Origin of the sequence: Pseudomonas sp. HS6-2, from assembly GCF_049325675.2 — a bacterium.
GTDB classification, from domain to species: domain Bacteria; phylum Pseudomonadota; class Gammaproteobacteria; order Pseudomonadales; family Pseudomonadaceae; genus Aquipseudomonas; species Aquipseudomonas putida_N.
The window spans coordinates 4,734,073-4,789,261 of the sequence record NZ_CM143906.1 but is presented as its reverse complement, the minus strand read 5'-3'; the positions used below and the strand labels follow the sequence as shown (position 1 = coordinate 4,789,261).

Annotated in this window: 53 protein-coding genes (1 of these 53 cut by a window edge); 25 read left to right on the top strand and 28 right to left on the bottom strand. The window is 63.9% G+C overall.

Translation table 11 applies throughout. The features are described 5' to 3' along the window. Positions 1–36: 36 nt before the first annotated feature. From ACOKS3_RS22355 to ACOKS3_RS22345, 3 genes are all read left to right on the top strand, one after another. Positions 37–477, top strand: coding sequence for a YkvA family protein (locus ACOKS3_RS22355; protein WP_054886433.1), 441 nt, complete (start codon positions 37–39; stop codon positions 475–477). 101 nt (positions 478–578) lie between these two features. Further along, positions 579–917 carry a helix-turn-helix domain-containing protein gene (locus ACOKS3_RS22350; RefSeq protein ID WP_422762970.1) on the top strand — a complete coding sequence of 113 codons (339 nt, stop codon included), beginning with the start codon at positions 579–581 and terminating at the stop codon, positions 915–917. Beyond that, the gene (locus tag ACOKS3_RS22345) at positions 914–1,282 is read left to right on the top strand and encodes a hypothetical protein (RefSeq protein ID WP_060509068.1); all 369 of its coding nucleotides are present in this window, start codon (positions 914–916) and stop codon (positions 1,280–1,282) included. Before ACOKS3_RS22350 ends, ACOKS3_RS22345 begins: the two co-directional genes overlap by 4 nt. Here the strand turns inward: ACOKS3_RS22345 and ACOKS3_RS22340 are convergent. After that, entirely contained in the window at positions 1,245–2,258 is a 1,014-nt protein-coding gene (locus tag ACOKS3_RS22340; protein ID WP_103449549.1) for an EAL domain-containing protein, read from the bottom strand. The two genes, ACOKS3_RS22345 and ACOKS3_RS22340, sit on opposite strands and share 38 nt — an antisense overlap. A gap of 286 nt (positions 2,259–2,544) precedes the next feature. On the opposite strand from ACOKS3_RS22340, the gene ACOKS3_RS22335 reads away from it, so the two are divergent. The 3 genes from ACOKS3_RS22335 to ACOKS3_RS22325 are packed head-to-tail and all read left to right on the top strand — an operon-like array spanning position 2,545 to position 6,383. Next, positions 2,545–3,996 carry an OmpA family protein gene (locus ACOKS3_RS22335; RefSeq protein WP_422762971.1) on the top strand — a complete coding sequence of 484 codons (1,452 nt, stop codon included), beginning with the start codon at positions 2,545–2,547 and terminating at the stop codon, positions 3,994–3,996. Between the two features lie 14 nt (positions 3,997–4,010). Next, a complete protein-coding gene (locus ACOKS3_RS22330) occupies positions 4,011–5,552 on the top strand; it encodes a hypothetical protein (protein WP_103449551.1) in 1,542 nt (513 codons plus the stop codon). Next, on the top strand, positions 5,553–6,383 hold the full coding sequence (locus ACOKS3_RS22325) for a hypothetical protein (protein WP_103449552.1): 831 nt from the start codon (positions 5,553–5,555) through the stop codon (positions 6,381–6,383). A 65-nt stretch (positions 6,384–6,448) separates the two neighbouring features. Here ACOKS3_RS22325 and ACOKS3_RS22320 read toward each other — a convergent pair whose 3' ends face one another. After that, positions 6,449–8,530, bottom strand: coding sequence for a carboxy terminal-processing peptidase (locus ACOKS3_RS22320; protein ID WP_422762972.1), 2,082 nt, complete (start codon positions 8,528–8,530; stop codon positions 6,449–6,451). 143 nt (positions 8,531–8,673) lie between these two features. On the opposite strand from ACOKS3_RS22320, the gene ACOKS3_RS22315 reads away from it, so the two are divergent. After that, the gene (locus tag ACOKS3_RS22315; RefSeq protein WP_422762973.1) at positions 8,674–9,636 is read left to right on the top strand and encodes an NAD(P)H-quinone oxidoreductase; all 963 of its coding nucleotides are present in this window, start codon (positions 8,674–8,676) and stop codon (positions 9,634–9,636) included. A gap of 121 nt (positions 9,637–9,757) precedes the next feature. On the opposite strand, the gene ACOKS3_RS22310 is transcribed toward ACOKS3_RS22315, so the two are convergent. From ACOKS3_RS22310 to ACOKS3_RS22285, 6 genes are all read right to left on the bottom strand, one after another. Beyond that, complete coding sequence (locus ACOKS3_RS22310; RefSeq protein WP_103449555.1) at positions 9,758–10,411, bottom strand: HAD family hydrolase; 654 nt, start codon at positions 10,409–10,411, stop codon at positions 9,758–9,760. Between the two features lie 14 nt (positions 10,412–10,425). Continuing rightward, the gene (locus ACOKS3_RS22305) at positions 10,426–11,415 is read right to left on the bottom strand and encodes an ABC transporter ATP-binding protein (RefSeq protein ID WP_103449556.1); all 990 of its coding nucleotides are present in this window, start codon (positions 11,413–11,415) and stop codon (positions 10,426–10,428) included. Between the two features lies 1 nt (position 11,416). Continuing rightward, positions 11,417–12,211, bottom strand: a complete 795-nt coding sequence (locus ACOKS3_RS22300; protein WP_103449557.1) for an ABC transporter permease — start codon at positions 12,209–12,211, stop codon at positions 11,417–11,419. Beyond that, positions 12,201–13,040, bottom strand: a complete 840-nt coding sequence (locus ACOKS3_RS22295; RefSeq protein ID WP_422762974.1) for an ABC transporter permease — start codon at positions 13,038–13,040, stop codon at positions 12,201–12,203. Before ACOKS3_RS22295 ends, ACOKS3_RS22300 begins: the two co-directional genes overlap by 11 nt. After that, entirely contained in the window at positions 13,037–13,843 is an 807-nt protein-coding gene (locus ACOKS3_RS22290) for an alkaline phosphatase family protein (RefSeq protein ID WP_103449559.1), read from the bottom strand. The genes ACOKS3_RS22295 and ACOKS3_RS22290 overlap by 4 nt, the downstream gene beginning before the upstream one ends. A gap of 126 nt (positions 13,844–13,969) precedes the next feature. Further along, positions 13,970–15,034, bottom strand: a complete 1,065-nt coding sequence (locus ACOKS3_RS22285; protein ID WP_103449560.1) for an ABC transporter substrate-binding protein — start codon at positions 15,032–15,034, stop codon at positions 13,970–13,972. A 317-nt stretch (positions 15,035–15,351) separates the two neighbouring features. Between ACOKS3_RS22285 and ACOKS3_RS22280 the strand changes: the two genes are divergently transcribed. Further along, positions 15,352–16,065: a UTRA domain-containing protein gene (locus ACOKS3_RS22280; RefSeq protein ID WP_103449561.1), complete on the top strand. Its 714-nt coding sequence runs from the start codon at positions 15,352–15,354 to the stop codon at positions 16,063–16,065. A gap of 4 nt (positions 16,066–16,069) precedes the next feature. On the opposite strand, the gene ACOKS3_RS22275 is transcribed toward ACOKS3_RS22280, so the two are convergent. From ACOKS3_RS22275 to minC, 7 genes are all read right to left on the bottom strand, one after another. Next, positions 16,070–18,223, bottom strand: a complete 2,154-nt coding sequence (locus tag ACOKS3_RS22275) for a mechanosensitive ion channel family protein (protein WP_103449562.1) — start codon at positions 18,221–18,223, stop codon at positions 16,070–16,072. A gap of 44 nt (positions 18,224–18,267) precedes the next feature. Continuing rightward, positions 18,268–18,435 carry a hypothetical protein gene (locus ACOKS3_RS22270; RefSeq protein ID WP_165837385.1) on the bottom strand — a complete coding sequence of 56 codons (168 nt, stop codon included), beginning with the start codon at positions 18,433–18,435 and terminating at the stop codon, positions 18,268–18,270. A gap of 188 nt (positions 18,436–18,623) precedes the next feature. Then, positions 18,624–19,913, bottom strand: a complete 1,290-nt coding sequence (locus tag ACOKS3_RS22265) for a M18 family aminopeptidase (protein ID WP_103449563.1) — start codon at positions 19,911–19,913, stop codon at positions 18,624–18,626. Between the two features lie 44 nt (positions 19,914–19,957). Beyond that, complete coding sequence (locus tag ACOKS3_RS22260) at positions 19,958–20,593, bottom strand: RluA family pseudouridine synthase (protein WP_019472567.1); 636 nt, start codon at positions 20,591–20,593, stop codon at positions 19,958–19,960. Positions 20,594–20,677: 84 nt separating this feature from the next. Beyond that, entirely contained in the window at positions 20,678–20,932 is a 255-nt protein-coding gene (gene minE, locus ACOKS3_RS22255; protein ID WP_009682849.1) for a cell division topological specificity factor MinE, read from the bottom strand. Positions 20,933–20,935: 3 nt separating this feature from the next. Further along, entirely contained in the window at positions 20,936–21,748 is an 813-nt protein-coding gene (gene minD / locus ACOKS3_RS22250; protein WP_027918150.1) for a septum site-determining protein MinD, read from the bottom strand. 99 nt (positions 21,749–21,847) lie between these two features. Continuing rightward, positions 21,848–22,615 carry a septum site-determining protein MinC gene (gene minC, locus ACOKS3_RS22245; RefSeq protein ID WP_103449564.1) on the bottom strand — a complete coding sequence of 256 codons (768 nt, stop codon included), beginning with the start codon at positions 22,613–22,615 and terminating at the stop codon, positions 21,848–21,850. Positions 22,616–22,726: 111 nt separating this feature from the next. On the opposite strand from minC, the gene ACOKS3_RS22240 reads away from it, so the two are divergent. Beyond that, complete coding sequence (locus ACOKS3_RS22240; protein ID WP_103449565.1) at positions 22,727–23,662, top strand: lipid A biosynthesis lauroyl acyltransferase; 936 nt, start codon at positions 22,727–22,729, stop codon at positions 23,660–23,662. Between the two features lie 15 nt (positions 23,663–23,677). After that, entirely contained in the window at positions 23,678–24,826 is a 1,149-nt protein-coding gene (locus tag ACOKS3_RS22235) for a patatin-like phospholipase family protein (protein WP_103449566.1), read from the top strand. A gap of 15 nt (positions 24,827–24,841) precedes the next feature. On the opposite strand, the gene ACOKS3_RS22230 is transcribed toward ACOKS3_RS22235, so the two are convergent. Continuing rightward, on the bottom strand, positions 24,842–25,615 hold the full coding sequence (locus ACOKS3_RS22230) for an MlaA family lipoprotein (RefSeq protein WP_374755333.1): 774 nt from the start codon (positions 25,613–25,615) through the stop codon (positions 24,842–24,844). Between the two features lie 46 nt (positions 25,616–25,661). Further along, on the bottom strand, positions 25,662–26,960 hold the full coding sequence (locus ACOKS3_RS22225; RefSeq protein WP_103449568.1) for a serine/threonine protein kinase: 1,299 nt from the start codon (positions 26,958–26,960) through the stop codon (positions 25,662–25,664). A 189-nt stretch (positions 26,961–27,149) separates the two neighbouring features. On the opposite strand from ACOKS3_RS22225, the gene ACOKS3_RS22220 reads away from it, so the two are divergent. Next, entirely contained in the window at positions 27,150–27,518 is a 369-nt protein-coding gene (locus ACOKS3_RS22220) for a hypothetical protein (protein WP_103449569.1), read from the top strand. Between the two features lie 27 nt (positions 27,519–27,545). Here ACOKS3_RS22220 and ACOKS3_RS22215 read toward each other — a convergent pair whose 3' ends face one another. Further along, on the bottom strand, positions 27,546–29,108 hold the full coding sequence (locus ACOKS3_RS22215) for a glycoside hydrolase family 17 protein (protein WP_422762975.1): 1,563 nt from the start codon (positions 29,106–29,108) through the stop codon (positions 27,546–27,548). Positions 29,109–29,304: 196 nt separating this feature from the next. Between ACOKS3_RS22215 and ACOKS3_RS22210 the strand changes: the two genes are divergently transcribed. The 3 genes from ACOKS3_RS22210 (at position 29,305) to ACOKS3_RS22200 (ending at position 32,352) form a co-directional block, all read left to right on the top strand. After that, on the top strand, positions 29,305–30,165 hold the full coding sequence (locus ACOKS3_RS22210) for a glycine betaine ABC transporter substrate-binding protein (protein WP_103449571.1): 861 nt from the start codon (positions 29,305–29,307) through the stop codon (positions 30,163–30,165). A 214-nt stretch (positions 30,166–30,379) separates the two neighbouring features. After that, a complete protein-coding gene (locus ACOKS3_RS22205; RefSeq protein ID WP_103449572.1) occupies positions 30,380–30,691 on the top strand; it encodes a DUF485 domain-containing protein in 312 nt (103 codons plus the stop codon). Then, complete coding sequence (locus ACOKS3_RS22200) at positions 30,688–32,352, top strand: cation acetate symporter (protein ID WP_103449573.1); 1,665 nt, start codon at positions 30,688–30,690, stop codon at positions 32,350–32,352. The genes ACOKS3_RS22205 and ACOKS3_RS22200 overlap by 4 nt, the downstream gene beginning before the upstream one ends. Before the next feature lie 54 nt (positions 32,353–32,406). On the opposite strand, the gene ACOKS3_RS22195 is transcribed toward ACOKS3_RS22200, so the two are convergent. Next, positions 32,407–32,559, bottom strand: coding sequence for a DUF3309 family protein (locus ACOKS3_RS22195; RefSeq protein ID WP_012271016.1), 153 nt, complete (start codon positions 32,557–32,559; stop codon positions 32,407–32,409). 248 nt (positions 32,560–32,807) lie between these two features. On the opposite strand from ACOKS3_RS22195, the gene ACOKS3_RS22190 reads away from it, so the two are divergent. Both ACOKS3_RS22190 and csrA read left to right on the top strand, forming a co-directional pair. Beyond that, positions 32,808–33,617 carry an SDR family oxidoreductase gene (locus ACOKS3_RS22190; protein ID WP_103449574.1) on the top strand — a complete coding sequence of 270 codons (810 nt, stop codon included), beginning with the start codon at positions 32,808–32,810 and terminating at the stop codon, positions 33,615–33,617. Between the two features lie 126 nt (positions 33,618–33,743). Continuing rightward, positions 33,744–33,932 carry a carbon storage regulator CsrA gene (csrA, locus tag ACOKS3_RS22185; protein WP_103449575.1) on the top strand — a complete coding sequence of 63 codons (189 nt, stop codon included), beginning with the start codon at positions 33,744–33,746 and terminating at the stop codon, positions 33,930–33,932. Positions 33,933–33,998: 66 nt separating this feature from the next. Here the strand turns inward: csrA and ACOKS3_RS22180 are convergent, their stop codons facing one another. The 5 genes from ACOKS3_RS22180 to mnmC form a co-directional block, all read right to left on the bottom strand. Beyond that, complete coding sequence (locus ACOKS3_RS22180; RefSeq protein WP_013971435.1) at positions 33,999–34,226, bottom strand: YheU family protein; 228 nt, start codon at positions 34,224–34,226, stop codon at positions 33,999–34,001. A 55-nt stretch (positions 34,227–34,281) separates the two neighbouring features. Then, positions 34,282–35,466 carry an osmoprotectant NAGGN system M42 family peptidase gene (locus ACOKS3_RS22175; protein WP_103449576.1) on the bottom strand — a complete coding sequence of 395 codons (1,185 nt, stop codon included), beginning with the start codon at positions 35,464–35,466 and terminating at the stop codon, positions 34,282–34,284. A gap of 109 nt (positions 35,467–35,575) precedes the next feature. Further along, positions 35,576–37,321, bottom strand: coding sequence for an N-acetylglutaminylglutamine synthetase (ngg, locus tag ACOKS3_RS22170; protein ID WP_422762976.1), 1,746 nt, complete (start codon positions 37,319–37,321; stop codon positions 35,576–35,578). A 3-nt stretch (positions 37,322–37,324) separates the two neighbouring features. Next, positions 37,325–39,112 carry an N-acetylglutaminylglutamine amidotransferase gene (locus ACOKS3_RS22165; RefSeq protein ID WP_103449578.1) on the bottom strand — a complete coding sequence of 596 codons (1,788 nt, stop codon included), beginning with the start codon at positions 39,110–39,112 and terminating at the stop codon, positions 37,325–37,327. Positions 39,113–39,284: 172 nt separating this feature from the next. Continuing rightward, complete coding sequence (gene mnmC / locus ACOKS3_RS22160; RefSeq protein WP_103449579.1) at positions 39,285–41,252, bottom strand: bifunctional tRNA (5-methylaminomethyl-2-thiouridine)(34)-methyltransferase MnmC2/FAD-dependent 5-carboxymethylaminomethyl-2-thiouridine(34) oxidoreductase MnmC1; 1,968 nt, start codon at positions 41,250–41,252, stop codon at positions 39,285–39,287. 103 nt (positions 41,253–41,355) lie between these two features. Between mnmC and pap the strand changes: the two genes are divergently transcribed. After that, complete coding sequence (gene pap, locus ACOKS3_RS22155; RefSeq protein WP_103449580.1) at positions 41,356–42,849, top strand: polyphosphate:AMP phosphotransferase; 1,494 nt, start codon at positions 41,356–41,358, stop codon at positions 42,847–42,849. 117 nt (positions 42,850–42,966) lie between these two features. Further along, positions 42,967–43,920 carry a DMT family transporter gene (locus ACOKS3_RS22150; protein ID WP_103449581.1) on the top strand — a complete coding sequence of 318 codons (954 nt, stop codon included), beginning with the start codon at positions 42,967–42,969 and terminating at the stop codon, positions 43,918–43,920. A 118-nt stretch (positions 43,921–44,038) separates the two neighbouring features. On the opposite strand, the gene ACOKS3_RS22145 is transcribed toward ACOKS3_RS22150, so the two are convergent. Beyond that, positions 44,039–45,433, bottom strand: coding sequence for a class II fumarate hydratase (locus ACOKS3_RS22145; protein WP_103449582.1), 1,395 nt, complete (start codon positions 45,431–45,433; stop codon positions 44,039–44,041). 154 nt (positions 45,434–45,587) lie between these two features. On the opposite strand from ACOKS3_RS22145, the gene ACOKS3_RS22140 reads away from it, so the two are divergent. From ACOKS3_RS22140 to ACOKS3_RS22110, 7 genes are all read left to right on the top strand, one after another. After that, positions 45,588–46,112, top strand: coding sequence for a DUF2059 domain-containing protein (locus ACOKS3_RS22140; protein ID WP_027918170.1), 525 nt, complete (start codon positions 45,588–45,590; stop codon positions 46,110–46,112). Between the two features lie 10 nt (positions 46,113–46,122). Then, positions 46,123–46,419: a BolA family protein gene (locus ACOKS3_RS22135; RefSeq protein WP_103449583.1), complete on the top strand. Its 297-nt coding sequence runs from the start codon at positions 46,123–46,125 to the stop codon at positions 46,417–46,419. Between the two features lie 109 nt (positions 46,420–46,528). Continuing rightward, positions 46,529–47,461 (top strand): oxygen-dependent tRNA uridine(34) hydroxylase TrhO, encoded by a 933-nt coding sequence (trhO, locus tag ACOKS3_RS22130; RefSeq protein WP_103449584.1) that lies wholly within the window; start codon positions 46,529–46,531, stop codon positions 47,459–47,461. A 3-nt stretch (positions 47,462–47,464) separates the two neighbouring features. Next, positions 47,465–48,097, top strand: a complete 633-nt coding sequence (locus tag ACOKS3_RS22125; RefSeq protein WP_103449585.1) for a DsbA family protein — start codon at positions 47,465–47,467, stop codon at positions 48,095–48,097. Continuing rightward, on the top strand, positions 48,090–49,922 hold the full coding sequence (locus tag ACOKS3_RS22120; protein ID WP_103449586.1) for an ABC transporter ATP-binding protein: 1,833 nt from the start codon (positions 48,090–48,092) through the stop codon (positions 49,920–49,922). Before ACOKS3_RS22125 ends, ACOKS3_RS22120 begins: the two co-directional genes overlap by 8 nt. A gap of 100 nt (positions 49,923–50,022) precedes the next feature. Beyond that, a complete protein-coding gene (locus ACOKS3_RS22115; RefSeq protein ID WP_103449587.1) occupies positions 50,023–52,479 on the top strand; it encodes an EAL domain-containing protein in 2,457 nt (818 codons plus the stop codon). 39 nt (positions 52,480–52,518) lie between these two features. Beyond that, on the top strand, positions 52,519–53,304 hold the full coding sequence (locus ACOKS3_RS22110; protein ID WP_103449588.1) for a TenA family transcriptional regulator: 786 nt from the start codon (positions 52,519–52,521) through the stop codon (positions 53,302–53,304). Positions 53,305–53,385: 81 nt separating this feature from the next. Here ACOKS3_RS22110 and ACOKS3_RS22105 read toward each other — a convergent pair whose 3' ends face one another. The 3 genes in view from ACOKS3_RS22105 to ubiG are tightly spaced (at most 30 nt apart) and all read right to left on the bottom strand, a layout consistent with a single transcriptional unit that may run on beyond the window. Beyond that, entirely contained in the window at positions 53,386–54,126 is a 741-nt protein-coding gene (locus ACOKS3_RS22105) for a YciK family oxidoreductase (RefSeq protein WP_103449589.1), read from the bottom strand. A 30-nt stretch (positions 54,127–54,156) separates the two neighbouring features. Continuing rightward, the gene (gene mupP / locus ACOKS3_RS22100; RefSeq protein WP_103449590.1) at positions 54,157–54,828 is read right to left on the bottom strand and encodes an N-acetylmuramic acid 6-phosphate phosphatase MupP; all 672 of its coding nucleotides are present in this window, start codon (positions 54,826–54,828) and stop codon (positions 54,157–54,159) included. A gap of 2 nt (positions 54,829–54,830) precedes the next feature. Beyond that, positions 54,831–55,189 carry the 3' portion of a bifunctional 2-polyprenyl-6-hydroxyphenol methylase/3-demethylubiquinol 3-O-methyltransferase UbiG gene (gene ubiG / locus ACOKS3_RS22095; RefSeq protein WP_103449591.1) on the bottom strand. It continues 340 nt past the right edge of the window, so only the last 359 of its 699 coding nucleotides appear in the window; its start codon lies beyond the right edge, outside the window; its stop codon occupies positions 54,831–54,833.

The window sequence follows — 55,189 nt, the reverse complement described above, 5'->3', positions numbered from 1 at the left end:
AATAAATGTGGATAACCTTTCCCTGCTGGAGGCTCCATGAGCGCACCTTGGAATTTCGCCCGTTTCCTGCCCCTGGCCGAGCGCCTGCTCAGCCGCGGCCGGTTGCCGGCCTTGCTGTTCGCAGTGGCCCGCAAAGGCCCGCGCATCGGCCAGTTGCGCGACGACGTCAAACTGCTGCAGTCGCTGTGCCTGGCATGGTGGCGCGGTGAGTACCGTGCCATCAGCCCCAAGGCACTGGTGACTATCGTCGCCGGTTTGCTGTACTTCGTCAGCCCCATCGATGCCATCCCCGACTGGATTCTGGGCGTCGGTTTTCTCGATGACATCGCTGTACTCGGCTGGGTGTTGAAGACCGTGGCCGATGAGCTGGCGCGTTTCAAGGCCTGGCGCGACAGCCAGGCGCCTGAGCGCTTGCGGGTGGTCGAACGCCTTCCCGATACCCCCGAAGCGCTGCGCCTGGAGCGCAATACGCACTGAAATCGAGCAAGTCCCCACAGACTCCCGCGCTTGGTAATATAATTGGCATAAGCGTTATGCCTACGGATTACATGCGGTAATCCTTACGTAAGGGGGTTGTAATGGGTATTCAGGTCATTAGCCGGGACGGTCAGCCCGAGTACGCCGTCGTGCCCTGGGAGCAGTATCAGGCGCTGCTCAAGACAGCCGGGCAGACACCCGCCGAGGTGGATGTCGAATCAGCGCAACAGAGTTCCCCGGCAGCCAGCCTGCCCGCGTTCAGTGAAGTGGCACAGCTGCGCCAGGCCAAAGGCATCGCCCCTGAGCAGTTGGCGCGTAATGTCGGGGTGAGCCCGGCTTACCTGGCCATGATCGAATCGGGCGAGCGCCAGCCGGATGCTGCGATCCGCCGTGCCCTGGCGTGGCACCTCGGGGTAGCCGGCTGGAGCGAACCCTCATGAGCCAGGTCAGGATCAGCCGACAGCATTGGCAAAACCTGCTGGACGAGCTTGACCTGGCCCGCCGTCAACGCCACCTGCTCACCTACCGTGCGCTGATAGAGCGGCTGCAGTTGCCCAGCCCGGCCATGCAGACCCTCACCGCTGCGCTTGAGTACCTGGCGGTGCTCGATGCTCGTGCCGAGCAGCCGCTGCGCAGTTCGCTGGTCATCAGCCAGGGGGCCAGTCGCTTGCCGCGCACCGGCTTTTTCGAATGCGTGGAGCGCCTGGGGCGCTTCTCTGGGCCGGTGGATGGCATGGAGGCGGCGTCCTGGCATGCTTCCGAGGTTGTCAGGGTGTTCGAGTACAGCTATCCAGAGCATGCCTGAACCCTATGGAAGGGCTGCACCGGCCTCTTCGCGGGTATACCCGCGAAGAGGCCAGCACAGGCAATGCATCTCGATGGATCACGCCGCAGGGGTTGCCATCGGCATCCATTACATCCAGTTCCTTCAAGTCACCATTGCGGCCAAACAGTTCCATGATCTGCCCAAGCGTGGCATTCAGCCCCACCGTCGGTTGTTCCACCAGAGCCACAGGCAGCACCTGCGCCAGTAGCTGCTGACTCTCCCGCACCCCCAACTCCTGCGGCCGCCCCAGCAGGTATCCCTGCACCAGGTCCACCCCCATCTCGGTCAATACCGCCAGCTCTTGCGCCAGCTCGATCCCTTCGGCAATCACCTGCGCCTTCGACGCCCGGGCTATCTGCAGGATGGAGCCGACGAACTCGCGCTTGAGCGGGTCGCGGTGGATGCCATCGATGAAGTGGCGGTCGATCTTCACGTACTCGGGACGCAGCTCCGACCACAAGCGCAGGCTCGAATAGCCCGCGCCTAGGTCGTCCAGGGCGATGGAAAAGCCCATGTCGCGATAGTGGTGCAAGGCATTGGACAGCAGCTGGAAATCGTCGGTAGGCGTGTGCTCGGTCAGTTCGATCACTACCCGGCTGGGTGCCAGCCCCACTTGCTCGAGCAGCTTGAGGGTGCGCCCGGAAGGGTAGTGCGGTTCCAGCAGCGATTCAGGTGAGATGTTGAGAAACAGCTTGCCGTCGAGCCTCTGCTCGCTGAAGCGTCGGCACGCACTTTCCCGGCACGCGGCCTCCAGTTCGGTCAGGTGACCGGCCTGACGGGCGATGGTGAACAGGTTCAATGGAGAATGCAGCGGGCTGTTGGACGGGCCGCGGCTTAAAGCTTCATGGCCGAAGACACGCCGTTCGCTGAGGCAGATGATCGGTTGGAACAGGCTGTGAATGCTGCGCTGAGCCAGAATTGCGCTCAAGGCAGTGAGCTGTTCGGCGACGGTCATGGTGAATTCCTGAAGATGAAGAGGCCAGGCGCATGCCCCCCGGCCGATGTATTTCACGACAGTGCAGTGACCATTTGATGACAGCATGTATTAAATTGCCATCATTGTGGGGTAAACGGCATATTCGCCGTTGTATTGGCGTCAACGGCTGTGATGAAATCCCCGCACCTTTCATTTTTACAAAATTTGTCGTTCAGGGACGAACGTCAGCCAGTGCATTTGCGTGGTGGGCGCCCTGGGTCAGTGGATTGCTCGGGAGACGGGTTTGTCAGCTTCAAAATACAATATGCGCAGCACGGCCCTAGCCCTTGCCGTGGCAGTCGGCGTCAGCGGTTGCGCCAGCATCGAAGAGTTTTCCCATACCCATAGCCGTACGGCCAACTGCCTGCTGGGCGGCACGGTTGGGGCCCTGGCAGGGGCGGCTGCGGGGGCGCTCAGCAACAAGGGCAATGGTGCAGTTATCGGTGGTGCGGTCATTGGCGCAGCCGCCGGTTGCGGTGCGGCGCTGGCGTATAAGGACCGCATCGACCGTTTACGCAGCCTGGCCCAGGAAGAACACCTGCAACTTGACGTTGAAACCCTCAACACCCCGGCGGCCACCGCCAGTGCTGCACCACAGGAGGCGGGTTTCGTCGCCCAGGTGCAGGACGAGGGCATGTTCGCTGTCGGCAGTGCCCAACTCAGCCCCGACGGTGAGCGCCAGGTGCGCAAGTTGGCCAGCGCCTTCGGCGGCCAGCGCGATACAGCGATTCTGGTGGTTGGCCACACTGACGCCACCGGCAGCGCGAGCTTCAATCAGCAGCTTTCCGAGCGGCGGGCACGGGCGGTGGCCAGCATCCTTGCCGAGCAGGGTATTGCACGCCAGCGCATGTACTTCCAGGGGGCAGGGGCCTCACGCCCGGTTGCGGACAACAGTGACCCGCTGCAACGTGGCAAGAACCGTCGAGTCGAGTTCGTCGAGGTCAACGACACCGCCACACTGGTCAAGCGCGTGAATGCCGAGCAGAACAATCCCAAGTACCTGGCCCACGGCACGGCGACGGTGGCCAAGTCACCCGCTCGGCAGGCAAAGCCAGCTGGCAGCTTGCCCGCCAGGCCCAGCGCGACAGAAAAGACGGCGGCTCCCGCGGCAAGCGGGCCAGCATTGGTTGTCCGTAGCGGAACTTTGATCGATTTCGGCGGGGAGGCAGTTTCCAGCAGCCAATGGACACTGGGGCAGACCATCACACCGAAAAGCGGTGGCTTCACACTGGTGTCCCCAGCTTATGCCAGCACCATCCCGGTGAGCAGCTGCGAGGCCGACCAGCCACGCGAAAGCGGCAAGGTGTTCAATCTCGCCAGTGGCCAGGCACTCGACAGCCATCCGACCGCCGACTATCTGCCGGGCTACAACAACCGCGTTTGGGCGCAAACGGTCAATGGTCACCTGGTGACCATTTCGCCAGTGTCGATCCTGCGTATGGATGCGGCGGTCGATCGCCAGCCGTTTATCCAGGTTGTGACTGACTACGCCAAGGGCAATCGCAAGGCGCTGATCAAGGCCGATGCGGTAGCCAACACCTATGAAGGTGAAGACCGCGTGCTGTACCGGGTGTTCCTCAAAGATCCGCAAGCGCCGGTGTCCTGCATGGACGTGGTATTCAGCAAGGGCAGCGCCAAGGCCACCGATGGCGCGCTGTTCTACCCCCGCCGCGACGGCGAAACCTTTACCGCCCGGTTCGTGCCGGTTCGTACCTGAAACAGGGAAGACACATGCAAGCGTTCAGTTTCAACGAGTTGATGGCATTGGTCGTGGCCAACCGGCTGATCAGTGCCGGGGTCATGCTGGCCCTGGTTGCGGCGATCCTGTGCGTTATGCACTGGAAACAAGTGGTGTATACCGCCATGCGTGTCTGGCACGGCCTGCCGCTGATCGGCACGGTCGCCCGCCTGGCCCGGGCCAGTACCATTGCCGACAAGCGCAAATGGCTACTGAGCGAAACCACTTTGTGCGACGCCTATTACGACTATTACCAGGATGTCGGTGAAAAGAACGCCGAGTACTACAACAAGTGCGAAGCATATCTGGACGCCATCGGTGAAAGCGATCGCCGTGAACGTCCGCTCTGGGTCCTGGTGTTGACCTTCTTGCTTATCCTGTTCGAAGCCGTCGGTTTCGCCTATGTCCTGGTACCGTTCATCAACCAGAACCTTTCGAGCAACGACCAGACCTACCTGGGCTGGATGGCGGCGTTCTTGCTGTCGATCATCTCTGCCGGCTTCGCCGAAGCGGCAGGTCGCGCCATTCACCATAATGCCCTGGTCAGCAAGGCTCGGCACTGGTGGGAGAGCGACCCCGAGCGGGGCAGCAATGCTTTGAAGCAACTGCCGGGTATCCGCATCAAGGATACCTACAGCGATAACGGTGCCAAGGACTACAACCGTATCCTCGCGCGCCTCAATACCAATCACACAGTCACGCCCAAGCGCGGTTGGATCATCGGTTGTGCCCTGGTCGTGTTGATCATGGCCAGTGCGGCGTTTGGCATTCGTGCCTACCAGCTCAAGAGCATCGAGACCGAGATGGTCGGCAACCCGGACATCTTTGCCCAGCAGGTCGAGGGCGAAGCCAGCCCGTTCGAGCTGCCCGATGACTCGGCGACCCTGAACCAGCAGGCCAGCGACAACACCCTGACCGACAAGATGGACGCCATCCGCAGTGCGTCGCTGATCACCTTCGTCGTGCTGTCGGTCATTTACATCGCCATCCAGGCAGTGAGCGTCTGGCTGGCCTCAATCTTCGGTTTCGCGGGTGTGGAGTCGAAGAAGGCCTGGGCGTATTCGCATGCCTTCAACAATGCTGACGAACTCGAACGCTGGATGGAAAACCAGCGCATCCGTATCAGTGCCCATGCCGACCACAAGTTGCGCAAGCTGCAGATGAAGCTGTCGCGTCGCCCGACCACCAACCCGGACGTGGCGGTGGCCATTGACGCCTCGCAGAACCGCGACTTCAACGCCTTCGTGCGCCTGCGCCAGGAAGACAGCCATGCCCGCCAGGTGGCCACTGCCAGCCCAGCCAAGGTAGAGCCGGGCTCGCCAGCCGAAGCCGCGCCGCAGGATGTTGTCGCGGCGCCTCGGGAAGCCTTGCCCGAGATGCCTGCCGCAGCCCTGGACGCCTTGCGTAAAAAGGATCTGACGGGCTACAGCGACGAGCAGTTGCGCACCATCTGCCAGGCCAAGGGGTTTGACCTCGGTGCGGTGCTGGGACTGCGCGATGAACAGAAATTGTTGAAAGACTTCGAAGGCGTCTGAATGAAGCTCAAGACCTTGTTCGCCGCACTGTTCTGCCTGCCTGCGCTGGCCCAGGCCAGCGAGCGCAACGACGTTCCCGACTGCTATGGCCATGCCAGGATTGATGCGTTCCGCCAGGCGGGCAGCGGACGTGAGCTGACGGTGATCGTTGACCAGACCATCCCGATGCCCGAGAGCATCCAGAAAGCCGCCTGGGCCCAGGTAAACCATTTCGTCGGCCCTGGCGACAAGCTGCGCCTGTACAGTTTCTCGGCATTCGTGCCGGGCAAGTACATGCAGCTGCGTTTCGCCGGCGAACTGAATACACCTCTGCCAGGCAATGTTCGTGATGATGTCGGTATGCAGTCGCTGCGTACTTTCGACAAATGTCTAGTGCAGCAGCAGGCGTTCTTGCACAAGAAATTCGGGCAGGTATTCGTCCAGAGCCTTCGTGAGGCGACCGAGGACATTCCGCGCAGCGAGATTTTTCATTCGCTGCGCGACATTGGTAACGACCTGGCCTCACGCCCGGCCGACGAGCGCGTGATCCTGCTGCTGTCGGACATGCTGGAAAACAGTGACTTCGGGAGTTTCTACGCCAACAACCGAATTCGTGACCTCAACCCGGCGGCTGAGCTCAAGCGTGTTGGCGAGCGCCAGTTGTTTGCCAACCTGCAGGGGGCCCGCGTTTATGTCGCTGGCGCCGGACTGGTGACCCAGGACGTCAAGCACGCCTACCGTTCGGGCAAGACCATGGAGCAGTTGCAGCAATTCTGGAGCGGCTATTTCGCCGGCTCCAACGCCTCGCTGGCGGCATTTGGCACACCGAGCCTGAATGTCGACCTGCAGTAAACGGGCGAAAAAAAGGGGCGAACATGCAAATGTTCGCCCCTTTTTCTTTCAGCCTGTGCTGAGCGTTACTTCTTGGCCATCTTGGTGCTTTCGCTCAGGTAGTCGATGAGGATGCGACCGGTCTCGGCCAGGTAGGCGTCGTCTTCCGGCTTGGTCTTGTCATCCTCTTCCGGCAGGGCGTCCTCGTCGACTTTCTTCAGCTCCTTGAGCGGCTCCTCACCCTTGGCCTTGCGACGGATGTTCTCCATCGCCAGTTGCTTGGCTTCGACGTCATCGTGGCGGACGCGGCGCTCCTGCTCGTTGAGGCTGACGGTCTTCTCGTCCATCAACTTCTGGGTCAGGGCCAGGCGGTCACGGATGTAGGTGAACTCGGCATCCTTGGCGCTGCGTGCGTCATGCTTGGCCTTGAGGTCAGTCAGGAACGGCTTGAACGGGTCGACTGCTGGCTTGACCACCGGGCGGATGGTGTCCCACGGCATGGCCTCAGGCAGGGCGCTTTCGCCGATTTCCTTGGTGTCGATGATCGACGGGTAGTCGATGTCCGGGAGCACGCCCTGGTGCTGGGTGCTCTGCCCGGAGACCCGGTAGAACTTGGCCAGGGTCAGCTTCAGCTCGCCATGGTTGAGGGGCTGGATGGTCTGCACGGTGCCTTTGCCGAAGGTCTGGCCACCGATGATCAGCGCACGGTGGTAGTCCTGCATGGCGCCGGCAAAGATCTCCGAGGCTGAGGCCGACAGGCGGTTGACCAGCAGCGCCATCGGGCCTTTGTAGAATGCGCCCGGGTTTTCGTCTTCGAGCACGTCGACACGGCCGTCGCTGTTGCGTACCAGCACGGTCGGGCCTTTCTCGATGAACAGGCTGGTCAGCTCGGTGGCTTCCTGCAGGGAACCCCCGCCGTTGTTGCGCAGGTCGATGACCACGCCGTCGACTTTTTCCTTCTGCAGTTCGGTGAGCAGTTTCTTCACGTCGCGCGTGGTGCTCTTGTAGTCTGGGTCACCGGCACGGTAGGCCTTGAAGTCCAGGTAGAAGGCCGGGATCTCGATGATGCCGAGCTTGTAGTCACGCCCGTCCTGTTTGAGCTTGAGCACCGACTTCTTCGCCGCCTGCTCCTCGAGCTTCACGGCTTCGCGGGTGATCGAGACGATCTTGCTGGTCTGGTCGCTTGGTGCATTGTTGGCCGGGATGACCTCCAGGCGCACCACCGAGCCTTTCGGGCCACGGATCAGCTTGACCACTTCGTCCAGGCGCCAGCCGACCACGTCGACCATTTCCTTGTTGCCCTGGGCGACGCCGATGATCTTGTCCGCCGGTGCTACCTGCTTTGTCTTGGCGGCCGGGCCTGCCGGCACCAGGCGCACGATCTTGACCTGGTCGTTGTCGCTCTGCAGCACCGCGCCGATGCCTTCGAGCGACAGGCTCATGTTGATGTCGAAGTTCTCGGCGTTGTCTGGCGACAGGTAGTTGGTGTGCGGGTCGTAGGACTGGGCGAAGGTATTGATGTAGGCCTGGAAGATGTCCTCGGCACGGGTCTGGTCCAGGCGCGCCAGCTGGTTCTTGTAGCGCTTGGTCAGGGTTTCCTGGATCTGCTTCGGCTCTTTGCCGGCGATCTTCTGGCGCAGCACCTCGTCCTTGACGCGCTTGCGCCACAGGTCGTCGAGCGCGGCCTGGTCCTTCTCCCACGGGGCATCCTTGCGGTCGATCAGCAAGGTTTCGTGGGTGGTGAAGTCCATCTTGTCGACGCCCTTGGCCAATTCGCCCAGGGCGAAGTCCAGGCGCTGCTTGACGCGGTCGAGGTAGCGCTTGTAGATGGTGAAGCCAGGGTCGAGGTTGCCGCTCTTGAGGAAGTCGTCGAACTGCGTCTTCCACTTGTCGAATTCGGCGATGTCGGCTGCGGTGAAGTAGCTGCGGGCCGGGTCGAGCAGCTTGATGTAGCTGTCGTAGATGATCACCGAGCGGGCGTCATCGAGCGGCGGCTTGCTGTAGTGGTGACGCTTGAGCAGTTCCACCACGTTGAGGCTGGCGACGATTTCGTCGCGGTCCGGCTGCAAGCTGTCCCACTTGTTGGCGGCCGCCGCATTGCCGCCGAGCGTGAGGCTGCCCAGGCCAACCATCAGGGCCAGGGCGGTGCTTGGGAGGAAATGCTTCATGCTGATTCGACGTGGAGGCAATTGATCACGCATAGTAGGCCGTCTTTTCCGTTCGCCGGTTCCATCGGAGCCGGACAAATACTGCAAAAAGCCTGGGGAGCGGGCTCCTCAGGCTCAGTCTGTGATTTAACTATGGAGGCACTGTGAAGGCATTGCAAGGCGTTGACGGACATGTGGCCTGGGTCGAGGCCGAACGCCCGGCCTGTGACGCGGGCCAAGTGCGCATTCGAGTGGCTGCTGCGGGGCTGAACCGCGCCGATCTGCTGCAGATGAAGGGCCTGTATCCACCGCCGCCAGGCGCCAGCCCGTACATGGGCCTGGAGTGCGCCGGGGTGATCGAGGAAGTCGGTGCCGGCGCTGATTGGCGCGTGGGCGACCGTGTTTGCGCGCTGCTGGCCAGCGGTGCCATGGCTGAAGAAGTGGTAGTCGATGCCCGCCATGTATTGCCGGTACCAGAGGGCTTGAGCCTGCACGAAGCGGCGGCGCTGCCGGAGGTGTATGCCACGGCGTGGCTGAACATCTTCCAGCTGGGCAAGGTGAAGGCCGGTGAAAAAATGCTGGTGCATGCTGGCGCCAGTGGCGTGGGCTCGGCGGCGATCCAGTTGTGCAAGGCGTTTGGCAGCCCGGTATGGGTCAGTGTCGGTTCCCAGGACCGTCTGGACTACTGTGAGGCGCTGGGTGCTGCGGGTGGCGTGGTGCGTAACCAGAACCTCGACGCGCTGGAAGGCTTCGGGCCGTTCGATGTGATTCTGGACCCGGTGGGTGCCAGCTATGGCGAGCTCAACCTGAAACTGCTGGCCCGTGACGGGCGTTGGGTGATCATCGGCCTGATGGGCGGGCGCAAGTTCGAGCTGGACCTGGCCCAGGTGCTGGGCAAGCGCCTGGAGATTACCGGCTCGACCCTGCGCAACCGCGATGACGGCTTCAAGGCCGAGCTGCTGCGCGAACTGCAGCAGCAGGTGTGGCCGCTGTTTGCCGAAGGGCGCCTGTCGCCGCAATTGGTCGATACCTACCCGGTGGAGTTTGCCCAGGCGGCGTATGCGGAGCTTGAGAGCAACCAGGTGTCCGGCAAGCTGGTGATGATCATCGACCCTAGCCTGGCTTAAGCAGGCCAGGCCTTTGCGGGGCAAGCCCGCTTCTACAGGCCCATCACCGGATTCAAGGCCGGCGACGCACCTGTAGGAGTGGGCTTGCCCCGCGAAAGGGCCGGTACAGGTGCCTGAGATCTCAGCTCCAGCTCAACACCGGCCAGCCATTAGTCTCGGCATGCTCCCTGAGCACCGCGTCCGGGTTCACCACATGCGGATGATCGACCTTCAGCAACAGCGGCAGGTCATTGCGCGAATCGGAATAGAAACTCGCGCCTTCCAGGTTCTCCTGCTCCTGGTCCAGCCATTCCAGCAAACGGGTGATCTTGCCCTCGCGGTAGGTCAGCACCCCGTGGGTATTGCCGGTATACACCCCGTTCACCGCTTCCAGCTCGATCGCCAGGTACTCATCCACCCCCAGCCGCGCCGCAATCGGCCCGACCAGGTGCGTGCCTGAGGCGGAAATGATCAGGATCCGGTCACCGCGTCGGCGATGCTCGGCAATGCAGCGGCAGGCGTCGCCGTAGATGATCGGCTCGATCACCTCCTCGACCCACGGCTCCACCAGATGCTCGACTTCCTCCAGCGTGCGTCCGGCAATCGGCTCCAGGCTGAAGGCCATGTAATCCTCCATCTGCAAGTGGCCCTTGCCGTAGGCCTCCATCAGTTCATGGTCGCGGCGCAGGAACTCCTTGCCATCGACCCAGCCCAGCCGGGCCATCTGTTCACTCCACAGCGACGCGCAGTCGCCGTGGATCAGGGTTTCGTCCAGATCGAAAATTGCCAGTGCCATCTTGCTGATTCTCCTTAGGCCACTTCGCGCAGCGCCGTGGGGTCGATCGACAGGGAAACCCGCTGGCCGTCGGCATGCAGGTCCTCGGGCGAACGGTTGAGCACGTCGACCACCAGTTCCACCTCACGCACTTTTACGCGGTAGCGGATGACGTTGCCAAGCAGGCTGTGACTGCGCACCTCGGCGTCCAGTTCACCGTTGACGCCCAGGGTGATCGACTCCGGGCGGATTGCCAAGCGGCCGGCCACCGGGCGTTGCAGCAGGCGGCTGGCGCTGTCGGCGTCGAGCAGGTTGTAGTTGCCGATGAAACCGGCGGCGAACAGGTCCACCGGCTCTGTGTAGAGGGTTTCGGCATCGCCGCTCTGGACGATGCGCCCCTGGTTCATCAGGAAGATGCGGTCGGACATGGTCAGCGCCTCCTCCTGGTCGTGGGTGACGAAAATGGTGGTCAGCCCAAGCTCGCGCTGGATCGCGCGGATCTGCTCACGCAGGTGCTTGCGAATGCGCGCATCCAGCGCCGACAGCGGTTCGTCGAGCAGCAGCAGGCGCGGGCGGGTGACCAGCGAACGGGCCAGGGCCACGCGCTGGCACTGGCCGCCGGACAGCTGGTGCGGGTAGCGCCCGGCGAAGTTGCCCAGTTCCACCAGGTCCAACGCTTCACGCACACGCTGCTGGCTTTCATCGGCCTTGACCTTCTGCATGCGCAGGCCGAAGGCCACGTTCTGCTCCACGGTCATGTTGGGGAACAGCGCATAGCTCTGGAACACCATGCCGATGCCACGCTTCTGCGGGCTTACCGGCACGATGTCTTGGCCGTCGAGGAGGATCTTGCCACCGTCCACCGGGGTCAGGCCGGCGATGCAGCGCAGCAGGGTGGACTTGCCGCAGCCGGACGGGCCGAGCAGGGTAACGAATTCGCCGCGTTCGATCTGGCAGTCGATGTGCTCGAATACCGGGCTGCCGGCATAGCTTTTTTGCAGGTTATGTACGCTGACGAAGCTCATGTCAGGTTTTGTCCTTGTTCAGGCGGTTGGCGACCCAGGTCAGCACCAGCACGAAGGCGAAATACGAGATCACCAGCGCGCTGTTGAAGTGGCCACTGCTGTTGCGCATGTTGTTCAGGTAAACCTGCAGGGTCTCGTAGCGGGTGCCGACCAGCAGGTTGGCGAACACGAACTCACCAAACAGGAACGAGAACGACAGCAGCAGCGCCACCATCAGGCCCTTGCGCAGGTTCGGCAGCACCACCAGCAGGGCGGCTTGCCAGGTGCTGGCGCCGAGTAGCTGGGCAGCGTCCATCAGGTCGCGCAGGTTGATCGCCTGCAGGTTGTTGGTGATCGCCCGGTACATGAATGGCAAGGCGATAGTGAAGTAGCAGCCGATCAGGATCCACGGCGTGCCGACCATCGCCATCGGGCCGCTGCCATAGAGCTGCAGCAGGCCAACCGACGACACCACCGGCGGCACCGCGAACGGCAGCAGGATGAGGATGTTCATCAGTGCGTCGAGTTTCGGGAAATGGTAGTGCACCACAAACAGCAGCGGCAGGATCAGCACCACCGACAGCAGCAGTGCGCCCACGCACACCAGCAGCGATTGGCCGAACGCGGCCAGGAAGCGTGGTTCGCTCCACAGCGCGACGTACCATTTGAAGGTCAGGCCGCTGGGCAGCAGGCTCGCCGACCAGCTGGTGGCCAGCGAGTAGAGCAGGGTGCCGGCCAGCGGCAGCAGCAGGATCAGGAACAGCAGGTACACCACCAGCCGATGGTAGAGCCCGGCGGAGGTTTTTTCAGCGCGCATGGTAGCTCCTCTTGAGCAGCCATTGATGAACCACCGTGACCAATGTCATCAGCCCCACCAGCACCATTGCCAGGGCGCTGGCCAGGTTCGGGTCGAGGCTGATGTCGCCGGCCACCAGGCCGGCGATGCGGATCGGCAGCACGTTGAAGTTGCCGGTGGTCAGGGCATAAACGGTGGCATAGGCGCCGAGGGCGTTGGCCAGCAGGATGACGAAGGTGCCGAGCAGCGCCGGGGTCAGTACCGGCAGGCCGATATGCCGCCAGAACTGCCAGTGGCTGGCGCCGAGCAGCGCCGCAGACTCGCGCCAGTCTTCGCGCAGGGCGTCGAAGGCCGGGTAGAGCAGCAGCACGCCGAGCGGGATCTGGAAGTAGGTGTACACCAGGATCAGGCCGCTCTTGGAGTAGATGCTGAAGTCCTGCAGCAGGCCGATCTGTTTCAGCAGCAAGGTCAGCGCGCCGTTGAATCCGAGCAGGATGATGAAGGCGAAGGCCAGCGGCACCCCGGCAAAGTTGCTGGTCATGTTGGCGAAGGCGCTGACGAAGTCGCGCAGCTTCGAGTCGACCTGGCGCAGCGAATAGGCGCCGAGGGTGGCGATGACGATGCCGAACAGGCTCGACCAGAAGCTGATCTCCAGGCTGCGTTGCAGCGCCTGCAGGTAGAACTTGGAGGCGAACACCTTGCTGAAGTTTTCCACGCCCCAGCCGGCTTCCGATTGCAGGCTGTTGATGGCCACCCAGGCCAGCGGGGCGATCTGGAAGATCACGAAGAACACGGCGAACGGCAGCAGGCAGAGCAGGGCCAGGTAGCGACCACGGTTGCCGGCCTTCACTTGAGCAGCTCCCAGCACACGGTCTTGTCATGCGCGGCGCCCAGCAGCTTGCAGATGGTCCCGCACAGTTCAGTCTGCAGCGGTTTGGCGGCCGGGTCGAGGCTGAAGGCGTCGCCGAACACGAACAGCGGCACCTCACGCTCCTCGGCCAGCAGGCCGTTGTGCGAGCGGTCGTTGTTCATGCCGTGATCGGCGGTGACCAGCACCTGGTAACCCTCTTCGAGCCAGCCCGGCAGGTAGTCGGACAACAGGATGTCGGCGCTGCGCGCGGCATTGCGGTACTGGCTGCTGTCCAGGCCATGGCGGTGGCCGACATCGTCGATGCTCATCGGGTGCACCAGGAGGAAATTCGGCGCATGGCGGCGACGCAGGTATTCGCCGTCGGCCAGCAGGTGTGAATCAGGGTAGCGATCGTCCCAGTAGAACAGGCCGTGCTGGATCGGCAGCTTTGGCGCGTGGGTGTGGCGGTCGCGCTGTGGGTCGAAGGGGGAGCGGTTGTACAGCTCGCTCATCCAGTGATAGGCCGCCGCCGCGGTGCCCAGGTTGGCTTCGCGGGCGTAGTGGAACACGCTGCGCTGGTTGGACAGGCGGTTGACGTTGTTGTGCACGATGCCGCTGTCGATCGGCGCCACGCCGGTGAGGATGCACTCATACAGCGGCCGTGACAGCGAAGGCAGTTCGCATTCCATGCGGTAGAGCGCGGCTCGGTCGGCCTCGACGTAGGCGTGCAGGTGGCCCATGGCGTGGTGGGCGACCTGGTAGTTGAGGCCGTCGAGCAGGACCAGGATGACGTTGTGGTTCATTTGAAGCTCCGCGGGTTTTCAAGAGCGGCCGCTTTGCGGCCTTTCGCGGGTCAAGCCCGCTCCTACAGGCCGGCGCGGGCCTGCAGGAGCGGGCTTGACCCGCGAACGAGGGCGCAGCCCTCGCTGTTACTCCATCTCGATGATCACTTGCTCCTGCCACATCTGCGGCAGTTTCTTCGAGGTCGCTTCCCACACCTCGGCATCCTTGATCGGCTGCGCCGCCTTGTACTGCTCGTTCGGCAGCAACTTGGCCTGCACATCCTCCGGCAGCTTCAGGTGCTCGGCACGGATCGGCCGCGCATGCCCCTTGGCCAGGTTGATCTGCCCGGCGTCGCTGAAGATGTACTCACGCGCCAATTTGGCCGCGTTCGGGTGCTTGGCGTACTTGTTGATGATGGTGGTATAGCCGGAGATCACCGTACCGTCAGATGGGATCAGCACTTCGAAGCGCTTGGGGTCGATCTGCTCGCGGTAGCTCAGGCCGTTGAAGTCCCACACCACACCGACCTCGACTTCGCCTTTCTCGATGGTCTGGATGGTCGGGTTGGCCAGCGACAGGCGCTTCTGCTGGGCCAGCTTGGTGAACAGCTGCAGGCCAGGTTCGATATTCTTCTCGTCACCTTTGTAGGCGATGGCCGCAGCCAGCACGCCGTTGGCAGCCTGCGCGGCGGTGCTGACGTCACCGATGGCAACCTTGTACTTGCCTTTTTCCAGGTCGTGCCAGCTGGTCGGGCGATCGCCTTCCTTGACCAGGTCTTTGTTGATGATGAAGGCAATGGTGCCGGTATAGGCCAGCGCCCAGTGGCCGTCCTTGTCCTTGGCCCAGTCAGGTACCTGGTCCCAGGTGCTTGGCTTGTACGGCTGGGTCACGCCCTTGTTGAAGGCGATCGGGCCGAAGGCGGCACCGACGTCACCGATGTCGGCGCTGGCGTTGTCCTTCTCGGCTTCGAACTTCGCGACTTCCTGAGCCGAACTCATGTCGGTGTCACTGTGCTTGAGGCCGTATTTGCTGGCCAGGTCTTCCCAGGTGCCTTTCCAGTTGGCCCAGGCATCGGGCATGCCCACGCTGTTGACGTTGCCTTCCTTGCGGGCGGCGTCTTCCAGGGCCTTGATGTCGGGGCCGGCGGCCATCGCCGAGGTGCACAGGGTAATGGCCGAGCCGAGCAGTGACGCCATGAACAACTTTTTCATCCGAAGCTCCTTGGGTGGGTGCCTTTAGCGATCGTTGTTATGAATGAGGCTGTTTTTGCTGACCGTTGGTCTAGGTCAGCAAAGCTTGAGCCAAGGTAGGCCGTTTGCGTGACAGTTTGATGTAGGGCAGGGCTTGCAAAGGCCTTGAAGCTACAGCGTAGACCACCCGATCATCCCGGCTTTGCTGGCTTGGCGCGTTTCCGGCAGTGGCTGACCAAGGCTTTTGTCACAGGATGTTCATCAGCCCTGCCTAGGCTTGCACTATTCTCCAGAGGCCTCGTCATGGGGCTGGACTAGTCCAGATAGGTAACCTTTTGATGCAGTCGACGCCACCGCGCGCGGTAACAGCCATCTGCCATGCCCTGCAGGAGCAGATCGAGCACGGCTTGCTGGCGCCGGGCGGCAAATTGCCGGCCGAACGCAAGCTCAGCGAGGTGTTCGCCACCACGCGCATCACCCTGCGCGAAGCGCTGGTCCAGCTGGAAGCCCAAGGACTGATCTACCGCGAAGAGCGGCGCGGCTGGTTTGTCGCGCCGCAGCGGCTGACCTACGACCTGATCGAGCGTAGCCACTTTCATGCGATGGTGCGGGATCAGGGCCGGGTGCCCACCACCGAGCTGCTCTCGGCGCGCCTGCAGCCAGCTTCGGCGGCCATCTGTGCACGCCTGCAGTTGCCGGCGCTGTCCAGCGTGGTGCGGATCTGCCGGTTGCGGCGCATCGATGGGCGGGCGGTGCTGTATGCCGAGCACTACCTGAACCCGAAGTATTTTCCTGGCATCCTCGACCAGGACCTGGCGCAGTCGCTGACCGAAATCTACGGGCGGGTGTATGGCATCCAGTACGGGCAGGTGTGCTTCGAGATCCTGCCGACCGCCTTGCCGGTGGAGGCGGCGGGGGCGTTGAAGGTGTCGGCCGGCAGCCCAGGCCTGCATATCACCCGGGTCAACAGCGACCAGCATGGGCACCTGATCGACTGTGACCTGGAATATTGGCGGCACGATGCCATTTGCATCCGCGCCCAGGCGGGTTAGGGCCTTAACTGGAGGAACCGGCTTCTGTCACCCCGCCCCCTCCGGCGGTGACCACCTGCACTGACAACCGCGGCGTGGCCAGGTCCAGTCCTGCCTCATCCAACTGGCGCTTCAAGGCCAGGTTGAACGCCCTCGACACTTCCCACTGCTTGATCGGCGCGGTCTTGAACCGTGCCCGCAGGATCGCCGAGCCAGACTCGAAACTCTCCACCCCCTGCAATTCCAGCGGCGACCAGATGTTGCGGCGCATCAGCGGGTCGTTGCGCAGTTTCTGCCCCACTTCGCGAATCAGCGTGATCGCCTGGTCGATGTTCATGCTGTGCGGAATCGCCACACGGAAGATCGCGTAACCGAACTCACGGGAGTAGTTCTTGATGCTCTTGATCTCGCTGAACGGGATGGTGTGCACGATGCCGTCGATGTCACGCAGGCGCACGGTACGGATGGTCAGGCCTTCGACCGTGCCCAGGTGGCCACCGACATCGACGTAGTCGTCGATCGCCAGCGAGTCCTCGATGATGATGAATAAACCGGTGATCAGGTCGGCCACCAGCGACTGTGCGCCAAAACCGATGGCCAGGCCGATCACACCGGCACCGGCCAGCAGCGGCGTGACGTTCATGCCCATGTTGGCCAGGGCGACGATCACCGCGATGATGAAGATCACCACGAACAGCACGTTGCGGATCAGCGGCATCATGGTCTGCGCGCGGGCGTTGGCCAGGCCTCGGCGCGAGCGCACCAAGGCATGGTGCACGGCGGTATCGGCGAGGATCCACACCAGCCAGGCGACGATCAGCGTGCCGGCCAGGCCCAGCAGGCGCACGCTCACTTCATGGCCGTCGCCCTCGGCGAAGCCGATCATCGACAGGCCCCACACGCGTAGCCCCAGTTCGATGAACACCAGCCAGATGAACAGGTGTACCAGCAGGTAGCCGAAATTGCGCAAGCGCTCGGCATATACCGCCTGGCGCTTGCTGGCGCGTTTGGGGTTGGCGGCGTGGCGGCGCACCAGGCCGTTGAGCACCATGCACACCACCACCAGCACGGTACACATCAGCGACTGGCGCAGGGCGGTGCTGGTGTCGCCGGCGGAAATGAAGGTGGCGAACAGCGAGACTGCCACCAGGATCAGCGCCGGCACGAACCAGAAGCTGCCGAGGATCTCGATGGTGTCGCTGAGGGTGCGCCGGGTCAGGCGCCGGGCCAGGGGCTGGTTGCGGATCAAGTGGGCGATCGGCCGGCGGAAGCGCAGGATGAACAGGCCGGACGATAGCGCCGCGATGACATTGGCCAGGGTTGCCAGGGCATGGGCCAGGTGGGTACCCAGGGCGACCAGCATGCGCGGGTCGCTCATGGCCTCGCCAAAGGCGGCGAAGCTGCCGATCAGCCACAGCGGGCGGAAGGCCTGGTGGCGCAGGATGTGCAAGGCGCGGTGGCGATGGGGGCCGTCGAGCAGCGAGAAGGCGATCACGCAGATGGCCGAGAAACAGGTGCCGACCACCAGTGCATAGGCCAGCACCATGGCCAGTGATTTGCCCAGCGACGGGGGCAGGGCGAAGCTCAGGTACACGGTGAAGATCAGAGCCACCAACCACGGCCCCAGCTTGCGCAGGGCAAAGCGCACCAGGTCCCAGGTACGGGGGTGTTGCGGCAGTTCCTCGGTCAGGCCGAAACGCACCCGCACGCGGTGGCCGACCCAGTTGAAGGCATAGGCCAGCAGGCTCCACACCGCGATGACCGCGGCAAAGCCGAACAGGATGGCCGGCCACTGATGTACCGGCACGATCAGCTCGGTCAGTTCGGCCTGGGCCTGTTCGATTTCCTGCGACCAGCGGTAGAAGGGGCTGGAATCACCGCTGAACTGTTTTTCGAAGTCGTACAGGGCGCCGCCGATCAGGCCCAGGACCCCCTGTTCGACGGTGGGTTGCGATTGTTTGGTGGCGTCGCGCAGCTTCTTCAGGTCGGCCAGCAGCTTGGCGCGTTGCTGGTCGTTTTCGAGGTTCTTGATCACCTCGTCCAGGGACTTGCCCAGTGGTTCGGTGGCTTCGGGCTGGGCGGGGGCGCTGGAGCCCAGCAGGCTGGGCAAGCCCGCCGCCTGGACCGGGGACATGAAGATGAACAGCAGCAGGGCTAGGCAACGCAGAAAGGCTGGCACCGGGAAATCTACCTCAGGTCAAACGATTGACCGAGTGTAGAGGTTTATGTCGGCAGTTTCTCCAGGATCGTCCAGCAGGTGAGGCCAAAAATGCCCAGCGTGCCGATCCACATCATCAGCACGCCGATATTGCGCTCACGCATACTGAAGCCGATGGTCAGCAGCATCAGGAACAGGAACACCGGCACGAACAGTGAGAGAAAGGGGGACATGGGCAGCGGTCCTTCTGCTTTGGGGGTCATACAACAAGCATAGCGGGTTGGGCAGAAGGGGGATTGATCCTGGGCATCTGTTTGCAGGCCCGGCCCTTTCGCGGGGCAAGCCCGCTCCTACAAGGGAACGCGATCGCCTGTAGGCGCGGGCTTGTCCCGCGAAAAGGCCGGGCCTGCCTACATCAATCTCAAGGCAGCTCGCGGCTACGGTAGAAGGCGCTCAGCACCTTCACCAGGTGCGCCAGGTCTTGGCTGCCACACAGCTCGCGGATCGAGTGCATGGCAAAGGTCGGCAAGCCGATATCCACCGTGCGCACCCCAAGGTGGCTAGCCGCAATCGGCCCGATGGTCGAACCACAGCCCATGTCGCTGCGCACCACGAAGCTCTGCACCGGCACTTCCTGGGCCATGCACAGGTGGCGGAAGAACCCGGCGGTTTCGCTGTTGGTGGCATAGCGCTGATTGTTGTTGACCTTGATCACCGGGCCGGCATTGAGCTTGGGCCCGTGGTTGCCGTCGTGCTTGTCGGCGTAGTTGGGGTGTACGCCGTGGGCGTTGTCGGCCGAGACCATCAGCGAGCGCTGGATGGTGCGCACGTAAGCGTCGCCGTCCGGGAGCAGGCGTTGCAGGGTCTGTTCGAGCATCGGGCCGTCGGCGCCGCAGGCCGAGCAGCTGCCGACCTCTTCATGGTCGTTGCACACCAGCACGCAGGTCTCGTCACTGTCGGCGCTCAGCAGCGCCTGCAGGCCGGCATAGCACGACAGCAGGTTGTCCAGGCGGGCGCCGGCGATGAAGTCGCCGTTCAGGCCGATCAGCGCGGCGTCCTGGGTGTCGTAGAAACTCAGCTCGTAATCCAGCACCACGTCGGCGTTGAGGTCGTGCTCGCGGGCCAGCTGCTCGGTGAGCACGGCACGGAAGTCGATGCGCTCGTCACCGGCCACCTGGGCCAGCACCGGCGGCAGCTCGTTCTGCGGGTTGATCTGCCAGCCTTCATTGGCGGTGCGGTTCAGGTGGATCGCCAGGTTGGGGATGATCGCGATCGGCAGCTTGAAGTCGATCAGCTGGCTTTCGACCTTGCCGTCACGGCGGAAGGTGACACGCCCGGCCAGCGACAGGTCGCGGTCGAACCACGGTGCCAGCAGCGCGCCGCCGTAGACTTCCACGCCCAGTTGCAGGAAGCCCTGGCGCTGCAGCTCGGGCTGTGGCTTGACCCGCAGGCACGGGCTGTCGGTGTGGGCGCCGACCATGCGGATGCCGTTCAGCAGCGGCGGCTGCTTGCCCAGCTTGATCGCGATGATCGAGGAGTCGTTGCGGGTAACGTAGTAGCGGCCACCGGGCACCGTAGCCCAGCTGTCACGCTCGTCCAGGCGCTGGTAGCCGGCCGCCTCCAGGCGCTGGGCCAGGCTGGCGGTGGCATGAAAAGGCGTCGGGGAGGCCTTGAGGAATTCAATCAGGCCGGTATTCAGTGCTTCGCGCATAACTCACTCCAGACAGCAGTGGCGCGAGTTTAGCGCAGATACCTTCAGAAGGGGGCAGGGCACTCGAACTTCAAGCGCTCCCCGGAAACCGGGTGGGTGAAGCTCAGCATCGAGGCATGCAGGCACAGCCGCTCATGGGCCGCCAGCGCCTCCGGGTTGGCATACAGGCGGTCGCCCAGCAACGGATGGCCGATCGACAGCATGTGCACGCGCAGCTGGTGCGAACGGCCGGTGATCGGCGTCAGTTCGACCCGGCAGTGGTCCCCGCAACGCTCGACGATGCGCCAGAAGGTCAGCGCATGCTTGCCTTGCTCATGGTCAACCACGTGCCGAGGCTTGGTCGGTGGATCGTAGCGCAGGGGCAGGTCGATGCTGCCGCTGTCCAGCGCCGGCTGGCCCCAGCATAACGCGGTGTAGGCCTTTTCGGTCTCGCGGTCGTGGAACTGGCGCGACAGCTCGCGGTGGCTGTCTGCATCGCGGGCCAGCAGGATGATGCCGGAGGTTTCCCAGTCCAGGCGGTGCACGATCAGCGCGTCCGGATAGCCGTTTTCCTGCAGGCGGGTGATCAGGCAGTCCTTGTTGTCCTCGGCACGGCCGGGCACCGACAGCAGCAGGGTCGGTTTGTTGATCACCAGGATGGCAGCGTCTTCATGGAGGATCTGGATGTTCGACAGCGGCATTGCGTGTTCTCTGTGAAAATGACAAAAACCACTGGGGCTGCAATGCAGCCCCAGTGGTTTTCGCCTGTGCCTGAAACGCCTGGATCAGCGATCAGGCAAGGTGATGTTCAGTTCCAGAATCGAGCAACTGCCCTGGTTCTCCAGCTCGATGTGCACATCGTCGTTGCCGATGTTCACGTACTTGCGGATCACTTCCAGCAGTTCCTTCTGCAGCTCCGGCAGGTAGTCCGGCTCGCTGCGCTGGCCGCGCTCGTGCGCCACGATGATCTGTAGACGCTCTTTCGCTACCGACGCACTGGTCTGTTTCTGCCTGCCACGAAAGAAGTCAAAAAGGTTCATGGTTTATTTGCTCCCGAAAATGCGCTCGAAGAATCCCTTCTTCTGTACATCGATGAAGCGCATCGGCTTCTCTTTGCCCAGCAGGCGGTCGACCGCGTCGCTGTAGGCCTGGCCGGCATCGCTCTGGTCGTCGAGGATGACCGGGATGCCCTGGTTGGAGGCCTTCAGCACGGCCTGGGACTCGGGGATCACGCCCTTGAGCTTGATCGACAGGATTTCTTCGACGTCGGCGACGCTGAGCATTTCACCTTTCACCACGCGCTCGGGATGGTAACGGGTGATCAGCAGGTGTTCCTTGATCGGCTCTTCGCCGTTTTCGGAGCGGCGCGACTTGCTCGACAGGATGCCCAGCATACGGTCCGAGTCACGTACCGAGGAGACTTCCGGGTTGGTGACGACAATGGCTTCGTCGGCGAAGTACATCGCCAGGTGAGCGCCTTTCTCGATACCGGCCGGGGAGTCGCAGATGACGTACTCGAACTGCTCTTTCAAGTCCATCAGCACTTTTTCCACGCCTTCCTGGGTCAGGGCGTCCTTGTCGCGGGTCTGGCTGGCGGCCAGCACGAACAGGTTCTCGAGGCGCTTGTCCTTGATCAGGGCCTGCTGCAGGTTGGCTTCGCCGTTGACCACGTTGACGAAGTCGTACACCACGCGGCGTTCGCAGCCCATGATCAGGTCGAGGTTACGCAGGCCCACGTCGAAGTCGACGATGACAGTCTTGTGGCCGCGCAGTGCGAGGCCGGTGCCGATGGCGGCGCTGGTGGTGGTCTTGCCCACACCCCCCTTGCCGGAAGTAACGACGAGAATCTTGGCCAAGGTGTTTCACCCCTAAATAAGTCGGGACACGTGTCCCAGCAAAATGCAAAAAACGGCAACAGATAAAAAAGTTGCTCTAAAAATGACGGCAAGTATCCGTTAAAGACGGGTGATGTTCAACACGTCACCGGACAGGCTGACTTGCACGCCGGCACCCCATAGCGGGTCGCGGCGCAGGTCTTCGCACACCTTGTACTGGCCGGCGATCGAGACCATTTCGGCGGTCATCTGCTGGCAGAAGATACGCGCCTTGGTATTGCCTTTGATCCCGGCCAGGGCGCGGCCGCGCATGGCGCCGTACACATGGATGTTGCCATCGGCGAGAAGTTCCGCACCCGGGCTGACCGAAGCGGTGACGATCAGGTCGCCACCCTGGGCGTAGATCTGCTGGCCGCCGCGCACGGGGGAGGTGATGATGCGGGTAGGGCGCACCTCTGGCTCGGCTGGTGCCGGAGCCGGGGCCGGCTCAGGCACGGGCTCGACCTTCTTCACCTCGGGTTCGGGCTCCAGCGGTCGCTCGCGGGCGCCGGACGGCGGCAGCACCGGCAGGTCGATGGCGATCGCCGCGGCGATGTCCTCGATGCGGTTGGCGCGGATCGCCAGGGTTCGCAGGCCATGGTGGCGGCAGATACGCATCAGCCCGGGCAGGTCGATCGCCCCTTCGTTGGCCGGCAGCTTGTCCAGCGCCAGCACCAGCGGCGTGTTGCTGAAAAAATTCGGGGCCTGGGCCACTTTCGCCGCCAGCTGGCGGTCGAGGGCTTCCAGGTCGTTACGCCCCAGTTCCAGCACAGTGATGGCGAGCATGCTGCCCTTGAGCTGGAACACGGAGGCGGTATCGGATGTGTGGTTTGGGCTCATGGTCTGCATAGACGGCTTGTTGCGAAAAAAGTGCCCTGACTTATAGCGATAAGACCGGTTGGCCGCAACCGGTGCCGATCCGTTGTAGAATGCTCGGCCTTTGTCTTGCCGGAAGCTTCAATGGAACGCCCGCGTTTTCGACCCTATTTCCTCCACCCGCGATTCTGGGGCCTGTGGCTGGGCCTGGGCCTGCTGTGGCTGGTGGTGCAGTTGCCCTACCGTGCCCTGCTGTGGCTCGGCGGTGCCCTGGGCGCGCTGATGTACCGCGTGGCCGGCGAGCGCCGGCGCATTGCCGCGCGCAACCTCGAACTGTGCTTCCCGGAACTGTCCGACGACGAACGGCGGCGTCTGCTCAAGGCCAACTTCGCCTCCACCGGCATCGCCTTCTTCGAAATGGCCATGAGCTGGTGGTGGCCTAAGGCCCGTCTGGCACGCCTGGCCCACATCGAAGGCCTCGAGCACCTGCAGGCGGCGCAGCAGGCCGGGCAAGGCGCCATCCTGATGGCGGTGCACTTCACCACCCTGGAGATCGGCGCCGCGTTGCTTGGCCAGGCGCATACCATCGACGGCATGTATCGCGAGCACGGCAACCCGCTGTTCGACTTCATCCAGCGCAGTGGCCGTGAACGGCACAACCTCGATTCGCTGGCCGTGGAGCGTGATGACGTGCGTGGCATGCTCAAGCTGCTGCGTTCGGGCCGGGCGATCTGGTACGCACCGGACCAGGACTACGGCGCCAAGCAGAGCATCTTCGTGCCGTTGTTCGGTATTCCGGCAGCCACGGTCACCGCGACCACCAAGTTCGCCCGCCTGGGCAAGGCGCAGGTGATTCCGTTCACCCAGAAGCGCCTGGAGGACGGCAGCGGCTATCGTCTGGTGATCCACCCGCCGCTGGAGGCCTTCCCCGGTGAGAGCGAAGAAGCCGATTGCCTGCGCATCAACCAGTGGGTCGAAGGCGTGCTGCGCGAGTGCCCGGAGCAGTACCTGTGGGCGCATCGGCGCTTCAAGTCGCGGCCCGAGGGCGCGCCGCGGCTGTACGACAAGAAAAAACGCTGATCCAGGACGCAATCCATGGCGCCACCCCCGGTAACTGGTCTCATCCTTTCTGGCGGCGGCGCCCGCGCGGCCTATCAGGTCGGCGTCCTCGCCGGCATCGCCGAGCTGCTGCCGCCCGGCGCGCCCAACCCGTTCCCGGTCATCGTCGGCACCTCGGCCGGTGCCATCAACGCTGTGACCCTGGCCAGTGGCGCCACGCGCTTCAACGACGCCGTGCAGCGCCTCACCGCGTTCTGGCAGAACTTCCGCAGCCGCCTGGTCATCCGCAGCGACTGGCCCGGCGTGGTGCGCCAGGCCAGCCGCTTCGTCGGCCACAGCCTGCTTGGCCTTGGCGGACAGGCGCCGGTGGCCTTGCTCGACAGCAGCCCCCTGCGCGGCCTGCTGGAGTCGCACCTGGACCTGGATGGCATCGGCCATTCCATCGCCGCCGAGCAATTGCGGGCAGTTGCCGTGACCGCTTTCGGCTATGAAAGTGGCCAGGCGGTGACCTTCTACCAAGGGCGCGGCACCATCGACGCCTGGCTGCGCCACCGCCGCATCGGCGTGCCCACGCCATTGACCATCGACCACCTGCTGGCCAGCGCGGCGATTCCGCTGTTGTTCGCCCCGGTGCGCCTGGGCGACGAGTATTACGGCGACGGCGCGGTGCGCCAGTCGGCACCGATCAGCCCGGCCCTGCACCTGGGCGCCAGCCGGGTGCTGGTGGTCGGGGTCAGCGGTAACCCGCAGCGCCCGGCGGCGCCGTTGCCGCCCCAGCGTGTGTTCAGCGGCCAGCAGCCGAGCCTGGCGCAGATCGGTGGGCACCTGCTCAACAGCACTTTCATCGACAGCCTTGAGGATGATATCGAACTGCTGCAGCGGCTCAACCACCTGAGCCGGCTGCTGCCGGCGCACCTGGATGCACGGCGCCTGGGGCTGGCGCCGATCGAGGTGCTGGTGGTAGCGCCCAGCCAACCGCTGGACGAGATTGCGGCGCGGCACCGGCGCGAGTTGCCGGCGGCGTTGCGCCTGTTCCTGCGTGGTCCGGGGGCAACCCGGACCAGCGGGGCAGGGGTGTTGAGCTATTTGTTGTTCGAGGCCAGCTATTGCAGCGAGCTGATCGAACTGGGGCGGCGCGATGCCTTGGCCAAGAAGCGCGAGCTGTGCCAGTTCCTGGGCATCTGATTTCGCCAGGCATGCTTACTCGGCTATCTGCAGCTTGCGCGCCTGGGTATACACATACCGCACCTTCTCATACTCGAACGGCGAGTTGAGCTGCCCATAGCGGAATTTGGTGGTGTAGCGCTTGTCCACCACGCGCAAGGCGAAGATCTCCGGGTGATTTTCGCTGGCCTCGGCCACGTTCAGGTAATTGACCGCCTGCTCGCCGGCATAGTCCACCACCAGCCCGGTGGTGTCGCGCAGGTTCGACGGGCCGAGCACCGGCAGCATCAGGTAGGGCCCCTCCGGCACGCCATAGAAGCCCAGGGTCTGGCCAAAGTCCTCGCTCTGGCGCGGCAGCCCCATGCTGGTGGCTGGGTCCCACAAGCCCCCCACGCCGATGATGGTGTTGAACATCAGCCGCGCGGTGATCTCCGCCGAGCGCTTGGCCTTGAGCTGCAGCACGCTGTTGAACAGGTTCGGTACGTCACCCAGGTTGTTGAAGAAGTTGCTCACCCCGGTGCGCACGAAGCTGGGCGTGACGTACTGGTAGCCGCTGACCAGTGGCAGCAGCACCCATTGGTCCAGGCGGTAGTTGAAGTGGTAGATGCGCCGGTTCACCGATTCCAGCGGGTCGTACACGTTCAGTGCTTCCAGGGTCGAGCGTTCGAACTCGCGCTGGTCGAGCCCGGGGTTGAATTTCAGTTCGCGCAGCGGGTCGATGAAACCGTCGGCTTCCGGTGTCAGCGGCGCATGGGTAACTTGCGGGTCGGCTTCGACCACGCTGGCCCGTGCCGCGGTTTCCGCGGCCAGGGCATTGCCGGCGACGACGAGCAGCGCGGTGGCGAGGAGGAATTGGTTAGCCACGGAAGAACTCCAGCATGGCGTCGCTGTTGACGCGGTAATTGAGGTTGCCGCAATGGCCGCCATGGGGGTAAAGGGTCAGCCGGTCGCCGAACACCTTGCGCAGGAAGCCGATATCGCCGGGGCCGAGGATAAGGTCGTCGGCATTGTGCATCACGGCGATCTTGTCGCTCTTGTGCAGGTAGTCTTCCAGGGCATACAAGCTGACCTGGTTGACCAGTTGCAGGATGCTGTTGCCGTCGGTGCGGGCGCGCCACATCGGGATCACCTGCTCGGTCATGTAGCAGTCGAAGTCGCACTGCAGGGCCCGCTTGAAGAACGGCGTCAGGCTGCTGCCCTCGGTGATCGGGAACTTCGGCGGAATGATCAGGCCGCGGCGGTTGATCAGGTCGGAGGTGAAGGCGATGTCGGCCGCCGAGAAGCGGAACGAGGTGCCGATGAGCATGGCCATCTGTTCGTTGGACAGGTGCTGTTTCGACTGCTGGAAGTCATACAGCAGGGCGTCGTTGAGGTCGATGTAGCCCTTGTCCTGGAAGTAGCGGGTGAGCTTCTCGAGCATCAGCTCATAGAAGGTGGTGCTGCGGTCGATGCCCTTGACCTGGGTCTGCACCAGCTTGTCGAGGTTATTGATCGAGGTGTACAGGTTGACCGGCGGATTGAGCAGCAGCACGCGTTTGAAGTTGAAGCTGCGACGGGTTTCGTCGAGGTGGCTGACGAAGGCGGCATCCAGCGCGCCCAGGCTGTAGCCAGTGAGGTAGTACTCGCTGACCGGCAGGCGTGGGTGCTGGGCACGCACGGCCTGCATCACCCGGTACATGTCTTCGGCGTCTTCCTGGCTGACCCCGGGCGTGGCGAAGCGCGAGGCGGCGCTCATGAAGTCGTAGCTGGTTGGCGACGACAGCTGCACCACGTGGTAGCCGGCCTGGTAGAACAGCTTCTTGAGGTATTCGTTGATGCTGCTGGAGTAGGGCGCACCGGTACCGGCGATGAGGAAGATCAGCGGTGCCTCGTGGTCCTGTCGCGCCAGGCGGTACTTGAGCTTCTTCACTGCCCAGAAGTTGTCGGGCAGGGTGAACTCGCGTTCGGGGCGCAGGTTCAGGCTGTAGTCGGACTGGTCTATCTCGTCGTCGCTGGGCAGGGTCGGACGCTGCTCCGGCGGTGTAGTGGCGATGGTCGCCTCGAACGGGTTGGTCAAGGGGTAGCCGTAGCTTGCGGCGTCGATATCCCGCGCCGAAGCGGCCGCAGCCATGAGCAGGCCGCCAAGAAGGGCGGCGAGGCGCCAAGATCGAAGCATGTATTCCCCCAGAAGGATCAAGGTCGTGCAGTATGCAGGCTAGGACCACGGTTGCCTGGGCAAAGTTGCCGAGTGCACTGGCCTTTGGTGTGCTTGTTATCTGCAACATAGCTGCAGGGTAGTGATTTTGCCTTACAACAGGGCTTGGGCGATCATGGATGATTTCGATTACCGCTATTGGAGAATGGGATGACTCGATCGCTGCCGGCCGCTCTACTGCTGATGTTTCTGGCCATCTGGCTCGCGGCCAGTTATGGCGTGCGCTATCGGTTGATGGAGGATGCTCAGTGGGTTGGCTTGTGCGCAGTGCCAGGCGACTACTGGCAGTGCCAGGTGCGTTCGTGGTTGGGGTTGGGCATTCACTTTCAGGTGATGGCCTGGGCCGGATTGGGGTTGGCGTTGCTTGCCCAGGTCATTGCCGGTCGCGGCGGCTGGTGGCTGGCGGTGCTGGCGCTGGTCTTTGGTGTTCCGGCGCTGGTGCTGTACACCGCCAGCATTGCGGTGTTCGTGGTGGTGCTGGCGGGGTTGCGGCTGGTTCGGCAACCGCGCCGGGGCTGACAGGGGCTGCAAAGCAGCCCCAGAACCTCAAGCTCTGCGCAGCCGCAAGCTCCGCCACAAGGCTGCGGTCATCAACACACTGACCACCGCCCACCCCCAAGCCTGCTGGTTCTCCAGCCCTTCCCGATACAACTGCGGCAACACCCCGGCCCCAACGATAAAGGCCAGCAACGCCACCTCCGCTCGCCGAGCCGCCACCGGCTTCAACAGGTACACCACCGCCGGCAATGCCAGCGCCACGCTCGGGAAGCTCCGGTAGCGCGGGTCGAACACCATCGCCAGCATGCTCACCGCCGCCGCAAAGCCGGCAGCCAGCAACCACCAGCCTGCACGCGCCTGCAACCAGGTGAACAGCCGTTCGCGCCAGCCGTTACGACCGACCAAGGCAAGGGCCGCATGCATCAGCACCAGCAGGTTCAACCCGGCCAGCACCACCGCCCACACCCATTCCCCGGCAAACCGCGCATGGGTGCGCATCAACTCGCCCCACAACCCCAGGCAGCCTGCGCCAAATGCGGCCAGCAGCGGCAGCAGCAGGGCCGCCAGCGGTGTTGCAGGGCGCCCGGCCAACAGCAGCGTGACCGCCATCAACAGCACGCTCGCCAGCAACCACTGCGGCCAGTAATGCAGGTTGCTGACCGGCCCTTCGAGCACGCCCTTGTCCTGCCGATCAGCATCGTACAGCCCCCAATAACCGCCCACGGCGCCCTCGCTGGCACGCTTCCATGGCTGGTCGAACGCTTCGATCAGGTTGTAGTGCCAGCCGTTGGCCTCGGCCATGCTGACGAAACCACGAATGAAACGCGCCTCGTTGGCCCGGCTGGGCACGGCGGTCTCGCGCTGACGGCCTTCGCTGGGCCAACCGGTTTCGCCGATGAAGATGTCCTTGGGCGCGAATCGGTTGCCGAACACCTGGCGCACGTCGGCGACATGGGCCAGGGCATCGTCGATGCCGCGCGGGTCGTCTTCCCAGTAGGGCAGCAGGTGGATGGTCAGGAAGTCCACGGCTGGCGCCACCTGCGGGTGTTGCAACCAGAACTCCCAGACATCGGCATAGGTTACCGGCACCTTGACCTGGCTTTTCACCTTGTTGATCAGCGCGGCCAGCTGCTCGCCGGTCACTTCCTTGCGCAACAGCGCCTCGTTGCCGACGATCACCGCGCTGACCACGTCTGGGTTGGCATTGGCGGCGGCGATCAGTGCGTCCACCTCCTTGCCGGTGTCGACCGGGTTGGCGTTGACCCAGGCCCCGAGCATCACTTTCAGCCCATGCTTGCGGGCCAGCGCCGGTATTGCCTCAAGGCCGGTCATCGAATAGGTGCGGATGCACTGGAATCGCTCGGCCAGCAACGCCAGGTCGGCGTCCATGCGCGCCGGGCGCAGGCGGAAAGGCTGGTCGAAGGGCGACTGGTCCTTGTCGAACGGGGTGTACGACGCACACTGCAGTTTGTGCGTGGGGCTGGCGGCGTCGGGCAGCAGGACCGGCTTGCCCAGCCCGTACCAGAGCGCCCCCAGCCCAAGCAGGGCGAGCAGGCAGGCGAGCAGGTACAACGGCAGCAGGCGGGAAGCATCAGGCATTGGGCGGTCCATCGTCAGGCGCAAAACGTTAGATAGTAGCCCGGCGCCAAACCTTTGGCATGCAAGGATCGCGCAGGCCGGCGTAGGCCGATGCCGCTAATGGCACAGTGCTGTCGCCAATGGTGCGGTACAGGTCGCAGTGGGAGCAGGTCGACCTTTGTTGCAGGAAGATGATGCAATCTCCAAGACCTGACGAGGGGATGCTTTGATGGCTACTTTTACAAGAATGCGCCGTTTCCTGGGCGTGGGCACCGCCCTGGTATTGGCCATGAGCGCTGCACAGGCCATGGCCAAAGAAGTGAGCATTGGTTATGTGGACGGTTGGGCCGATAGTGTGGCAACCACCAACGTCGCCGCAGAAGTGATCAAGCAGAAACTGGGCTACGACGTGAAGCTGCAGGCTGTGGCCACCGGCATCATGTGGCAGGGTGTGGCCACCGGTAAACTCGACGCCATGCTCTCGGCCTGGTTGCCGGTGACCCACGGTGAGTACTGGACCAAGAACAAGGACAACGTGGTCGACTACGGCCCGAACTTCAAGGATGCCAAGATCGGCCTGATCGTCCCTGAGTACGTCAAGGCCGTCAGCATCGCCGACCTCAAGACCGACAGCAGCTTCAAGCAGAAGATCGTCGGTATCGATGCCGGCTCCGGGGTGATGCTCAAGACCGACCAGGCGATCAAAGACTATGACCTGACCGGCTACAAGCTGCAGGCCAGTTCCGGTGCGGCGATGACCGCCGAACTGGGCCGCGCCTACGCCAAGCAGCAGTCGATTGCCGTGACCGGCTGGGTACCGCACTGGATGTTCGCCAAGTGGAAGCTGAAGTTCCTCGAGGATCCAAAAGGCGTGTATGGCGCGGCCGAGACCGTGAATAGCATCGGCAGCAAGGAACTGGGCACCAAGGCGCCGGAAGTGGCGGAGTTCCTGAAGAAATTCCAGTGGCAGTCCAAGGATGAGATTGGCGAGGTGATGCTGGCGATACAGGAAGGTGCCAAGCCTGAGGCGGCGGCCAAGGACTGGGTGGCCAAGCACCCGGACCGCGTGAAGGAGTGGACTGGCAAGTAACAACCCTTCAGGGCCAGTTTTGCTTCTTCGCGGGACAAGCCCGCTCCTGCAAGGCCTGTAGGAGCGGGCTTGTCCCGCGATAGGCCGGCACTTTGTTACGCAATCGGTAAAACACCGTTGCATCTAAGACTAAGGTCGTCTGGTTGGCGTCCAATAGCTGCATAAAGTAAGGGTGTGGGTTCCATCCCCTATCTGTGCTGCTAGGACAAAAACAATGAACGACAGCATTTACCTCTCGATACAAAACAGCCCGCGCTTCAAGGAGCTGGTCAGCAAACGTGAACGGTTCGCCTGGATTCTCTCGGCGATCATGCTCGGCCTCTACTGCGCCTTCATCCTCCTGATCGCCTACGGTCCTCAGCTTCTGGGCACCAAGCTCAGCCCTGACTCGTCGATTACCTGGGGCATTCCCCTGGGCGTCGGCCTGATCGTTTCGGCATTCGTCCTGACCGCCATCTACGTGCGCCGCGCCAACGGCGAGTTCGATGAGCTGAACAAGGCCATCCTGAAGGAGGCGCAACAATGATTCGCCACGCCAAAGCCCTGGCCGTTCTGGCCTGCGGAGCCTTTGCACCCGCCGTGTGGGCCGCCGATGCCCTGACCGGCGAGGTGCAGAAGCAACCGCTGAACGTTCCGGCGATCGCCATGTTCGTGGCCTTCGTCGCCTTCACCCTCGGCATCACCTACTGGGCCTCCAAGCGCAACAAGTCGGCGGCGGACTACTACGCCGCCGGTGGCAAGATCACCGGCTTCCAGAACGGCCTGGCGATTGCCGGCGACTACATGTCGGCGGCCTCGTTCCTGGGTATTTCCGCCCTGGTGTTCACCTCTGGCTACGACGGCCTGATCTATTCGATCGGCTTCCTGGTCGGCTGGCCGATCATCCTCTTCCTGATTGCCGAACGCCTGCGCAACCTCGGCAAGTACACCTTCGCCGACGTCGCCTCGTACCGCCTCGGGCAGAAGGAAATCCGCACCCTGTCGGCTTCCGGTTCGCTGGTGGTGGTGGCGTTCTACCTGATCGCGCAGATGGTCGGCGCCGGCAAGCTGATCGAGCTGCTGTTCGGCCTGGACTACCACGTCGCGGTGATCCTGGTGGGTATCCTGATGTGCCTTTACGTGCTGTTCGGCGGCATGCTGGCCACCACCTGGGTACAGATCATCAAGGCCGTGCTGCTGCTGTCCGGTGCCAGTTTCATGGCGCTGATGGTGATGAAGCACGTCGGCTTCGACTTCAACACGCTGTTCTCCGAAGCGATCAAGGTGCACGCCAAGGGCGAGGCGATCATGAGCCCGGGCGGTCTGGTCAAGGACCCGATCTCGGCATTCTCGCTGGGCCTGGCGCTGATGTTCGGTACCGCTGGCCTGCCACATATTCTGATGCGCTTTTTCACCGTCAGTGACGCCAAGGAAGCGCGCAAGAGCGTGCTGTACGCCACCGGTTTCATCGGCTACTTCTACATCCTGACCTTCATCATCGGCTTCGGCGCGATCCTGCTGGTCAGCACCAACCCGGACTTCAAGGACGCCGCCGGCGCCCTGATCGGTGGCAACAACATGGCGGCGGTGCACCTGGCTGATGCCGTGGGTGGCAGCGTGTTCCTCGGCTTCATCTCCGCCGTGGCCTTCGCCACCATCCTGGCAGTGGTCGCCGGCCTGACCCTGGCCGGTGCCTCGGCAGTTTCCCACGACCTGTACGCCAGCGTCTGGCGCAAGGGCAAGGCCAACGACAAGGATGAAATCCGCGTGTCGAAGATCACCACCGTCGCCCTCGGCGTGCTGGCGATCGGTCTGGGCATTCTGTTCGAGAAGCAGAACATCGCCTTCATGGTCGGCCTGGCGTTCTCCATCGCCGCCAGCTGCAACTTCCCGGTACTGCTGCTCTCGATGTACTGGAAGAAGCTGACCACCCGCGGCGCCATGATCGGCGGCTGGCTGGGCCTGGTGAGTGCGGTGACGCTGATGATCCTCGGCCCGACCATCTGGGTGCAGATCCTCGGTCACGAAAAAGCCATCTACCCGTACGAATACCCGGCGCTGTTCTCGATGGCCATTGCCTTCGTCAGCATCTGGTTCTTCTCGGTCACCGACAAGTCCAAGGCGGCCGACGACGAGCGTGCGCTGTTCTACCCGCAGTTCGTCCGTTCGCAGACTGGCCTGGGGGCTTCTGGCGCGGTTTCGCACTGATACCCTTCGGCAATTGAAAAACCGCGCCTTGGCGCGGTTTTTCTTTTCCTGCGACTAGATCATGCCTAGCAGCAACAGCACCAGCAGAATCACCAGCACCACGCCGACGATGCCAGACGGGCCATAGCCCCAGCTGCGCGAGTGCGGGAAGACCGGTAAGCCACCAATCAGCAGAAGGATCAGGATGATGATGAGAATCGTGGTCATGACGGAGTCCTTGCGTGGTTGAGGGTCAAGGGCCTCGGACTGCTGGCCTCTTGTAAATTCGGACCGACGCCGCTTGCGAAAGATTCCATCTGTTTGGTCAGTACCGGCCTCTTCGCGGGCAAGCCTGCGAAGAGGCCGGTACTGACCAAACAGTCATGCCCGCCCATTCACTATCCTGATGAATCCTGCCTCTGGCCAAGGCCTTGATTAGACTCGTTGCACAACCTGTCAGAACAAGGCGTGCCACCATGCAAAACCGCATCATGATCACTGGCGCCGGCTCCGGCCTCGGTCGCGAGATCGCCCTGCGCTGGGCACGCGAGGGCTGGCGCCTGGCGCTGGCCGATGTCAACGAAGCGGGCCTGCGCGAAACCCTGGAGTTAGTGCGTGCAGCAGGCGGCGAGGGCTTCGTCCAGCGCTGCGACGTACGCGACTACAGCCAGCTCACCGCCCTGGCCCAGGCCTGCGAAGAAAGGTTCGGCGGCATCGATGTGGTCGTCAACAACGCCGGTGTCGCCTCGGGCGGCTTCTTCGCCGAGCTGTCACTGGAAGACTGGGACTGGCAGATCGCGGTCAACCTGATGGGGGTGGTCAAGGGCTGCAAGGCGTTCCTGCCGCAGCTCGAGCGCAGCAAGGGGCGTATCATCAACGTCGCCTCCATGGCAGCGCTGATGCAGGGCCCGGGGATGAGCAACTACAATGTGGCCAAGGCCGGCGTGTTGGCGCTGTCGGAAAGCCTGCTGGTGGAATTGCGCCAGCTTGAAGTTGCCGTGCACTGCGTATGCCCGTCGTTCTTCCAGACCAACCTGCTCGATTCCTTCCGCGGGCCGAACCCGGCGATGAAGGCCCAGGTCGGCAAGCTGCTGGAAGGATCGCCGATCAGCGCGGCGGATATTGCCGACTACATCCACCAGCAGGTGGCGGCGGGTGAGTTTCTGATCCTGCCCCATGAGGCCGGGCGCCAGGCCTGGCAGCTCAAACGTCAGGCACCGGAGCGGCTGTACGACGAGATGGCGGACATGGCGGTGAAGATGCGAGCCAAGGCGCAGCCGCGCTGACTGTAGGATCTGTCTGTAGGAGAAATTACCGGCCCCTGTAGGTTCGCTCTTAATTGCTGGCGAAGCATTGTCCAGACGAATATCCCCAAGCACTCTGCGGTTTTTTCCTGTTGAGAGGACCGGAGCATGTTGGTGATCGGGCGTGAAGTCGGTGAAGTCATCACCATTGGTGACGATATTCGGATCAAGGTGGTGGAATCGCGCAATGGCATGGTGCGCTTTGGCGTGGAAGCCCCGCGCAAGGTGCCGGTGCACCGGGCCGAAGTCTATCGACGGATCAAGGCGGCGCAGGCGCGCAAGGCTGATCAGCCCTGATCAGCCTGTAGCGGCCTCTTCGCGGCGGTTCGGCGCCCCGACAAGCCCGCGAAGCGGTCGGGCCTGTCAGTCGAGCAGCTCGCGGGGCACATCATGTTTGGCCAGCAGCTGGCACTGCTGGCTCTCAGGGTCGAACAGGATGAACGCCTGGCCCTTGGCCAATGCCTGGCGCACCCGCAGCACGCGGGTTTCCAGCGGGGTATCGTCGCCGTTGTCGGTGCCGTCGCGGGTGACGAAGTCCTCGATCAGGCGGGTCAGGGTTTCGGCTTGCAGTTGGTCGTAGGGGATCAGCATGGGCAGCGCACGGTGTTGTTCAGGAATCCCTGCATGCTACGCGATTCCATGGCCATCAGCTTTTGTTTCCTACCAGGCTGTCCACCGCCGGCACGCGGGTGTCGCTCTCCATCTGCGCATCGTGCTCCAGCTGGTGGCTGAACCGCTCGAGCGAGGCATTGGCCGGTTGCGAGTCGCTGGCGAACACCGGTGGGCTCAGCAGGTAGGCCGAGAGCAGGCGGCTGAGCGCGGCCAGGCTGTCGATATGCGTCCGTTCGTAGCCATGGGTGGCATCGCAGCCGAACGCCACCAGCGCGGTGCGGATGTCGTGCCCGGCTGTTACGGCCGAGTGCGCATCGCTGAAATAGTAACGGAACAGGTCGCGGCGCACCGGCACATCCTGGTCGCCGGCCAGCTTCAGCAGGTGGCGTGACAGGTGGTAATCGTACGGCCCGGAAGAGTCCTGCATGGCTACGCTCACCGCATGCTCGCTGGAGGCCTGGCCGGGGGCGACCGGGGCGATGTCGATGCCGACGAACTCACTGACGTCCCAGGGCAGGGCGGCGGCGGCGCCAGAGCCGGTTTCTTCGGTGATGGTGAACAGCGGGTGGCAGTCGATCAGCGGCTGGCGGCCGCTTTCCACCACCGCCTTGAGTGCCGCCAGCAGGGCTGCCACGCCGGCCTTGTCGTCCAGGTGTCGGGCGCTGATGTGGCCGCTTTCGGTGAACTCCGGCAGCGGGTCGAAGGCGACGAAGTCACCAATGGCAATGCCCAGCGCTTCACAATCGGCGCGGGTGGTGCAGTAGGCATCCAGGCGCACTTCGACGTGTTCCCAGCTGATCGGCATCTGGTCGATCGCGGTATTGAAGGCGTGCCCGCTGGCCATCAGCGGCAGGACGCTGCCGCGGAACACACCAGTGTCGGTGAACACGCTGACCCGGCTGCCCTCGGCGAAGCGGCTCGACCAGCAGCCCACCGGGGCCAGGGCCAGGCGGCCATTGTCCTGCAACTGGCGCACGCTGGCGCCGATAGTGTCGAGGTGGGCCGAGACGGCGCGGTCGGGCGAACTCTGCCGGCCCTTGAGGGTAGCGCGGATGGTCCCGCGGCGGGTCAGTTCGAAGGGGATGCCCAGTTCGTCGAGGCGTTCGGCCACATAGCGCACGATGGTGTCGGTGAAACCGGTCGGGCTGGGGATGGCGAGCATTTCCAGCAGGACGCGCTTCATGTAGTCGAGGTCGGGTTCCAGGTGTCGTTCGGTCATTGGGAGTCCTCTTTTCCTGTGCCGGCCCTTCTGCGGGGCAAGCCCGCTCCTACAGGGGGGGCGATAACCTGTATGAGTGGGCTTGTCCCGCGAAAGGGCCGGCACTGTGTTACGCCAAAGCCCGGCTATGCGGGAACAGCAGGTCGACAAACCGCTCAGCCGTGGGCTGCGGTTCATGGTTGGCCAGGCCGGCCCGCTCGTTGGCTTCGATGATCACGTAATCCGGGTGCTCGGCATCGCGGACCATGAAATCCAGGCCCACCACCGGGATCTCCAGCGCCCGCGCCGCGCGCACCGCGGCATCGGCCAGCACCGGGTGCAGGCGCTCGGTGACGTCTTCCAGGGTGCCACCGGTATGCAGGTTGGCCGTGCGCCGCACCGCCAGGCGCTGCCCGGCCGGCAGCACATCGTCGTAGCCCAGGCCCACGCCGCGCAGGGTGCGCTCGGTCTCGTCGTCCAGCGGGATGCGGCTTTCGCCACCGGTTGCCGCCTGGCGCCGACGGCTCTGCGCCTCGATCAACTGGCGGATGTTGTGCTTGCCATCACCGATAACCTGGGCCGGGTGGCGAATCGCTGCTGCCACTACTTCATAGCCGATCACCAGGATGCGCAGGTCGCTGCCGGCATGGAAGCTCTCCAGCAGCACGCGGCTGTCGAAGCGGCGGGCGTTTTCCACGGCCTGGGTCACGTCCTCGATGCAGGTGAGATTGACCGCCACGCCCTGGCCCTGTTCGCCATCCACCGGCTTGACCACCACCGCGCCATGCTCGTCGAGAAACGCCAGGTTGTCGTCGGCGTTGCCGGCCAATTGCTGCGCCGGCACCTGCAACCCGGCGCTGTGCAGGGCATGCTGGGTCAGGCGCTTGTCCTGGCACAGGGTCATGGTCACGGCGCTGGTCAGGTCGCTCAGCGACTCGCGGCAGCGAATCCGGCGGCCGCCGAGGCTGAGGGTGAACAGGCCGCCAGCCGCATCGTCTACTTGCACCTCGATACCCCGGCGCAAGGCTTCGTCGACAATGATGCGGGCGTAGGGGTTCAGGCCGGCTTCCGGGCCGGGGCCGAGAAACAGCTGCTGGTTGATGCCATTCCTGCGCTTGACCGCAAAGGTCGGCAGGTTGCGGAACCCGAGCTTCTCGTACAAGCGCTTGGCCTGGCGGTTGTCGTGCAGCACCGACAGGTCCAGATACGCCAGGCCACGGCTCATGAAGTGTTCGATCAGATGACGCACCAGCACCTCACCGACGCCCGGGCGGGTGCATTGCGGGTCTACTGCCAGGCACCACAGGCTGCTGCCGTGCTCGGGGTCGTCGAACGCCTTGCTGTGGTTCAGGCCCATGACACTGCCGATCACCGCGCCGCTGTCTTCATCCTCGGCCAGCCAGTACACCGGGCCTCCAAGGTGGCGCGGGGTGAGCAGGTCGGGGTCGACCGGTAGCATGCCGCGGGCCTGGTACAGGGTGTTGATCGCCTGCCAGTCGCCGGGGTTCTGCGCCCGGCGCACGCGGAAGCCGCGGAACACCCGCTGCGCCGGGCGGTAGTCGGTGAACCACAGGCGCAGGGTGTCGGAGGGGTCGAGGAACAGTTGCTGCGGCGCCTGGGCCAACAGCTGCTGGGGGGCGGCCACGTACAAAGCGATGTCGCGTTCGCCGGGGCGTTCGTCCTGTAGCGCGGCGGCCAGGCTGGCGGGGTCCGGGTAGGTGTGGCCGATCAGCAGCCGCCCCCAGCCACAGTGCAAGGCACGCGGCTGGTCGTGGGGCTCGCTGCCGTCGCCGGCCAGGCGCGCCTGCAGGCGCTCGTAAGACGGCGCCTGGCCGCGCAGCAGGCGCTGACCGTAAGCGATCTCGTGGGCTTTCATCGGTCAGATTCCTTGTTCGCTGAGCCACAGGTTCAGGGCCGCCAGCTGCCACAGCTTGGAGCCGCGCAGCGGGGTGAGCTGGCCGTGCGGGTTGCTCAGCAGGCGGTCGAGCATCGCCGGGTTGAACAGGCCGCGGTCCTGGCTCGGGTCGGTCAGCAGGTCGCGCACCCAGCCCAGGGTCGCGCCTTCCAGGTGCTTGAGGCCGGGCACCGGGAAGTAGCCCTTCTTGCGGTCGATCACCTCGTGGGGGATCACCCGCCGTGCAGCCTGCTTGAGCACCTGCTTGCCGCCGTCGGGCAGCTTGAAGCGGGCTGGAATGCGCGCCGACAGCTCGACCAGGCGGTAGTCGAGGAACGGCGTGCGCGCCTCCAGGCCCCAGGCCATGGTCATGTTGTCGACCCGTTTGACCGGGTCGTCGACCAGCATCACCGTGCTGTCCAGGCGCAAGGCCTTGTCCACGGCATCGGCTGCACCGGGGCGGGCGAAGTGCTCGCGGACGAAATCGCCGGCGGCGTCCGTTTCCAGCAGCCAAGGGGCCTGGACCGTGTCGCGGTACTCGTCATGGCTGCGGTCGAAGAAGGCGTCACGGTAGGCGGCGAAGGCATCGTCGGCACCGTCCACTTTCGGGTACCAGTGGTAGCCGGCGAACAGCTCGTCGGCACCCTGGCCACTCTGCACGCCCTTGCAATGCTTGGCCACCTCCCGCGACAGCAGGTAGAAGGCGATGCAGTCGTGACTGACCATCGGTTCGCTCATGGCGCGGAAGGCAGCCGGCAACTGGTCGATGATCTCGTGTTCGGCAATGCGCAGCTGGTGGTGGCGGGTGCCGTAATGCTTGGCGATCAGGTCGGAATACTGGAACTCGTCACCGCGTTCGCCGCCGGCATCCTCGAAGCCGATGGAGAAGGTCGACAGGTCGTCCACGCCGACCTCGCGCAGCAGGCCGACCAGCAGGCTGGAGTCGACACCGCCAGACAGCAGTACACCGACGTCCACGGCGGCGCGCTGGCGGATCGCCACGGCATCGCGGGTGGCGTCGAGCACACGGGTGGTCCAGTCTTCCAGGTCGAGGTCGCGTTCGTCCAGGTTGGGGCCGTACTTCAGCTGCCACCAGGTCTGGCGCTCGACTTCACCGTGCTGGTCGATGCGCATCCAGGTGCCGGGTTCGAGCTTCTGCACATTGGCCAGCAGCGTGCGCGGAGCAGGCACCACAGCATGGAAGTTGAGGTAGTGGTTGAGCGCCACCGGGTCGATCATCGGATCGATGTCGCCACCCTTGAGCAGCGCCGGCAGGGTCGAGGCGAAGCGCAGGCGTTCGCCGTTGCGCGACAGATACAGCGGCTTGACGCCGAGGCGGTCGCGGGCCAGGAACAGGCGCTGGTTGTCGCGCTCCCAGATGGCCAGGGCGAACATGCCGTTGAGCTTGGGCAGCAAAGCGGCGCCCCAGGCGTGGTAGCCCTTGAGCAACACCTCGGTGTCGCCTTCGGACCAGAAGCTGTAGCCCAGGTCCTGCAGCTCCTGGCGCAGTTCGGGGAAGTTGTAGATGGCGCCGTTGAAGGCCAGCGACAGGCCCAGGGTGTTATCGACCATCGGCTGTGCCGAACCGTCCGACAGGTCCATGATCTTCAGCCGGCGGTGGCCGAGGGCGATCGGACCCTGGCTATGGAAGCCCCAGGCATCGGGGCCGCGGGGCGCCAGGTGATGGGTGATGCGCTCTACCGCAGCCAGGTCGGCTGGGCGAGGGGCTTGGTCGATGGGGGTGAAACGCAACTCTCCTGCTAATCCGCACATAAGTCCTTACCGGTTTTTCCGTTGGGGAATGAGTGCCCCGGATTAGGGCACCCTGTAAGGAACTGACCCGTGTGGTTTGTGGGAGTTTTAGATCGATCTGTTATAACGATCGGTATCTGCCTGTTCTGGAAGCGGGCTTGTCTCGCGAAGGGCTGCGCAGCAGCCCAATCTGTCACTTCCCTCGAATCAGCTTGCGCAACATGAACCGGTTCGGGTGGCAGGCTTCGACCACCGGCCGTGGCAACGGCAACGGTTCACCACTGGCCCAGGCTGCAATCAGCTCCCCACTCAACGGCGCCGTGATCAGTCCTCGCGAGCCATGCCCACTGTTCACATACAGCCCATCCACCCACGGGCACGCCACCTCCGGCACCTGTCGCGCATCCTTGCCAAGCACGGCATAGGCCTCGGCAAACAACGCAGGGTCGGCTACCGGCCCGACAATCGGCAGGTAGTCGGGGCTGGTACAACGAAACGCCGCACGACCCTGCAACTGCTCGATGTCGAGTGTCTGTGCTCCAAGGCGCGAGGCCAGGTCGGTGGAAATCTCGTCCAGCAATGCCAGGTTGCCCTGGTGCTCGGCGACCGTCGGTGTCAGGTCGTCGTTGTGGAAATCGAAACTGGCGCCCAAGGTGTGCTCATCACAACGGGGCGGTGCGACGTAGCCATCGGCACAGACCACGGTGCGCAATGCGCGGCTGGCCGTGGTGGCCGGCAGGCGGGTGATCTGCCCGCGAATGCGCTTGAGCGGCAATTGCGCGCAAGGCTCGAAGCGGCGCACATCTGCGGCCCCGGCCAGCACCACCAGCGGCGCGCTGGCCAGCAAACGCTCGCCATCCCACGCCTGCCACAGGCCGTCGGCCTTGCGCAGTTCGACCACGTTCTGGTGCAGCTGAATGCGAATATCCGGATGCTTCAGCTGCGCCTCGCACAGCGCGGGAGGGTGCACCCAACCACCTTCCGGATAGAACAGGCCGCCCGCCGGCAGCGCCACCCCGGCAATCGCCTCGGCTTCGGCCTGCTCAAGTGCCCGTAGCAGGCTACTGTCGAAGGCATCGGCAAGCTTGGCCTGGCGCTCGCCTTCCTTGCTGTCGAAGGCCAGCTGCAGCACGCCGCAAGCATCCCAGTCGCGGCCACGCTGCAAGCGTTCGAGCTGGCGCCGGGTGAAGCCGAAGCCGGACAGGATCATCTGCGACAGGGCGGTGCCATGGGCGGACAATTTCAGGTACAGCACGCCCTGCGGATTGCCCGAGGCCTCCCGGGCAGGTGCACCGTGGCGCTCCAGTACCGTCACCTGCCAGCCGCGTGCGGCCAGGCTGGCGGCACTGGCGCTGCCCGCCAGGCCGGCACCGATCACCAGTGCCCGACGCGGGCCGGCCACGGGGGCAGGGCGGGCGTACCAGGGCGCGGCGCTGGCCGTAGAGGGATGCCCGGTGTATTCGCCACTCATCACCTCCCACTTCTTGCCGATGCCAGGGATCTTCTTCATGGTGAAGCCGGCATCGATCAGCCCGCGGCGTACCCAGCCGGTGGTGGTGAAGGTACCCAATGCGGTACCGGCATGCGCCAGCCTGGCCAGTTGCGCGAACAGCTCGGGGGTCCACATGTCGGGGTTCTTCGCGGGCGCGAAGCCGTCGAGGAACCACACGTCGATGTGCGCGTCGAGCTGCGGCAGTTGTTCCAGCACGTCACCGATCAGCAGGGTCAGGGTGATCCGGCCATTGTCGAAGCTGAACTGCTGGAAACCCGGGTGTACTGCCACGTACTGCGCCAGGAACGGCTCGGTGAAGGCCGCCATCTCGGGCCACAGGCGCACGGCGCGGGCCATGTCGTCATGGCCGAGCGGGTACTTCTCGACACTGATGAAGTGCAGGCGCGCATCGGCATGGGCCTTTTCGGCGAACAGCTGCCAGGCGCAGAAGAAGTTCATGCCGGTGCCGAAGCCGGTTTCGCCGATCACCAGGCAGCCATGTGGCGCCAGGTCGGCGAAGCGTTGCGCCAGGCGGGTCTGCTCGAGGAATACGTAGCGGGTTTCGTCGGTGCCTTCATTCTTGGAGAAATAGACGTCGTCGTACTGCCGCGAGTGAGGGCGGCCCTGGTCGTCCCAGTCGATCTGGGCATGCTGGAGGAGGGTGGACATGATTGGCTCGGTTGCAGCGGATGTACGGATTTTATGCCATCTGGGTTTGCACAGGCACTCTGCAAATCCGCTAGTCTTGCTTATCCAATGAAGGAGCCAGTGCATGTTCGAATCCGCGGAAATCGGTCACAGCATCGACAAGGAAACCTACGACGCAGAAGTCCCCGCGCTGCGTGAGGCGCTGCTGGAGGCCCAGTACGAACTCAAGCAGCAGGCGCGTTTCCCGGTGATCGTGCTGATCAACGGCGTCGAAGGCGCCGGCAAGGGCGAAACGGTCAAGCTGCTCAACGAGTGGATGGACCCGCGCATGATCGACGTGCTCACCTTCGACCAGCAGACCGATGAAGAACTGGCCCGGCCCCCGGCCTGGCGCTACTGGCGGGCGCTGCCGCCCAAAGGGCGGATGGGCGTGTTCTTCGGCAACTGGTACAGCCAGATGCTCCAGGGCCGGGTGCACGGCGTGTTCAAGGATGCCGTGCTCGACCAGGCCATTGCCGGGGCCGAGCGCCTGGAGCAGATGCTCTGCGACGAAGGCGCGCTGATCATCAAGTTCTGGTTCCACCTGTCCAAGAAGCAGATGAAGGCGCGCCTGAAATCGCTCAAGGACGACCCGCTGCACAGCTGGAAGATCAGCCCGCTGGACTGGCAGCAGTCGGAAACCTACGACCGTTTCGTGCGCTTCGGCGAGCGTGTGCTGCGCCGCACCAGCCGCGACTATGCACCTTGGCATGTGGTCGAAGGTGTCGACCCTCACTACCGCAGCCTGGCCGTGGGCCGCATCCTGCTCGATAGCCTGCAGGCCGCACTGGCCGTGAACCCCAAGGGAAAGCACCAGGGCAATATCGCGCCGCTGGGCCGCAGCATCGACCAGCGCAACCTGCTGGGCGCGCTGGACATGACCCTGCGCCTGGACAAGCAAGACTACCAGGAGCAGCTGGTCGCCGAGCAGGCTCGGCTGGCAGGGCTGCTGCGCCACAAGCATATGCGCCGGCATGCCTTGGTGGCCGCCTTCGAGGGCAATGATGCTGCTGGCAAGGGCGGTGCCATCCGCCGCGTCGCCGCCGCGCTCGACCCACGGCAGTACCGGATCGTGCCGATTGCCGCGCCGACCGAGGAAGAGCGTGCGCAGCCGTATCTGTGGCGCTTCTGGCGGCACATTCCGGCGCGTGGCAAGTTCACCATCTTCGACCGCTCCTGGTACGGCCGCGTGCTGGTTGAACGCATCGAGGGGTTCTGCACGCCAGCCGACTGGATGCGCGCCTATGGCGAAATCAACGATTTCGAGGAGCAGTTGGTCAATGCGGGCGTGGTGCTGGTCAAGTTCTGGCTGGCGATCGATCAGCAGACCCAGCTGGAGCGCTTTGAAGAGCGCGAGCAGATCCCGTTCAAGCGCTACAAGATCACCGAAGACGACTGGCGCAACCGCGACAAGTGGGACGACTACACCCAGGCCGTGGGCGACATGGTCGACCGCACCAGCAGCGAGATCGCACCCTGGACACTGGTCGAAGCCAACGACAAGCGCTGGGCACGGGTGAAGGTGCTGCGCACGATCAATGAGGCCCTGGAGGCGGCTTTCGCCAAGGACAAGAAATAACCAGGCATGCCGCGAGGGAATGACCCGATGAATTTATTTCCCGGCATTTTCCTCCGGCTCGGTGCGCCAAGCCCTTAGAATTCGGTTACCCGCACCAAGGGCTAATTCGAGGACTGTATGCACACGACTTCCGGCCGTTGGGGCTACGGCCTGTTCCTGGCACTGTTGACCGCGCTGCTCTGGGGCATCCTGCCGATCAAACTCAAGCAGGTGCTGCAGGTGGTCGACCCGATGACCGTCACCTGGTACCGCCTGCTGGTCTCCGGCGGCGTGCTGTTCGCCTGGCTGGCGGCCCAGCGGCGCCTGCCTTCGCTGCGCAAGCTGGCGCCCAAGGGCAGGGCCCTGATCGTGGTGGCCGTGTTCGGGCTGATGGGCAACTACGTGTTGTACCTGATCGGCCTGAACCTGCTGAGCCCCGGCACCGCCCAGCTGGTGGTGCAGATGGGGCCGGTGCTGTTGCTGGTGGCCAGCGTGTTCGTGTTCAAGGAGCGCTTCAGCCTGGGGCAGGGCATCGGCCTGCTGGTGCTGCTGTGCGGTTTTGGCCTGTTCTTCAATCAGCGCCTGGAAGAGCTGCTGACCTCACTTGGCGCCTATACCACGGGGGTCCTGACCGTTCTCATGGCGACCAGCATCTGGGTGTTCTATGCCCTGAGCCAGAAGCAACTGCTGACGGTGTGGCATTCGCAGCAGGTGATGATGGTCATCTACCTGAGCTGCGCGGCACTGCTGACGCCGTGGGTACATCCGCTGGAGGCGCTGCAATTGACCCCCGTTCAGGGTTGGCTGCTACTGGCCTGCTGCCTGAACACCCTGGTGGCGTATGGCGCGTTTGCCGAGGCGCTGGCGCATTGGGAGGCGTCGCGGGTGAGTGCCACGCTGGCGCTGACGCCGCTCGTCACCTTTGTTGCGGTGGCGTTGGCCGCCGTGGTGTGGCCGGAGTATGTGCAGGCCGAGGACATCAATACCTTGGGCTATGTGGGGGCGGTGACGGTGGTGGCGGGGTCGACGCTGGTGGCCCTGGGGCCTTCGCTGGTGGCCGGGTGGAAGGCCAGAAGGGCACGATTGGCTTGAGCTGAAAAGTTGCCTGTGCCGGCCTCTTCGCGGGGCAAGCCCGCTCCTACAGAGGGTACGCGATCACCTGTAGGAGCGGGCTTGCCCCGCGAAGAGGCCGGCACAGGCTATTGATGAGTCAGCCCTTGCCACCGGGCGCCAGCATGTTCTCCGGCCTTACCCACTGATCGAACTGTTCATTGGTCAGGTACTTCAACTCAAGCGCTGCCTCACGCAAGGTCTTGCCCTCGCCATAGGCCTTCTTGGCAATCTCCGCCGCCTTGTCATAGCCAATGTGCGGATTCAGCGCCGTTACCAGCATCAGACCGCGCTCCAGGTGCGCCGCCATCTGCCCGGCATCCGGCTCGATGCCGGCCACACAATGCTGCTGGAAGTTGCGGCAGCCATCGGCCAGCAGCTCGATCGACTGCAGCAGGTTGTGGATGATCACCGGCTTGAACACGTTCAGCTGCAGGTGCCCCTGGCTGGCGGCAAAGCCGATTGCCGCGTCGTTGCCCAATACCTGGCAGGCCAGCATCGACAGGGCCTCGCACTGGGTCGGGTTGACCTTGCCGGGCATGATCGAGCTGCCCGGCTCGTTGGCCGGCAGGCGTACTTCGGCCAGCCCCGCGCGTGGGCCGGAGCCGAGCAGGCGCAGGTCGTTGGCGATCTTCATCAGCGCCACTGCCAGGGTCTTCAGGGCACCGGCCAGGCTGGTCAGCGGCTCATGGCCGGCGAGGGCGGCGAACTTGTTGGGGGCGGTGATGAAGGGAAGGCCGGAGAGGGCGGCCAGCTCGGCGGCCACGGCTTCGGCAAAGCCGTGCGGGGCGTTCAGCCCGGTGCCCACGGCGGTGCCGCCCTGGGCCAGCTCGCACACCGCTGGCAAGGTGGAACGGATGGCGCGCTGGGCGTAGTCGAGCTGGGCGACGAAGGCCGACACCTCCTGGCCGAAGGTGATCGGCGTGGCGTCCATCATATGCGTGCGGCCGGTCTTGACCAGTTTGCTATGGCGCGCCGACAACTCGGCCAGCCCCGCCGACAGCTCGGCAATCGCCGGCAGCAGTTTGTCATGCACCGCCTGGGCTGCGGCGATGTGCATGGCGGTGGGGAAGCAGTCGTTGGAGCTCTGCGAGCGGTTGACGTGATCGTTGGGGTGCACTGGCGCCTTGCCGCCGCGGCCCTTGCCGGCCAGCTCGTTGGCGCGCCCGGCGATCACCTCGTTGACGTTCATGTTGCTCTGGGTGCCGCTGCCGGTCTGCCACACCACCAGCGGGAACTGGTCGTCATGTTCGCCATCGAGCACTTCGTCGGCAGCCTGTTCGATCAGCCGGGCGATGTCGGCGGGCAGGTCGCCGTTGCGGTCGTTGACCCGCGCGGCGGCTTTCTTGATGAGTGCCAGGGCGTGCAGCACCGCGAGCGGCATGCGTTCCTTGCCGATGGCAAAGTTGATCAGCGAGCGCTGGGTCTGTGCGCCCCAGTAGGCGTCCTCAGGAACTTCGACCGGGCCCAGGCTGTCTGTCTCGATACGGCTCATGCTGCGTTCACTCCTTTGTCAGTCAGAATCAGCAGTTTAGGCCCTCATGCGATCGAGCGGTTCATTCGCTCGTCGTGCCACTTGAGCGCTGCGCCCTGACGGGAGCAGAATGCTCTACTCTGAGGTACCGCCTCCCCCTCCTGAAGGAAATGCAATGACCCGTCTCCGTGTCCTCTGTGCTGCCGTCGCCCTGGCCTGTGCCAGCGGCCAGGTACTCGCTGCCACTGCCAGCCACAATGCTGCCGCCGAGAAATTCCTGACCCTGGCCAATGCCGACAAGCTGGGCACCCCGGTGTACATGCAGGTCCAGCAGATGTTCGCCCAGCGTTTCGCCCAGACCAAGGCCCCGGCCTCCAAGCAGCCGGTGCTCGAGAGCTACCAGGCCAAGGCCAACGCCGCGCTGGACAACGCCATCGGCTGGAACAAGCTGAAGCCGAAGATGGTCGACCTGTACACCCAGACCTTCACCGAGCAGGAGCTCAAGGACCTGGTCAAGTTCTACGAGTCGCCGCTGGGCAAGAAAGTCCTGCGTGAAATGCCCAAGGTCACCCAGCAGTCGGCCCAGCTGACCCAGACCAGCCTGGAACCGGCCGTACCGGTGGTCAACAAGCTGTTGGACGACATGACCAAGGAGCTGGACCCGAACGCAGGCAAGGCCGCCGCCCCGGCCAAGAAGTGAGTAACGCCCGATGAGCATGCAGCAACGCATCGAGCAACAACTGGCCGCCCTGGCCCCGCAACACCTTGAAGTGCTCAACGAAAGCCACATGCACAGCCGTGGCCAGGAAACCCACTACAAGGCGGTGATCGTCAGCGAGCAGTTTGCCGGGCTCAACAGCGTCAAGCGCCACCAGAAGGTCTACGCCACCATGGGTGAGCTGATGGGCCAGATACACGCTCTGGCGATCCACACCTACACGGCCGAGGAGTGGGCCAAGGTGGGCGTGGCACCGGCCTCGCCGGTGTGTGCAGGCGGCGGGCACTGAATCCTTTCCGGCAATCTGGTAGACTGCCCAACGCGCCGCTTGTCGGCGCGTTTTTATTTGTCATTCCGGTCCGCCCCTTACGAGGGTGACCACCTGGAGAACCGATTTCATGTCCCAAGCTATCGTCGTGGCGGCGCTGTACAAGTTCGTCACTCTGGAAGACTACGTCGAACTGCGTGAGCCACTGCTCAAGGCCATGCTCGACAACGGCGTCAAAGGCACCTTGCTGCTGGCCCGCGAAGGCATCAACGGCACCGTTTCGGCCACTCGCGAAGGCATCGACGGCCTGCTCGCCTGGCTGCGCAACGACCCGCGCCTGGTGGATGTCGATCACAAAGAGTCCTACTGCGACGAGCAGCCGTTCTACCGCACCAAGGTCAAGCTCAAGAAAGAGATCGTCACCCTCGGCGTGCCGGGTGTCGACCCGAACCAGGCCGTCGGCACCTATGTCGAGCCCAAGGACTGGAACGCCCTGATCAGCGACCCGGAAGTGCTGCTGATCGACACCCGCAACGACTACGAAGTGGCCATCGGTACCTTCAAGGGCGCCATCGACCCGAAGACCGAGACCTTCCGCGAGTTCCCCGAGTACATCAAGGCCAACTTCGACCCGAGCAAGCACAAGAAGGTCGCGATGTTCTGCACTGGCGGCATCCGTTGCGAAAAAGCTTCCAGCTACATGCTCGGTGAAGGCTTCGAGGAGGTCTATCATCTTAAGGGTGGCGTCCTGAAATACTTCGAGGAAGTGCCTCAGGAAGAAAGCCTCTGGGACGGCGACTGCTTCGTCTTCGACAACCGTGTCACGGTGCGCCATGACCTGAGCGAAGGCGAGTACGACCAGTGCCATGCCTGCCGCCACCCGGTCGATGCCAAGGACCGCGAGTCCGAGCACTATTCGCCAGGCGTGAGCTGCCCGCATTGCTGGGACACCCTGAGCGAGAAGACCCGGCGCAGCGCCATCGACCGGCAGAAGCAGATCGAGCTGGCCAAGGCCCGCAACCAGCCACACCCGATTGGTTACAACTACAAAGCCGAGGCTTGAACCATGACCGCCCGCCTGATCTATGTGATGGACCCGATGTGCTCCTGGTGCTGGGGGTTCGCGCCAGTGGCTGCGGCGCTGATCGCACAGGCCGCCGAGGCGGGCGTCAGCACGCGGCTGGTGCCGGGCGGCCTGCGCAGCGGTGGCAGCGCGCTGGACGGCTCGACCCGCAAGTACATCCTCGAACACTGGCAGGCGGTGGCCGAAGCCACCGGGCAGCCGTTCCGTTTCGAAGGCGCCATGCCTGACGGCTTCGTCTACGACACCGAACCGGCCTGCCGCGCCCTGGTCACTGCCCGCGAGCTGGACGCCGAACGTGTCTGGCCGCTGCTGGCGCTGATCCAGCGTTCGTTCTACGAGCACGGCCTGGATGTCACCCGCGCCCCGCAACTGGTCGAGCTGGCCGAACAGGCCGGCTTCGACCGTGAGCGCTTCGCCCAGCAGTTCGCCAGCCATGACACCCGCGCCGCCACCAGCGCGGACTTCAGCTGGGTGCAGGACCTCGGCATCGCCGGCTTCCCGACCCTGCTGGCCGAGCGCAACGGCCAACTGGCGTTGCTGACCAACGGCTACCAGCCGCTGGACAGCCTGCAACCCTTGCTTGGCCGCTGGCTGCAGCAGGCCGTCTGTGCTTGATCTGCCAGGGTCGCCAGACCCTGTGCCAGGGAAGCCCGCCGCTGTGTCTGATCGCCTGAGCTGGGCGGAAATCCGCCGCCTGGCCCTGCATCACAAGAAAAACCTCTGGACCGCCAACCTCGTCGCCGTGCTCGCGGCCTGTTGCAGCGTGCCGATTCCGTTGCTGCTGCCGTTGCTGGTCGACGAAGTGCTGCTGGGCCACGGCGACGCCGCCCTGAAATGGATGAACCACTTGCTGCCGAGCGGCTGGCAAGTGGCGGCCGGCTACATCGGCCTGATGCTGGCGGCCACGCTGTGCCTGCGCCTGGCGGCACTGGTCTTCAACGTGGTGCAGGCCAAGCTGTTCGCCGGGTTGGCCAAGGACATCGTCTACCGCCTGCGCATTCGCCTGATCGAGCGCCTCAAGCGCATCTCGCTCAAGGAATACGAAAGCCTTGGCAGCGGTACCGTGACCACACATCTGGTCACTGACCTGGACACCCTCGACAAGTTCGTCGGCGAAACCCTCAGCCGCTTCCTGGTGGCCATGCTGACTCTCACCGGCACGGCGGCGATCCTGATCTGGATGCACTGGAAGCTGGCGTTGCTGATCCTGTTGTTCAACCCGCTGGTGATCTATTTCACCGTGCAGCTGGGCAAGCGGGTCAAGCACCTGAAGAAACTCGAGAACGACAGCACCTCGCGCTTTACCCAGGCGTTGTCGGAAACCCTGGATGCCATCCAGGAAATCCGTGCTGGCAACCGCCAGGGCTACTTCCTCGGCCGCCTCGGCCTGCGGGCCCGTGAAGTGCGCGACTATGCCGTGGAGTCGCAATGGAAGAGCGATGCCAGTGGCCGCGCCAGTGGCCTGCTGTTCCAGTTCGGTATCGATATTTTCCGCGCTGCAGCGATGCTGACCGTGCTGTTCTCCGACCTGTCGATCGGCCAGATGCTGGCGGTGTTCAGCTACCTGTGGTTCATGATCGGCCCGGTGGAGCAGCTGCTCAACCTGCAATATGCCTACTACGCCGCCGGCGGCGCGCTGAGCCGGCTCAACGAGCTGCTGTCGCGGGCCGACGAGCCGCAGTACCCGGCCGCCAGTGACCCGTTCGTCGGCCGCGAGACGGTGGGTATCGAGGTGCGCGACCTGCGCTTCGCCTATGCCGATGAACCGGTGCTGGACCAGTTGAACCTGGTCATTGCCCCCGGTGAGAAGGTGGCCATCGTCGGTGCCAGCGGTGGCGGCAAAAGCACCCTGGTGCAGTTGCTGCTGGGCCTGTACAGCGCGCAGGCCGGGACCATCCGCTTTGGCGGTGCCAGCCTGCAGGAAATCGGCCTTGAGACCTTGCGCGAGAACGTCGCAGTGGTGCTGCAGCACCCCTCGCTGTTCAACGACAGCGTGCGCGCCAACCTGACCATGGGGCGCGAATGCACCGACGAGGCCTGCTGGCAGGCACTGCGTATTGCCCAGCTGGACGCCACCATCGCCGCCTTGCCGCAAGGGCTGGACAGCGTGGTCGGCCGCTCGGGGGTGCGCCTGTCGGGTGGGCAGCGTCAGCGCCTGGCAATCGCCCGCATGGTGCTGGCCGAGCCCAAGGTGGTCATTCTCGATGAGGCTACCTCGGCGCTGGATGCCGCCACCGAGTACAACCTGCACCAGGCACTGGCGCGCTTTCTCAACGGCCGGACCACGCTGATCATTGCCCACCGCTTGTCGGCGGTGAAGCAGGCCGACCGCGTGCTGGTGTTTGACGGTGGCCATGTGGCCGAGGATGGCGACCACCAGCAGCTGATTGCCGAGGGAGGCTTGTACGCCAAGCTCTATGGGCATCTGCAGCAGACCTGAGTGCCCGACAAAAAATTCCCCTCCATGTAGATAGCAAATGGCCTACGCTGTGCTTGTCTGGGTTGATTCGAAGTCTTATCTGCTCTGCGACAGGGACTAAATGAAGGGAAATCGCACTCAAGAAGCGCCAAGGTTGGTAGGTATCATCTGGCCCTTCATCGCCGTTGTCGTATTCCAGGTATTGCTGGGCAGCCTCAGCCTTTATGCATTGTCGGCAGTCCGTGCCTATGTGGCCGGTGAAAGCCTTTGGTCCAAGGCGCAAAAAGACGCCATCTATTACCTCAACCTGTATGCCGATGACCGCGACGAGCGCACCTATCAGCGCTATCGCCAGGCCATTACCGTGCCCCAGGGCGACCACGACCTGCGTGAACTGCTCGACCAGGCCAGCCCGGACCTGCAAGGCGCCCGCCAGGCCGTGCTGCAGGGTGGCAACCACCCGGACGATGTCGACCGGATCATCTGGTTCTACCGCAATTTCCGCCAGGTCAGCTACATGCAGACGGCGATCGACTACTGGAACATCGGCGATGACTACCTGGCCAAGCTCGATGTGCTGGCCAGCGAAATGCACGCGAGTGTCGCCGCAGGCCAGGTCGACGCCGCCCAGCTCAAGGATTGGAAGAGCCGCATCGTCGCTATCAACGAAGGCGTCACGCCCGCAGCCAAGGCCTTCAGTGACGCCCTGGGTGAGGGCTCGCGGATGCTCCTGCGGGTGCTGCTGGTCACCAACCTGCTGACCGCACTGTTCCTCATTACTATTGCCTGGCGCCGTTCGAGCAAGCTGCTGGCCCAGCGCCAGGCGTTCGCCAGTGCTCTGCGGGAGGAGAAGGAGCGGGCGCAGATCACCCTGGAGTCGATTGGTGACGCGGTGATCACTGCCGATGTCGAGGGCAATATCGTCTACATGAACCCGGCTGCCGAGCAGCTGACCCACTGGCAGTCCGGGCAGGCGCAGGGCCTGCCGCTGGGTGCACTGTTCAGCCTTCTCGACGAGGAGGAGCAGGGCGAAGGCTGCACCTTGGTCGAGCAGGTGCTCAGTGGCAGCCTCAAGGGCGGCGCCGAGCACTCCCGGCTGATCCAACGCCTGGATGGCAGTACGGTGTCGGTCAACCTGGTCGGCTCGCCGATCATCAATAACGACCAGCTGGCCGGTATCGTGCTGGTGCTGCACGACATGACCCAGGAGCGGCAGTACATCGCCAACCTGTCCTGGCAGGCCACCCATGATGCCCTGACCGGCCTGGCCAACCGCCGCGAATTCGAATACCGCCTGGAGCAGGCGCTCAATGGCCTGGTGCGCCAGGCCGGGCGGCATTCGTTGATGTTCCTCGACCTCGACCAGTTCAAGCTGGTCAACGATACCTGCGGCCATGCTGCCGGTGACGAGTTGCTCAGGCATATCTGTGCGGTGTTGCAGTCGGGGCTGCGTGAAGGCGATACCCTCGCGCGCCTGGGTGGCGATGAATTTGGTGTGCTGCTGGAAAACTGCCCGGCCGACCAGGCCGAGCGCATCGGCGAGAACTTGCGCCAGGCTGTGCAGAGCCTGCATTTCGTGTGGAAGGGCAGGCCGTTCGTGACCACCGTCAGTATCGGCCTGGTGCACATGGCGCAGGCGCCGGGAACGCTGGAGGCTTCGTTGCGGGCCGCCGATATGGCCTGCTACATGGCCAAGGAAAAGGGCCGTAACCGGGTGCAGGTGTACCATGCCGACGACAGCGAGCTGTCCATGCGCTTTGGTGAAATGGCCTGGATCCAGCGCCTGCATGTGGCCCTGGAGGAAAACCGCTTCTGCCTCTATTGCCAGGAAATCGCCGCGCTGAAAGCCATCGAGGGTCCAGGCCATATCGAGATCCTGCTGCGCCTGCACGACGAAAGCGGTCGCACCATCCTCCCGGACAGCTTCATTCCAGCCGCCGAGCGCTATGGCCTGATGACGGCGCTGGACCGCTGGGTGGTGCGCAGCGTTTTCGAGGTCATCCGCCAATGCCTGGACGAAGGACGGGACGGGCCGCTGGCGATGTGCGCGATCAACCTTTCCGGCACCAGCATCGGTGACGACAAGTTCCTCGAGTACCTGCAGCGGTTGTTCGTCGAATATGCCATTCCGCCGCGCATGATCTGCTTCGAGATCACCGAGACCAGTGCCATTGCCAACCTCGGCAGCGCCATCCGCTTCATCAATGAATTGAAGGGGCTGGGTTGCAAGTTCTCCCTGGACGACTTCTGTGCCGGGATGTCGTCATTTGCCTATTTGAAACATTTACCCGTCGACTTCTTGAAGATCGACGGAAGTTTTGTCAAAGATATGCTCGACGATCCGGTCAATCGTGCCATGGTCGAGGTGATCAATCACATCGGCCACGTCATGGGCAAGCGGACCATCGCCGAGTTCGTCGAAACACCGTTGATCGAGCAGGCCTTGCAGGAGATCGGCGTGGATTACGCCCAGGGCTATCTGATTGAACGGCCACAGGTGTTCACCTGTGACAGTCTGCAGCGCCAACGGATTGCTGCGCGGCCCTTGTTGCATCGGGCGCCAGGTACATTTCGCTGAAAACACGTCCGCAAAATCACAAGGATCAAGGAGCTGAAAGTGATTGATGCATTCGTACGTATCGGGCCCTTGATGGACCCGGCCAGTTACCCCCAGTGGGCCCAGCAACTCATCGAGGATTGCCGTGAGAGCAAGCGCCGGGTGGTCGAGCACGAGTTCTATCAGCGCCTGCGTGATGGCGAGCTGCGCCAGTCGACCATTCGCCAGTACCTGATCGGTGGCTGGCCGGTGGTCGAGCAGTTTTCCCTGTACATGGCCCACAACCTGACCAAGACTCGCTATGCCCGCCATCCAGGCGAGGACATGGCACGGCGCTGGCTGATGCGCAACATCCGCGTCGAGCTCAACCATGCCGACTACTGGGTGAACTGGTGCCATGCCCATGGCGTTCACCTGCACGACCTGCAGGCACAGGAAGTGCCGCCAGAGCTGAACGGGCTGAACGACTGGTGCTGGCGCGTCTGCACTACCGAGTCGCTGGCGATCGCCATGGCGGCGACCAACTATGCGATCGAGGGGGCGACCGGCGAGTGGTCGGCGGTGGTGTGCGCCGAGGACACCTATGCCATGGGCTTCCCGGAGGATGTACGCAAGCGGGCGATGAAGTGGCTGAAGATGCATGCTCAGTACGATGATGCGCACCCGTGGGAGGCGCTGGAGATCATCTGCACGCTGGCGGGCGAGAACCCGACCCAGGGGCTGCGCAACGAGCTGCGCAAGGCGGTCTGCAAGAGTTATGACTGCATGTACCTGTTCCTGGAGCGGTGCATGCAACTGGAAGGGCGTCAGCAAGGGCGCCTGCGCCCGGCCTTGGCTGCCGGGTGAAACCTGTACTGGCCTCTTCGCGGGGCAAGCCCGCTCCTACAGGTCTGAACTGCGAAGAGGCCGGTACAGGCGGCACAAGGCTTACTGGGCGTTGAGCGCCTGCCCATTCACGTCTTTGCTATCCGGCCCCATCAGGTACAGATAGACCGGCATGATCTCTTCCGGCAGCGGATTGTTCTGCGGGTTTTCGCTCGGGTATGCCTGCGCACGCATCGCCGTGCGCGTGGCGCCCGGGTTGATGCTGTTGGAGCGTACCGGCGCCACGCCTTCCAGTTCGTCGGCCAGGGTCTGCATCAGCCCTTCGGTGGCAAACTTCGACACCCCGTAGGCCCCCCAGTACGCCCGGCCCTTGCGCCCGACGCTGCTGGAGGTGAACACCACCGAGGCGTCCTCCGACAGCTTGAGCAGCGGCAGCAGGGTGCTGGTGAGCATGAAGGTGGCGTTGACGTTGATGTGCATCACGCGCATGAAGTTGTCGCCCGACAGCTGCTCCAGTGGCGTGCGCGGGCCGATGATCGAGGCGTTGTTGAGCAGGCCGTCGAGGCGCCCGAACTGTTCCTCGATCATCACTGCCAGCTCGTCGTACTGGTGGGGCAGGGCGGTTTCCAGGTTGAACGGGATCACCACGGGCTGCGGGTGGCCGGCGGCCTCGATCTGGTCGTAGACCTCGTTGAGGTTGGCTTCGGTCTTGCCCAGCAGCAGCACGGTGGCGCCCAGTGCGGCATAGGCCTTGGCGGCAGCGGCGCCGATGCCGCGGCCGGCACCGGTGACCAGGATGACGCGGCCGGCGAGCAGGCCGGGGCGGGCGGTATAGTCGAACATGTCAGGTGTCCTTGAAGAGCCTGGGGGAGATCAGCAGCTGCACAGGGCGCTGTCGATCACCTTGCGCAGTTCCAGCGGGTGGTCCACCACCACATCGGCGCCCCAGTTGTTCGGGTTGTCCTCTGGATGAATATAGCCGTAGCGTACCGCGGCCGTACGCGTGCCGGCGTCGCGGCCAGACTCGATGTCGCGCAGGTCGTCGCCGACGAACAGCACGCTGGCCGGGTCCAGGCCCAGGGTCTTGCAGGCGAGGATCAGCGGCTCAGGGTCGGGCTTGCTGTTCTTCACGTGGTCCGGGCAGATCAGCAGTGCCGAACGCTCGGCCAGGCCCAGCTGCTGCATGATCGGTTCAGCGAAGCGCACTGGCTTGTTGGTCACCACGCCCCACAGCAGGTTGCCCTTTTCGATGTCGGCCAGCAGCTCGCCCATGCCGTCGAACAGCTTGCTGTGCACGGCGCAGTCGCGCTGGTAGCGCTCGAGGAATTCCAGGCGCAGGGCCTCGAAACCTTCGGCCTCGGGGTCCATGGCGAAGGTTGCGGCAACCATGGCGCGGGCGCCGCCGGAGATCACGTCGCGGATCAGCTGGTCATCGATGGCTGGCAGGCCGCGCTCGGCGAGCATGGCCTGGCAGATGGCGATGAAGTCCGGCGCCGTGTCCAGCAGGGTGCCGTCCATGTCGAAGAGTACTGCTTGCAAACGCATGCTCATTCCTCGCGCAGGGTCTGGATCATGTAGTTGACGTCAACGTCGCTGCTCAGTTTGTAGTGCTTGGTCAGCGGGTTGTAGGTCAGGCCGATGATGTCCTTGACGGCGAGGCCGGCGACACGGCTCCAGGCGCCCAGCTCGGACGGGCGGATGAACTTCTTGAAGTCGTGGGTGCCGCGCGGCAGCATCTTCAGGACGTATTCGGCGCCGATGATGGCCAGCAGGTAGGCCTTGGGGTTGCGGTTGATGGTCGAGAAGAACACCTGGCCACCAGGCTTGACCATGCGGTAGCAGGCGCGGATCACCGAGGACGGGTCGGGCACGTGCTCGAGCATCTCCAGGCAGGTGACCACGTCGA

Excerpts from the sequence above, each read along its gene's own strand:
- ACOKS3_RS22355 (WP_054886433.1), top strand. The coding sequence starts at position 37 with ATGAGCGCACCTTGGAATTTCGCCCGTTTCCTGCCCCTGGCCGAGCGC.
- ACOKS3_RS22350 (WP_422762970.1), top strand. The coding sequence starts at position 579 with ATGGGTATTCAGGTCATTAGCCGGGACGGTCAGCCCGAGTACGCCGTC.
- ACOKS3_RS22345 (WP_060509068.1), top strand. The coding sequence starts at position 914 with ATGAGCCAGGTCAGGATCAGCCGACAGCATTGGCAAAACCTGCTGGAC.
- ACOKS3_RS22340 (WP_103449549.1), bottom strand. The coding sequence starts at position 2,258 with ATGACCGTCGCCGAACAGCTCACTGCCTTGAGCGCAATTCTGGCTCAG.
- ACOKS3_RS22335 (WP_422762971.1), top strand. The coding sequence starts at position 2,545 with ATGCGCAGCACGGCCCTAGCCCTTGCCGTGGCAGTCGGCGTCAGCGGT.
- ACOKS3_RS22330 (WP_103449551.1), top strand. The coding sequence starts at position 4,011 with ATGCAAGCGTTCAGTTTCAACGAGTTGATGGCATTGGTCGTGGCCAAC.
- ACOKS3_RS22325 (WP_103449552.1), top strand. The coding sequence starts at position 5,553 with ATGAAGCTCAAGACCTTGTTCGCCGCACTGTTCTGCCTGCCTGCGCTG.
- ACOKS3_RS22320 (WP_422762972.1), bottom strand. The coding sequence starts at position 8,530 with ATGAAGCATTTCCTCCCAAGCACCGCCCTGGCCCTGATGGTTGGCCTG.
- ACOKS3_RS22310 (WP_103449555.1), bottom strand. The coding sequence starts at position 10,411 with ATGGCACTGGCAATTTTCGATCTGGACGAAACCCTGATCCACGGCGAC.
- ACOKS3_RS22305 (WP_103449556.1), bottom strand. The coding sequence starts at position 11,415 with ATGAGCTTCGTCAGCGTACATAACCTGCAAAAAAGCTATGCCGGCAGC.
- ACOKS3_RS22300 (WP_103449557.1), bottom strand. The coding sequence starts at position 12,211 with ATGCGCGCTGAAAAAACCTCCGCCGGGCTCTACCATCGGCTGGTGGTG.
- ACOKS3_RS22290 (WP_103449559.1), bottom strand. The coding sequence starts at position 13,843 with ATGAACCACAACGTCATCCTGGTCCTGCTCGACGGCCTCAACTACCAG.
- ACOKS3_RS22285 (WP_103449560.1), bottom strand. The coding sequence starts at position 15,034 with ATGAAAAAGTTGTTCATGGCGTCACTGCTCGGCTCGGCCATTACCCTG.
- ACOKS3_RS22280 (WP_103449561.1), top strand. The coding sequence starts at position 15,352 with ATGCAGTCGACGCCACCGCGCGCGGTAACAGCCATCTGCCATGCCCTG.
- ACOKS3_RS22270 (WP_165837385.1), bottom strand. The coding sequence starts at position 18,435 with ATGTCCCCCTTTCTCTCACTGTTCGTGCCGGTGTTCCTGTTCCTGATG.
- ACOKS3_RS22265 (WP_103449563.1), bottom strand. The coding sequence starts at position 19,913 with ATGCGCGAAGCACTGAATACCGGCCTGATTGAATTCCTCAAGGCCTCC.
- ACOKS3_RS22260 (WP_019472567.1), bottom strand. The coding sequence starts at position 20,593 with ATGCCGCTGTCGAACATCCAGATCCTCCATGAAGACGCTGCCATCCTG.
- minE (WP_009682849.1), bottom strand. The coding sequence starts at position 20,932 with ATGAACCTTTTTGACTTCTTTCGTGGCAGGCAGAAACAGACCAGTGCG.
- minC (WP_103449564.1), bottom strand. The coding sequence starts at position 22,615 with ATGCAGACCATGAGCCCAAACCACACATCCGATACCGCCTCCGTGTTC.
- ACOKS3_RS22240 (WP_103449565.1), top strand. The coding sequence starts at position 22,727 with ATGGAACGCCCGCGTTTTCGACCCTATTTCCTCCACCCGCGATTCTGG.
- ACOKS3_RS22235 (WP_103449566.1), top strand. The coding sequence starts at position 23,678 with ATGGCGCCACCCCCGGTAACTGGTCTCATCCTTTCTGGCGGCGGCGCC.
- ACOKS3_RS22225 (WP_103449568.1), bottom strand. The coding sequence starts at position 26,960 with ATGCTTCGATCTTGGCGCCTCGCCGCCCTTCTTGGCGGCCTGCTCATG.
- ACOKS3_RS22220 (WP_103449569.1), top strand. The coding sequence starts at position 27,150 with ATGACTCGATCGCTGCCGGCCGCTCTACTGCTGATGTTTCTGGCCATC.
- ACOKS3_RS22215 (WP_422762975.1), bottom strand. The coding sequence starts at position 29,108 with ATGGACCGCCCAATGCCTGATGCTTCCCGCCTGCTGCCGTTGTACCTG.
- ACOKS3_RS22210 (WP_103449571.1), top strand. The coding sequence starts at position 29,305 with ATGGCTACTTTTACAAGAATGCGCCGTTTCCTGGGCGTGGGCACCGCC.
- ACOKS3_RS22205 (WP_103449572.1), top strand. The coding sequence starts at position 30,380 with ATGAACGACAGCATTTACCTCTCGATACAAAACAGCCCGCGCTTCAAG.
- ACOKS3_RS22200 (WP_103449573.1), top strand. The coding sequence starts at position 30,688 with ATGATTCGCCACGCCAAAGCCCTGGCCGTTCTGGCCTGCGGAGCCTTT.
- ACOKS3_RS22195 (WP_012271016.1), bottom strand. The coding sequence starts at position 32,559 with ATGACCACGATTCTCATCATCATCCTGATCCTTCTGCTGATTGGTGGC.
- ACOKS3_RS22190 (WP_103449574.1), top strand. The coding sequence starts at position 32,808 with ATGCAAAACCGCATCATGATCACTGGCGCCGGCTCCGGCCTCGGTCGC.
- csrA (WP_103449575.1), top strand. The coding sequence starts at position 33,744 with ATGTTGGTGATCGGGCGTGAAGTCGGTGAAGTCATCACCATTGGTGAC.
- ACOKS3_RS22180 (WP_013971435.1), bottom strand. The coding sequence starts at position 34,226 with ATGCTGATCCCCTACGACCAACTGCAAGCCGAAACCCTGACCCGCCTG.
- ACOKS3_RS22175 (WP_103449576.1), bottom strand. The coding sequence starts at position 35,466 with ATGACCGAACGACACCTGGAACCCGACCTCGACTACATGAAGCGCGTC.
- ngg (WP_422762976.1), bottom strand. The coding sequence starts at position 37,321 with ATGAAAGCCCACGAGATCGCTTACGGTCAGCGCCTGCTGCGCGGCCAG.
- ACOKS3_RS22165 (WP_103449578.1), bottom strand. The coding sequence starts at position 39,112 with ATGTGCGGATTAGCAGGAGAGTTGCGTTTCACCCCCATCGACCAAGCC.
- mnmC (WP_103449579.1), bottom strand. The coding sequence starts at position 41,252 with ATGTCCACCCTCCTCCAGCATGCCCAGATCGACTGGGACGACCAGGGC.
- pap (WP_103449580.1), top strand. The coding sequence starts at position 41,356 with ATGTTCGAATCCGCGGAAATCGGTCACAGCATCGACAAGGAAACCTAC.
- ACOKS3_RS22150 (WP_103449581.1), top strand. The coding sequence starts at position 42,967 with ATGCACACGACTTCCGGCCGTTGGGGCTACGGCCTGTTCCTGGCACTG.
- ACOKS3_RS22145 (WP_103449582.1), bottom strand. The coding sequence starts at position 45,433 with ATGAGCCGTATCGAGACAGACAGCCTGGGCCCGGTCGAAGTTCCTGAG.
- ACOKS3_RS22140 (WP_027918170.1), top strand. The coding sequence starts at position 45,588 with ATGACCCGTCTCCGTGTCCTCTGTGCTGCCGTCGCCCTGGCCTGTGCC.
- ACOKS3_RS22135 (WP_103449583.1), top strand. The coding sequence starts at position 46,123 with ATGAGCATGCAGCAACGCATCGAGCAACAACTGGCCGCCCTGGCCCCG.
- trhO (WP_103449584.1), top strand. The coding sequence starts at position 46,529 with ATGTCCCAAGCTATCGTCGTGGCGGCGCTGTACAAGTTCGTCACTCTG.
- ACOKS3_RS22125 (WP_103449585.1), top strand. The coding sequence starts at position 47,465 with ATGACCGCCCGCCTGATCTATGTGATGGACCCGATGTGCTCCTGGTGC.
- ACOKS3_RS22115 (WP_103449587.1), top strand. The coding sequence starts at position 50,023 with ATGAAGGGAAATCGCACTCAAGAAGCGCCAAGGTTGGTAGGTATCATC.
- ACOKS3_RS22105 (WP_103449589.1), bottom strand. The coding sequence starts at position 54,126 with ATGTTCGACTATACCGCCCGCCCCGGCCTGCTCGCCGGCCGCGTCATC.
- mupP (WP_103449590.1), bottom strand. The coding sequence starts at position 54,828 with ATGCGTTTGCAAGCAGTACTCTTCGACATGGACGGCACCCTGCTGGAC.